At 70.9% G+C, this 53973-nt stretch carries 54 protein-coding genes and 3 pseudogenes (2 of these 57 running past the window's edge); 35 read left to right on the plus strand and 22 right to left on the minus strand.

Annotated features, from left to right (window positions below; translation table 11 throughout):
• The 4 genes in view from H7965_RS08365 to H7965_RS08380 are tightly spaced (at most 21 nt apart) and all read left to right on the plus strand, a layout consistent with a single transcriptional unit that may run on beyond the window.
• Positions 1–90 carry the 3' portion of an acetate--CoA ligase family protein gene (locus H7965_RS08365; RefSeq protein WP_186770112.1) on the plus strand. It extends 1962 nt beyond the left edge of the window, so the window shows 90 of its 2052 coding nt (coding positions 1963–2052); its start codon lies beyond the left edge, outside the window; its stop codon occupies positions 88–90.
• A 3-nt stretch (positions 91–93) separates the two neighbouring features.
• On the plus strand, positions 94–495 hold the full coding sequence (locus H7965_RS08370) for a VOC family protein (protein ID WP_186770113.1): 402 nt from the start codon (positions 94–96) through the stop codon (positions 493–495).
• Positions 496–516: 21 nt separating this feature from the next.
• A complete protein-coding gene (locus H7965_RS08375) occupies positions 517–1350 on the plus strand; it encodes a nitroreductase family protein (RefSeq protein ID WP_186770114.1) in 834 nt (277 codons plus the stop codon).
• Positions 1343–2062 (plus strand): NUDIX domain-containing protein, encoded by a 720-nt coding sequence (locus H7965_RS08380; protein ID WP_229682534.1) that lies wholly within the window; start codon positions 1343–1345, stop codon positions 2060–2062. The genes H7965_RS08375 and H7965_RS08380 overlap by 8 nt, the downstream gene beginning before the upstream one ends.
• Here H7965_RS08380 and H7965_RS08385 read toward each other — a convergent pair.
• The 4 genes from H7965_RS08385 to H7965_RS08400 are packed head-to-tail and all read right to left on the minus strand — an operon-like array spanning position 2051 to position 6452.
• The gene (locus H7965_RS08385) at positions 2051–2926 is read right to left on the minus strand and encodes an MBL fold metallo-hydrolase (RefSeq protein WP_186770116.1); all 876 of its coding nucleotides are present in this window, start codon (positions 2924–2926) and stop codon (positions 2051–2053) included. The two genes, H7965_RS08380 and H7965_RS08385, sit on opposite strands and share 12 nt — an antisense overlap.
• Positions 2923–3843 (minus strand): DMT family transporter, encoded by a 921-nt coding sequence (locus H7965_RS08390; RefSeq protein ID WP_186770117.1) that lies wholly within the window; start codon positions 3841–3843, stop codon positions 2923–2925. The genes H7965_RS08385 and H7965_RS08390 overlap by 4 nt, the downstream gene beginning before the upstream one ends.
• Complete coding sequence (locus tag H7965_RS08395) at positions 3827–4834, minus strand: DMT family transporter (protein ID WP_229682535.1); 1008 nt, start codon at positions 4832–4834, stop codon at positions 3827–3829. Before H7965_RS08395 ends, H7965_RS08390 begins: the two co-directional genes overlap by 17 nt.
• A gap of 31 nt (positions 4835–4865) precedes the next feature.
• A complete protein-coding gene (locus H7965_RS08400; protein ID WP_229682536.1) occupies positions 4866–6452 on the minus strand; it encodes a hypothetical protein in 1587 nt (528 codons plus the stop codon).
• Positions 6453–6627: 175 nt separating this feature from the next.
• Between H7965_RS08400 and H7965_RS08405 the strand changes: the two genes are divergently transcribed.
• From H7965_RS08405 to H7965_RS08420, 4 genes are all read left to right on the plus strand, one after another.
• Complete coding sequence (locus tag H7965_RS08405; protein WP_186770118.1) at positions 6628–7440, plus strand: class I SAM-dependent methyltransferase; 813 nt, start codon at positions 6628–6630, stop codon at positions 7438–7440.
• Between the two features lie 8 nt (positions 7441–7448).
• On the plus strand, positions 7449–8459 hold the full coding sequence (locus H7965_RS08410; RefSeq protein ID WP_186770119.1) for a glycosyltransferase family 2 protein: 1011 nt from the start codon (positions 7449–7451) through the stop codon (positions 8457–8459).
• Positions 8456–8794: a DMT family transporter gene (locus H7965_RS08415; RefSeq protein WP_186770120.1), complete on the plus strand. Its 339-nt coding sequence runs from the start codon at positions 8456–8458 to the stop codon at positions 8792–8794. Before H7965_RS08410 ends, H7965_RS08415 begins: the two co-directional genes overlap by 4 nt.
• Before the next feature lie 422 nt (positions 8795–9216).
• The gene (locus tag H7965_RS08420) at positions 9217–9492 is read left to right on the plus strand and encodes an NINE protein (RefSeq protein ID WP_186770121.1); all 276 of its coding nucleotides are present in this window, start codon (positions 9217–9219) and stop codon (positions 9490–9492) included.
• A gap of 285 nt (positions 9493–9777) precedes the next feature.
• On the opposite strand, the gene gatB is transcribed toward H7965_RS08420, so the two are convergent.
• Genes gatB through gatC form a run of 3 tightly spaced genes read right to left on the minus strand, consistent with a single transcriptional unit; the run spans position 9778 to position 12991 of the window.
• Positions 9778–11226, minus strand: coding sequence for an Asp-tRNA(Asn)/Glu-tRNA(Gln) amidotransferase subunit GatB (gene gatB, locus H7965_RS08425; protein ID WP_186770122.1), 1449 nt, complete (start codon positions 11224–11226; stop codon positions 9778–9780).
• Positions 11223–12704, minus strand: coding sequence for an Asp-tRNA(Asn)/Glu-tRNA(Gln) amidotransferase subunit GatA (gene gatA / locus H7965_RS08430; protein WP_186770123.1), 1482 nt, complete (start codon positions 12702–12704; stop codon positions 11223–11225). Before gatA ends, gatB begins: the two co-directional genes overlap by 4 nt.
• The gene (gene gatC, locus H7965_RS08435) at positions 12704–12991 is read right to left on the minus strand and encodes an Asp-tRNA(Asn)/Glu-tRNA(Gln) amidotransferase subunit GatC (RefSeq protein WP_186770124.1); all 288 of its coding nucleotides are present in this window, start codon (positions 12989–12991) and stop codon (positions 12704–12706) included. The genes gatA and gatC overlap by 1 nt, the downstream gene beginning before the upstream one ends.
• A gap of 44 nt (positions 12992–13035) precedes the next feature.
• On the opposite strand from gatC, the gene ruvX reads away from it, so the two are divergent.
• The 4 genes from ruvX (at position 13036) to plsY (ending at position 16407) form a co-directional block, all read left to right on the plus strand.
• Positions 13036–13515, plus strand: coding sequence for a Holliday junction resolvase RuvX (ruvX, locus tag H7965_RS08440; RefSeq protein WP_186770125.1), 480 nt, complete (start codon positions 13036–13038; stop codon positions 13513–13515).
• An 81-nt stretch (positions 13516–13596) separates the two neighbouring features.
• Positions 13597–14547, plus strand: coding sequence for an aspartate carbamoyltransferase catalytic subunit (locus tag H7965_RS08445; protein WP_186770126.1), 951 nt, complete (start codon positions 13597–13599; stop codon positions 14545–14547).
• Positions 14540–15814 carry a dihydroorotase gene (gene pyrC / locus H7965_RS08450; RefSeq protein ID WP_186770127.1) on the plus strand — a complete coding sequence of 425 codons (1275 nt, stop codon included), beginning with the start codon at positions 14540–14542 and terminating at the stop codon, positions 15812–15814. Before H7965_RS08445 ends, pyrC begins: the two co-directional genes overlap by 8 nt.
• On the plus strand, positions 15811–16407 hold the full coding sequence (plsY, locus tag H7965_RS08455) for a glycerol-3-phosphate 1-O-acyltransferase PlsY (protein ID WP_186770128.1): 597 nt from the start codon (positions 15811–15813) through the stop codon (positions 16405–16407). The genes pyrC and plsY overlap by 4 nt, the downstream gene beginning before the upstream one ends.
• Before the next feature lie 19 nt (positions 16408–16426).
• On the opposite strand, the gene H7965_RS08460 is transcribed toward plsY, so the two are convergent.
• Positions 16427–16804 (minus strand): hypothetical protein, encoded by a 378-nt coding sequence (locus H7965_RS08460; protein WP_222440520.1) that lies wholly within the window; start codon positions 16802–16804, stop codon positions 16427–16429.
• 131 nt (positions 16805–16935) lie between these two features.
• Here H7965_RS08460 and dprA point away from each other — a divergent pair, with 131 nt between their 5' ends.
• From dprA to rpmG, 5 genes are all read left to right on the plus strand, one after another.
• Complete coding sequence (gene dprA, locus H7965_RS08465; protein WP_229682537.1) at positions 16936–18069, plus strand: DNA-processing protein DprA; 1134 nt, start codon at positions 16936–16938, stop codon at positions 18067–18069.
• 69 nt (positions 18070–18138) lie between these two features.
• Positions 18139–20883 (plus strand): type I DNA topoisomerase, encoded by a 2745-nt coding sequence (gene topA, locus H7965_RS08470; protein ID WP_186770130.1) that lies wholly within the window; start codon positions 18139–18141, stop codon positions 20881–20883.
• 1 nt (position 20884) lies between these two features.
• On the plus strand, positions 20885–23017 hold the full coding sequence (rnr, locus tag H7965_RS08475) for a ribonuclease R (protein WP_186770131.1): 2133 nt from the start codon (positions 20885–20887) through the stop codon (positions 23015–23017).
• Between the two features lie 77 nt (positions 23018–23094).
• Positions 23095–24516: a S41 family peptidase gene (locus H7965_RS08480; RefSeq protein ID WP_186770132.1), complete on the plus strand. Its 1422-nt coding sequence runs from the start codon at positions 23095–23097 to the stop codon at positions 24514–24516.
• 243 nt (positions 24517–24759) lie between these two features.
• Entirely contained in the window at positions 24760–24927 is a 168-nt protein-coding gene (rpmG, locus tag H7965_RS08485; protein WP_186770133.1) for a 50S ribosomal protein L33, read from the plus strand.
• Positions 24928–24954: 27 nt separating this feature from the next.
• On the opposite strand, the gene H7965_RS08490 is transcribed toward rpmG, so the two are convergent.
• Complete coding sequence (locus tag H7965_RS08490; RefSeq protein ID WP_186770134.1) at positions 24955–26358, minus strand: PleD family two-component system response regulator; 1404 nt, start codon at positions 26356–26358, stop codon at positions 24955–24957.
• 131 nt (positions 26359–26489) lie between these two features.
• Here H7965_RS08490 and H7965_RS08495 point away from each other — a divergent pair, with 131 nt between their 5' ends.
• Positions 26490–27092 (plus strand): class I SAM-dependent methyltransferase, encoded by a 603-nt coding sequence (locus H7965_RS08495; protein ID WP_186770135.1) that lies wholly within the window; start codon positions 26490–26492, stop codon positions 27090–27092.
• Positions 27093–27410: 318 nt separating this feature from the next.
• Here H7965_RS08495 and H7965_RS08500 read toward each other — a convergent pair whose 3' ends face one another.
• Positions 27411–28049: a VOC family protein gene (locus tag H7965_RS08500; protein WP_186770136.1), complete on the minus strand. Its 639-nt coding sequence runs from the start codon at positions 28047–28049 to the stop codon at positions 27411–27413.
• Between the two features lie 95 nt (positions 28050–28144).
• On the minus strand, positions 28145–28879 hold the full coding sequence (locus tag H7965_RS08505; RefSeq protein WP_186770137.1) for a glutathione S-transferase N-terminal domain-containing protein: 735 nt from the start codon (positions 28877–28879) through the stop codon (positions 28145–28147).
• Positions 28880–29035: 156 nt separating this feature from the next.
• On the opposite strand from H7965_RS08505, the gene H7965_RS08510 reads away from it, so the two are divergent.
• From H7965_RS08510 to H7965_RS08530, 5 genes are all read left to right on the plus strand, one after another.
• On the plus strand, positions 29036–29398 hold the full coding sequence (locus H7965_RS08510; protein ID WP_186770138.1) for a hypothetical protein: 363 nt from the start codon (positions 29036–29038) through the stop codon (positions 29396–29398).
• Between the two features lie 3 nt (positions 29399–29401).
• Entirely contained in the window at positions 29402–30490 is a 1089-nt protein-coding gene (locus H7965_RS08515; protein ID WP_186770139.1) for an extracellular catalytic domain type 2 short-chain-length polyhydroxyalkanoate depolymerase, read from the plus strand.
• Between the two features lie 217 nt (positions 30491–30707).
• Entirely contained in the window at positions 30708–32264 is a 1557-nt protein-coding gene (locus H7965_RS08520) for a flavin monoamine oxidase family protein (RefSeq protein WP_229682538.1), read from the plus strand.
• Positions 32265–32269: 5 nt separating this feature from the next.
• Positions 32270–32665 (plus strand): c-type cytochrome, encoded by a 396-nt coding sequence (locus tag H7965_RS08525; protein WP_186770141.1) that lies wholly within the window; start codon positions 32270–32272, stop codon positions 32663–32665.
• Between the two features lie 14 nt (positions 32666–32679).
• Positions 32680–33192, plus strand: coding sequence for a RidA family protein (locus H7965_RS08530; RefSeq protein WP_186770142.1), 513 nt, complete (start codon positions 32680–32682; stop codon positions 33190–33192).
• Between the two features lie 136 nt (positions 33193–33328).
• On the opposite strand, the gene H7965_RS08535 is transcribed toward H7965_RS08530, so the two are convergent.
• Positions 33329–34513, minus strand: coding sequence for a pyridoxal-phosphate-dependent aminotransferase family protein (locus H7965_RS08535; RefSeq protein WP_186770143.1), 1185 nt, complete (start codon positions 34511–34513; stop codon positions 33329–33331).
• A gap of 159 nt (positions 34514–34672) precedes the next feature.
• On the opposite strand from H7965_RS08535, the gene H7965_RS08540 reads away from it, so the two are divergent.
• The 4 genes from H7965_RS08540 (at position 34673) to H7965_RS08555 (ending at position 40039) form a co-directional block, all read left to right on the plus strand.
• On the plus strand, positions 34673–35662 hold the full coding sequence (locus H7965_RS08540) for a quinone oxidoreductase family protein (protein ID WP_186770144.1): 990 nt from the start codon (positions 34673–34675) through the stop codon (positions 35660–35662).
• Positions 35659–38565 (plus strand): FAD-binding and (Fe-S)-binding domain-containing protein, encoded by a 2907-nt coding sequence (locus H7965_RS08545; protein ID WP_186770145.1) that lies wholly within the window; start codon positions 35659–35661, stop codon positions 38563–38565. Before H7965_RS08540 ends, H7965_RS08545 begins: the two co-directional genes overlap by 4 nt.
• A complete protein-coding gene (locus H7965_RS08550; protein WP_186770146.1) occupies positions 38562–39131 on the plus strand; it encodes a DUF924 family protein in 570 nt (189 codons plus the stop codon). The genes H7965_RS08545 and H7965_RS08550 overlap by 4 nt, the downstream gene beginning before the upstream one ends.
• Before the next feature lie 167 nt (positions 39132–39298).
• On the plus strand, positions 39299–40039 hold the full coding sequence (locus tag H7965_RS08555; RefSeq protein WP_186770147.1) for a DUF1194 domain-containing protein: 741 nt from the start codon (positions 39299–39301) through the stop codon (positions 40037–40039).
• A 268-nt stretch (positions 40040–40307) separates the two neighbouring features.
• Here H7965_RS08555 and H7965_RS08560 read toward each other — a convergent pair.
• Together H7965_RS08560 and H7965_RS08565 are read right to left on the minus strand one after the other, a co-directional pair.
• A pseudogene (locus tag H7965_RS08560) lies at positions 40308–40463 on the minus strand (transposase); the annotation flags it as partial.
• 214 nt (positions 40464–40677) lie between these two features.
• A complete protein-coding gene (locus tag H7965_RS08565) occupies positions 40678–41454 on the minus strand; it encodes an FkbM family methyltransferase (protein WP_186770149.1) in 777 nt (258 codons plus the stop codon).
• A 347-nt stretch (positions 41455–41801) separates the two neighbouring features.
• Here H7965_RS08565 and H7965_RS30805 point away from each other — a divergent pair.
• From H7965_RS30805 to H7965_RS08595, 7 genes and pseudogenes are all read left to right on the plus strand, one after another.
• A pseudogene (locus H7965_RS30805) lies at positions 41802–42119 on the plus strand (transposase); the annotation flags it as partial.
• Positions 42091–42366, plus strand: a pseudogene (locus H7965_RS31930) (EAL domain-containing protein); the annotation flags it as partial. The pseudogenes H7965_RS30805 and H7965_RS31930, both read left to right, overlap by 29 nt.
• Positions 42367–42425: 59 nt before the next feature.
• Positions 42426–42638 carry a hypothetical protein gene (locus H7965_RS08575; protein WP_186770151.1) on the plus strand — a complete coding sequence of 71 codons (213 nt, stop codon included), beginning with the start codon at positions 42426–42428 and terminating at the stop codon, positions 42636–42638.
• Between the two features lie 23 nt (positions 42639–42661).
• Positions 42662–42976, plus strand: coding sequence for a DUF3253 domain-containing protein (locus H7965_RS08580; protein ID WP_229682539.1), 315 nt, complete (start codon positions 42662–42664; stop codon positions 42974–42976).
• A complete protein-coding gene (locus H7965_RS08585) occupies positions 42973–43422 on the plus strand; it encodes a DUF1499 domain-containing protein (protein WP_186770238.1) in 450 nt (149 codons plus the stop codon). The genes H7965_RS08580 and H7965_RS08585 overlap by 4 nt, the downstream gene beginning before the upstream one ends.
• A 129-nt stretch (positions 43423–43551) precedes the next feature.
• On the plus strand, positions 43552–45288 hold the full coding sequence (locus H7965_RS08590; RefSeq protein WP_186770152.1) for an ABC transporter ATP-binding protein/permease: 1737 nt from the start codon (positions 43552–43554) through the stop codon (positions 45286–45288).
• A 166-nt stretch (positions 45289–45454) separates the two neighbouring features.
• Entirely contained in the window at positions 45455–46396 is a 942-nt protein-coding gene (locus H7965_RS08595) for a YihY/virulence factor BrkB family protein (protein ID WP_186770153.1), read from the plus strand.
• Here the strand turns inward: H7965_RS08595 and H7965_RS08600 are convergent.
• The 6 genes from H7965_RS08600 to H7965_RS08625 are packed head-to-tail and all read right to left on the minus strand — an operon-like array spanning position 46356 to position 51108.
• Entirely contained in the window at positions 46356–47168 is an 813-nt protein-coding gene (locus tag H7965_RS08600) for an ABC transporter permease subunit (RefSeq protein WP_186770154.1), read from the minus strand. The two genes, H7965_RS08595 and H7965_RS08600, sit on opposite strands and share 41 nt — an antisense overlap.
• The gene (locus tag H7965_RS08605) at positions 47168–47584 is read right to left on the minus strand and encodes an ABC transporter permease subunit (RefSeq protein ID WP_186770155.1); all 417 of its coding nucleotides are present in this window, start codon (positions 47582–47584) and stop codon (positions 47168–47170) included. The genes H7965_RS08600 and H7965_RS08605 overlap by 1 nt, the downstream gene beginning before the upstream one ends.
• A 43-nt stretch (positions 47585–47627) precedes the next feature.
• Entirely contained in the window at positions 47628–48203 is a 576-nt protein-coding gene (locus H7965_RS08610; protein ID WP_186770156.1) for an ABC transporter permease, read from the minus strand.
• Positions 48200–49720, minus strand: a complete 1521-nt coding sequence (locus tag H7965_RS08615; RefSeq protein WP_186770157.1) for an ATP-binding cassette domain-containing protein — start codon at positions 49718–49720, stop codon at positions 48200–48202. The genes H7965_RS08610 and H7965_RS08615 overlap by 4 nt, the downstream gene beginning before the upstream one ends.
• Before the next feature lie 42 nt (positions 49721–49762).
• Positions 49763–50395, minus strand: coding sequence for a protocatechuate 3,4-dioxygenase subunit alpha (pcaG, locus tag H7965_RS08620; RefSeq protein WP_186770158.1), 633 nt, complete (start codon positions 50393–50395; stop codon positions 49763–49765).
• Positions 50392–51108: a dioxygenase family protein gene (locus H7965_RS08625; protein ID WP_186770159.1), complete on the minus strand. Its 717-nt coding sequence runs from the start codon at positions 51106–51108 to the stop codon at positions 50392–50394. The genes pcaG and H7965_RS08625 overlap by 4 nt, the downstream gene beginning before the upstream one ends.
• Before the next feature lie 164 nt (positions 51109–51272).
• Between H7965_RS08625 and H7965_RS08630 the strand changes: the two genes are divergently transcribed.
• Complete coding sequence (locus tag H7965_RS08630; RefSeq protein ID WP_186770160.1) at positions 51273–52064, plus strand: alpha/beta fold hydrolase; 792 nt, start codon at positions 51273–51275, stop codon at positions 52062–52064.
• Positions 52065–52205: 141 nt separating this feature from the next.
• Here the strand turns inward: H7965_RS08630 and recO are convergent, their stop codons facing one another.
• Together recO and era are read right to left on the minus strand one after the other, a co-directional pair.
• Positions 52206–52991: a DNA repair protein RecO gene (recO, locus tag H7965_RS08635; protein WP_186770161.1), complete on the minus strand. Its 786-nt coding sequence runs from the start codon at positions 52989–52991 to the stop codon at positions 52206–52208.
• Between the two features lie 78 nt (positions 52992–53069).
• Positions 53070–53973: the 3' portion of a GTPase Era gene (gene era, locus H7965_RS08640; RefSeq protein ID WP_186770162.1), read on the minus strand. 23 nt of this gene lie beyond the right edge of the window; the window shows 904 of its 927 coding nt (coding positions 24–927); its start codon lies off the right edge, out of view; its stop codon occupies positions 53070–53072.

The raw sequence follows: 53973 nt of genomic DNA on the forward strand, positions 1-53973 counted from the left end.
GACATCGCCGAGGCGGAGATCAACCCGCTGATGATCCATGGCGAGGGCGGCGGCGTGACCGTCGCCGATGCCTGGGTCGTCCGGCGGTAAGCGATGCCCTCCGGCATCATCCCCTGCCTGCGCTACCGCGATGCGTCGGCGGCGATCGAATGGCTGAAGCGGGCGTTCGGCTTCGCCGAACACGCCGTCTATCGCGACGAGGCCGGCGGCATCGCCCATGCGGAGCTCACCCTGGGCGATGCGATGATCATGCTCGGCAGCGCGCGGGAGGATGGCTTCGGCGCGCTGCAAGGCCTGCCGGACGGCCAGGTGACGCAGAGCGCCTACATCATCGTCGCCGAGCCGGATGCGCACCACGCCCGCGCCGTCGCGGCCGGCGCCGAGATCGTCATGCCGCTGAAAACTGAGGATTACGGCGGCCGCGGCTATTCCTGCCGCGACCCCGAGGGGCATCTCTGGAATTTCGGCAGCTACGACCCCTGGGCGAAGCCCTAGGGGCCTGTCATCCTGCCGGCCATGAGCGATCCCGATACGCTGATCCGCGGCCGCTACGGCATCAAGCCGGACGCCCCCCTGCCCTTCGCGCCACCGGCCGGGATCCCGCCGGGGCTGGCCGCGCTGCTCGACCGCCGGGTGACCCGCCGCTATGCGCCGGAGCCGGTGCCGGAGCCGCTGCTCCGCAGCGTGCTCGCCGGCGCCCAATCGGCGCCGAGCAAGTCGGATCTGCAGCAGTACTCCATCATCGTCATCCAGGCGCCGGAGAAGATCGCCCGGATCGCCGACTGGATCGGCGGCATGGACTGGATCAAGCAGGCGCCGGTCTTCCTGCTGTTCTGCGGCGACATCCGCCGCGGCCGCCGCGTCGCCGCGCTGCATGGGCGGGAGCACGCCAACGACAATGTCGATACCTTCCTCAACGCCACGGCGGATGCGGCGCTCGCCCTCGGCTTCGCGGTGATGGCGGCGGATGCCGCCGGCCTCGGCACCTGCCCGATCAGCTATGTGCGCAACCATGTCGAGAAGATCGGCCCGCTCTGCTCCCTGCCGAAGGGCGTCTTCCCGGTGGCGGGGCTGACCCTTGGCGTGCCGGCTGGACCACGCAACTGGCTCTCGCCGCGGCTGCCGCAGCGGCTGGTGGTCCATCAGGAGACCTACGACGACAGCGGGCTGGAGGCGGCGCTGCCGGCCTATGACACGCTCCGCCCGCCGGCGAAGCCGCGCTATCCGGACATCCACGGGCCAAAGCCGGAGGGCTGCGGCTGGAGCGAGAATGCGGCGCGGCAGCTCTCCGTGCCGGAACGCTTCGGCCTCCGCACCTGGCTCAAGCTGCAGGGCATCACGCTTGACTGACTCCGCCGGCGCGACCGAGCGCCCGACCGACGACAATCCCGGCGGTGTCGCCGAAGCCCGCCGCGCCGCGCCGCGCGCGGTGCATCCGCGCAACGCCGCCAGCCTGATCCTCTGGCGCGCCGGGATGCGCGGGGTGGAGGTGCTGATGGGCGTCCGCCACGCCCGCCACCGCTTCATGCCGAATGTCATGGTCTTCCCCGGCGGCCGGGTGGACCGCCCCGACTATCGCGCCCTGGCGTTGAGCGAGCTGCCGGGCTTCACCCGCGCCTGCCTCGAACGCCAGGCGCCGCCCTCGCTGGCGCGGGCCATCGGCATCGCCGCGGCGCGGGAGCTGCACGAGGAGACCGGGCTGGTGCTCGGCCGGATGGATGGCCACCGGCTGTTGCCGGAGCTTTCGGTGATCGACTATCTCTGCCGCGCGGTGACGCCGCCCAACCGCTTCATGCGCTTCAACGCCCGCTTCCTGATCGCCCCGGCGGAAGCGGCACATGGCGAAATCCGCGGCTCCGGCGAGTTGGAGGAGCTGCGCTTCTTCACCATCGAGGAGACGCGCCACCACAAGGTGGCGACCATCACCGCCAAGGTGCTGCAGGAATTCCAGGCATGGTTGGGGATGACCCAGGCGCAGCGCGAGGCGCGGGAGCTGATCTGCTTCCGCGGGATGGATGGGCGGACGCCGGAAGGCCCCGCCCGGCGGCGGTCAGCGGGCTGACCAGCCCTCGCCCTCGGCCCGCGCCGCCAGGCCCTCGCCTTCCAGCTTGATCAGATGGCTGAGCAGGCTGCGCCCCGCCGGCGTCACCAGCCGCGGGTCGAGCGGGCCATAGACCGGGCCGACCAGCTCTTCTGCCGTCGCCGTTCCGGCTTGGCGCAGCGCCGCCAGCACCTTCTCCTCGCGCTCCATCCGATGCGCGTGCAGCGCCTTGAGGAACGGCTTCGGATCGGTGATCGCCGGGCCATGGCCGGGCAGCAGCATGCGGTCGTCGCGTGCCATCACACGCTCCAGGCTGCGCATGTAATCGGCCATGTCGCCATCGGGCGGGCTGACCACGCTGGTCGACCAGCTCATCACATGATCGGCGCTGAACAGCACGCCATTGCCTTCCATCGCCAGGCAGAGGTGGTTGGCGCAATGCCCGGGGGTGTGCAGCGCTGTCAGGCGCCAGCCGTCGCCCTCGATCGCCTCGCCGTCGGCGACCTGGTGCTGCGGGCGGAAGCCGTGGTCGCCGCCCTCCCCGCCAGCATCCGGCGGGGTCATATGCGGGCCGAAGCCCCAGGTGCTCGCCCCGGTCGCCGCCACCAGCGCCGCAGCGCCAGGCGAGTGGTCGCGATGGGTGTGGCTGGCAATGACATGGGTGATGGTCTCGCCCGCCGTCGCCGCCAGGATCGCCGCAAGCTGCGCCGGATCCTCGGGCCCCGGGTCAAGTATCGCCACCCGGCCACGGCCGATGATGTAGCTGTTGGTGCCGCGGAAGGTGAAGGCGGAGGGGTTGTTGCAGACCACCCGCCGTACCTCGGGCGCCGTCTCCTCCACCGCGCCATGGGGCAGCGGGTCGTGCTTCAGGAAGGGGATGCTCATGCCTTGGGGTCCTCCCGCTGCGCCGCGCCGGCCTCACGTTGCCGGCGGCGCACCATCTCGCGGTGCAGGATGTAGAGTCCGGCGACGACGATCAATGCCGAGCCGCCCAGCATCGCCAGCCCCGGCACGTCGCCGAACACCATCCAGCCCAGCAGGATCGACCACAGCAGCCCGGAATAGGAATAGGGCGCGATGGCGGAGACCTGGGCGCTGGCCCAGGCCTCGGTCAGCAGCCATTGGGCGGCACCACCGACCAGCCCGATCAGGATCAGCAGCACCAGGTCGCCGGCGCTCGGCGTCACCCAGAAGAAGGGCAGCAGCAGCAGGGCGAAGCCGCTCATCAGCAGCGACTGCCAGAGGGTGATGGTGGTCGAGCTCTCGCTGGAGGAGAGCTGCCGCACCAGCAGGGTGGTGAAGGCGGAGAACAGCCCACCGGCGACGGCGACGCCGATGCCGAGCGCCGCGCCATCGCCGAAGCCGCCGCCGCGCCCGGCCGCGATCACCACCACGCCGATGAAGCCGACCACCACCGCCGACCAGCGATGAATCCGCACCACCTCGCCGAGGAAGGGAATCGCCAGGATGGTGACGAACAGCGGCTGGGTGTAGTTCAGCGCGGTCTGCTCGGCGATCGGCAGCAGGGAGAGCGAGAAAAAGCCGCAGAATTGCGCCAGCGTGCCGCTCCCGGCCCGCATCGCATGGCCGCCCAGCCGGCGGGTGCGGAGCGCTGCCAGCCCGCTGCCGCGCAGCGCGATCAGCGCCACCACCGGCAGGGCGAAGGCGCTGCGGAAGAACATCAGCTCCACCACCGGCACATGGCCGGCAAGCTGCTTCACCAGCACCGACATGCAGGTGAACAGCGCATGCGCCGCCAGCATGCAGAGCGCCCCGCGCCGGACATCATGGCGTAACGGCATGGGTCCCCTTCACCTGCAGCTTCGCGCGCTCCTCGGCACGCCGCACCCGTTCCCGGTGCACGTTGTAGAGGCCGGCGCCGATCACCACCGCAGCGCCGCCCAGGGTGGTCCAGGCCGGCACCTCGCCCCAGAGCAGATAGCCGAGGCCGATCCCCCAGAGCAGCGGGGTGTACTCGAAGGGCGCGATCGCGGAGATCGGCGCCAGGGCGAAGCCACGGGCGAACAGCAGCTGGGCAAGGGCGTTGAACAGGCCGAACAGCAGCAGCGCGATCGCCGCCAGCGCGCCCGGCCAGAGCGGCGGCGGGCCGGCGGCGGGCCAGAAAACCTCGAAGGGCAGCAGCAGCAGCCCGACCGGGACATGCAACAGCAGCAGCCAGAAGACGATGGCATAGGGGCCGTCGGTGCGGGTCAGCACCCGGGTCCAGATCCGGGTCAGCGCCATGGCCGCGGTCGCCGCCAGCAACATCGCCGACTCCCAGCGCCACAACTCGCCGCCAGGCTGCAGCATGAAGAGGACGCCGCAGAAGCCAATGCCGGTGCTGGTCCAGCGCCGCCAGCCGACCCGTTCGCCGAGCAGCGGGATTGCCAGCAGGGTCATCAGCAGCGGCGCGGCCGCGGCCACCGCGTAGCTGTCCGCGAGCGACACACCGAGCAGCCAGGCCGAATACCAGGTGACGGAGATGGCGCAGGTCAGGAGGCTGCGCAGCGCCAGCAGCCTACGGTTTACCGGGATCAGATTCCGCCCGCGCGAGACGATCAGCACCGCCAGCCCGCCGACCAACCCACGCCAGGCCAGCGCGGCGGCCGGCCCGACCTCGGGCAGCGCCCATTTCACCGCCGCATCGGCGGCGGAGATCACGCCATAGCCGAGCGCCACCAGCGCCAGGCCACGAACCGCCTCCTCGCCGCTCGGCACCACGCTGTGGGCTGGCTTGCCCATGCTGCCTGGCGGCCACGCCGCCTGCCTTCCCACCCCCGGCACATCGCGCATCAGCGGCGCTGCCGGAGCTTGCAACTGGTCATCAATCCTCGCGCCGGAGCAGGCGGTAGCCCTCGATCTCCGCGACCGGACGGTAGCGCCGCAGTGTCTCGGCAAACAGCGGATGGCGGGAAAAATAATCGAGAAAGTCGAATTCCTCGCCGCAGCGAGGGATGCCGGGGTTGCGGCTGACCAGAATGGCGGCCGGCGGCGCCCGGGCGAAATCCTCGGCGACGGTGCGGTAGACGAAGAACTCGGTGCGCGACATGGCGTGGCTGGGCCGGTAGCGGTGGCCGCCATCCGGGCATTCGGCATTGACCCCCTGCAACAGCCAGAGGTTCATCGTCCGCAAGGTGGATTGCGCATGGGCGTAGTTCAGTGCCGGGTAGACCGGGAAGATGTCGGGCGAGAGGACCAGCAGCCGCTCGCCATGCGCCTCGCGCTTCAGCAAGGCTGAGACGGCGCCGGCGCGCGACCAGGACCAGGTGATCTCCCGCCACGGCGCCTCGGCCCCGGCGAAGCCGTGCAGGCCGATGGCGAATGCGGCGACCGCGGCGGCGCCGGGCGCCACGCCGGCCAGCCTGCCCGGCGGCAGCGCCCATTCCAGCCAGCGCGCCGCCAGCACCACCGCCAGCAGCCCGGCGAAGATTCGCACCGGCAGGGCGTGATAGGTCCAGCCCTTGTGCTGCACCACCGCGGCCAGGGTGGCGCCCAGCGCCGCCAGCACCAGCACCCGGGGCAGCGCCCCCCAGCTTGGCCGGAAGGCGACGATGCCGAGCGGCAGCAGCAGCATCAGCGCGGTGCCGAGCCGTTCCGTCAGCAGCACCTGCCACCAGGCGAAGCCGCCCAGTCCAAGGTAGAGATCCCGGATCAGCGGCAGGACCTGACCAAAATAGGCCGGGAAGGCCAGCGGAATGGCGACGAGATAGGCCAGCCAGAGCGCCGCCATCAGCCAGGGCACCGGATCCCGCACCGCCCGCCACGGCCCGCGGCCGAGCAGCACCAGCAGCTCGACCAGCGCGGGGATGGCGAGGAAATGCGGCTTGAGGGCGAAGCCGAGTGCCGCCAGCGCCGCCGCGCCGAGGGTAATCCCGGGCCCGCTCCCCACCCCCTCCAGCCGCCGCGCCGCGAGCAGCAGGTAGGGCAGCGCCAGCACCGCCATGAGGTGCTCGCGCTGGCCGAAATCATAGCTGGCGCTGAGGGTGAGCAAGGGCAGCACCACTGACAGCACGGCCGCCTCGATCGGCGCCTCCGCCCGGCCGCGGGCGAGCCGCAACGCCACCCCGGCGGCCAGGGCGCAGAGGCCGAGCAGGCAAAGCAGCAGCGCCGGCACCGCGCCGAGCGGGGTCCAGGCGCCGATCGCCGCCGGCAGCAGGGTCAGCACGAAGATCAGCGGCGGGTTGGCATCGATGAGGTCGATATAAAGCCGCTCGCCACCAAGCCAGCGTTCGGCGAAGCTCAGGATGGCGGCGACGTCGTGATTGAGCGGTGGCGACAGCAGGGTAAGCAGGAAGCCGAGCGCCGGCACCAGCGCCAGCAGCCGCAACGCCCCGGCGGCGGTGCCCCGGGCGGCCGGCGCACTGTCCTCGGCGGCAAGCGGCGGGGTCGGGATATGATCGGCAATCGGCATGATGGCGGATCATTGGTTGCCACGCGATGATTGCGCAATTGCGATTATGGCCGCGGTGCGGCGAACGTGTGCAGCTTTCGCGGCACGGAATCACCTTTTTGCGTGCGATCAACTCGCGCGACCGTTTTGATACCGCGCCTTGTTCCCGCAGGTGCTGCTATGCCAGAAGCGGGCCGTGGAACCCGCTGAATACGAACTGATGGACGCAGCCGAGGACGGGATGTGGTGGTACCGCAGCCTGCACGGCGAAGTCCTCGACACGCTCGATGCCGCCGGGGCCCGTCCCGGGTGGCTGCTCGATGCCGGCTGCGGCACCGGAGGCTTCCTTGCGCGCCTCTGCGCCGCGCGGCCGGGGCAGCGGGCAATCGGGCTGGAGTATTTTCCAGAGGCTGCCAGCCGGGCGGCGGCCAAGGCTGGTGTGCCGGTCAGCGTCGGTTCGGTCAATGCGCTGCCTTTCGCCGATGCCAGCTTCACCATCGTGGTAAGCCTCGACGTGCTGTCGCATGACGCGGTCGACCCCGAGCAGGCGCTGGCCGAAATGCGTCGGGTGCTGGCCCCGGGCGGGCTGCTGGTGGTAAACTTGCCGGCTTTCGACTGGTTACGCTCGGCGCATGACCTCCGGGTGCACAATGCCCGGCGCTTTACCGCCGGCAGCGCCAGCGCGCTGCTGCAGGCCGCCGGCTTCACCATGATCCAGCCGCGCTACTGGAACGCGCTGCTGCTGCCGTTGATGGTGGTGCAGCGGAAGCTGCTGGCGCGGGCGCCCGACCATGGCTCGGATGTCGCCCCGCTACCGGGCTGGCTGAACCGCAGCCTGGCGGCGGTGACCTGGCTGGAACGTCGCTTGCAGCGCTGGGGCGCGCGTTGGAACCTCGCCTTCCCGGCCGGCGGCTCGGTCCTGGTCAGCGCCATCCGCCCGTCCACGGTGACGAGCTTCGCCCCGCCGGAACCCGCCCGCCACGCAACCCTGGCCATGACCAGCCGATGAGGACCCCAATGGCCTATCCGCTTAGCGAATTCCCGGCCGATCATCCGGTCGGGCTGTCGATCGTCGTCCCCGTGTACCGCGGCGCCGCGACGGTGGGGAAACTGGTCGCGGCGCTTTCGGCGCTGAGACCCGCCGGGGGGCTTGAAATCGTCCTGGTGAATGACGGCAGCCCGGACAATTCGGGCGAGGTCTGCCGCGAGTTGGCGCGCACCGCGACGGTGCCGCTGACCTATCTGGAGCATGCGCGGAATTTCGGCGAGCATAATGCGGTCATGACCGGGCTGCGGCATGCCCGCGGCGCCTATGTCATCACCATGGACGACGACCTCCAGAACCCGCCGGAGGAAGTCGTCAAGCTGTACGATCATGCGCGGCTGGGCGGCTGGGACGTGGTCTACACCCGCTACGCGGAGAAGCAGCACGAGGGCTGGCGCAACCTCGGCAGCCGCTTCGCCAACCGGGTGGCGGATGCGCTGCTGGACAAGCCGAAGGGGCTCTACCTCTGCTCCTTCCGCTGCATGAACGCCTTCGTGGTGCGGCAGATCAGCAATTACCGCGGGCCCTACCCCTATGTGGACGGGCTGATCATGCAGGTCACCCAGCGGATCGACAGCATCGAGGTGAAGCACCTGGCGCGCGCCGAGGGCCGGTCCAACTACACGCTGAAGCGTCTGGTGCTGCTGTGGCTGAACCTGGCGACGAACTTCTCCGTCCTGCCGCTGCGGCTGGCGATCCTGGCCGGGGTGGTGATGGGCATATTGGGGCTGGCCGGCGCGGTGATGGTGGTGCTGGAGGCGGTGGTGACCGGAACGCCCTCCGGCTGGGCCTCCTCGATGATGACGACATTGCTGGTGGCTGGCGTGCAATTCCTCATCCTCGGCGTGCTTGGCGAATACGTCGGCCGTGCCTTCCTCTCGGCCAATGGCAAGCCGCAGGGCGTGGTGCGGGAGGTGATCGCGGCGCGCGATCCGGAGCCCCAGGCGACCCCGCTGCGCGTCCCGGAGCAGGTTGTTCGATGACCCTTTATTGGTTGGCGCTGGTGGCGGCGATCTGCACCTCGCTCGGCGGCCAGGTGCTGCTGAAAGCGGGAGCGATGGGCGAGGGCGATTTCTTCACCCAGGTCTTCCGCCCGGCGACGATCATCGGGCTGATGGCCTACGGCGGGGCAGCCTTCCTCTATATCATCGCACTGCGCCGCATCCCGATGAGCGTCGCTTTGCCCTGCACCGCGGCCAGCTATGTCGCGGTGGCGGTGATCGGCCATTTCATGTTCGGCGAGGCGCTGGGCGCGCAGAAGCTGGCGGCCATCGCGCTGATATGTGGCGGGGTGCTGCTGCTGGCGGCAGCGGCTTAGAGCAGATCGCCGCACAGACTCTATACCCCAAAGACCACAGCAAGGCGGAGCGGTTCATCCAAACCAGCATCCGTGACTGGGCCCAGAGCCCCGCCCTTTCAAACCGCCGCTGACTGAACCCGCACCATACCCCCTTGGTTGCACAAGTAGAACACAATCAAGCCCCCTCCGCTCTCAAGGGCATCCCCCATCAGACGGATCTCCAGCGACAACCGCTTTGGCAGCGACAGCCAGGCGATGCCGGGCCGGCTGGAAGCCGCAACCGCGTGTCGCCGGTGCCACGGCGAAGATCGTTGTATCCGCACCCCTCGAAACGGCTTCCCATCACCGCTGCGTTGCCGCAATTTCCCTGGGCAGGACGCGACCTTGGGGGGCTGGTGGCATCGCTGCCGGCAGGGTCGCCAAGGCTGCAGGGGAGTAAGATGGACGCCGTTTTGTTTCCGGGTGCCCGCCGTTCGGTGGGACTCGCCTATGTGCTCTGGGCGCTGTTCGGCCTGTTCGGCCTGCACCGCCTCTACCTTGGCCGCAATGCCTCGGCGGCCGGAATGGCCGCCATCACCATCCTCTCCGTCCCGCTGATCTGGAGCGGGCTCGGCCTGCTCGGCTTCGTCGCCACCGGCACCTGGGCGCTGGCCGACGCACTGCTGATCCCGAGCATGGCCCGCGAGGTGAATGAGGCGATTCCCGCCGCCGCCTGACCCAATCAGGGCCAAGCCCCCGCTGGTCCTGATCCCGCTACCCGTGCGTCAATCGCGGTCTGCCTGGCAGCGCGCCCACGCCTCGCTTCGCTTGGCCGCAAGCTGATTCAGGTCAGCGCGGCTGTGCGGATGCGGAGCTTCCAATGGTGCGAATCGGGCATCCGCTGCGCGATTCAATGCCAGAAGCAGGGTGAGGTCCGGACATCCGGCATGCCGACCTCACGCCGCACTCTGCACCCGATGCAGGCGGCACGGCCACCGTCCCGTGCCTGCCTGTCTTCAGCCTCAGCCGAGCTTCTTCTTCACCACCTCATTCACCAGCGCCGGGTTGCCCTTGCCCTGCATCGCCTTCATCACCTGGCCGACGAAGAAGCCGAACAGCTTCTCCTTGCCGGCGCGGTACTCGGCGACCTTGTCGGCGTTGGCCTCAAGCACCTGGTCCACCATCCGCTCGATCGCGCCGGTATCCGTCACCTGCCGCAGCCCGCGTTCCTGGACAATGGCGCCAGGCGACTTGCCGGTCTCGATCATCGCCTCGAACACCGTCTTGGCAAGCGTTCCCGACAGCGTCTTGTTGGCCAGCAAATCGAGCAGCGCGCCGAGGTGCTCGGCCGGCACCGGCGGCTCGGCGATGCTGGTCTTGGTGCGGTTGATGGCGGCGAAGAGATCGCCGGTCACCCAATTCGCCGCAACCTTTGCGTCGCGGCCCTGCGCCACCGTCTCGAAATAGGCGGCGGTCTCCTTCTCCAGGGTCAGCACATGCGCATCGTAGGGCGAGAGCCCCATCGCCACGTAGCGGGCGCGCCGTGCATCCGGAAGTTCGGGCAGCGTCGCCTTCAGGCCCTCGACCCACTCCGCTTCCAGCACCAGCGGCGGCAGGTCGGGGTCGGGGAAGTAGCGGTAGTCATGCGCATCCTCCTTGCTCCGCATGGAGCGGGTGACGCCGCGGCCGGTGTCGAACAGCCGGGTCTCCTGGTCGACGCTGCCGCCGGATTCCCACACTTCGATCTGCCGCCGCGCCTCGGCCTCCACCGCCTGCATGACGAAGCGGATGGAGTTGACGTTCTTCACCTCGCAGCGGGTGCGGTACGCCTCGCCGGCCTTGCGGACGGAGACGTTGACGTCGGCCCGCATCGAGCCCTCGTCCATGTTGCCGTCGCAGGTGCCGAGATAGCGGAGGATCTGCCGCAGCTTGGTCAGATAGGCGCCGGCCTCCTCGGGCGAACGCATGTCCGGCTCGCTCACGATCTCCATCAAGGCGACGCCGGAGCGGTTGAGGTCGATGAAGCTCTTCGTCGGATGCTGGTCGTGCAGCGACTTGCCGGCATCCTGCTCCAGATGGAGCCGGGTGATGCCGATGGTCTTGGTGCTGCCGTCCGCCAGTTCAATCTCGATGGCGCCGGTGCCGACGATCGGGTGGGCGTACTGGCTGATCTGGTAGCCCTGCGGCAGGTCGGCGTAGAAGTAGTTCTTGCGGTCGAAGCGCGACCACAGGTTGATCTGCGCCTTGAGGCCGAGGCCGGTGCGCACCGCCTGCGCCACGCATTCCCGGTTGATCACCGGCAGCATGCCGGGGAAGCCGGCATCGACGAAGCTGACCTGGCTGTTCGGCGCCGCCCCGAAGGCAGTGGCGGCGCCGCTGAACAGCTTGGCGTTGCTGGTGACCTGGGCGTGGACCTCCAGGCCGCAGACGATTTCCCAGGGGCCGGTCGCCCCTTCGATGGTGAAGCTCATGCCCCTGCCCTCAGCCTGGGAAGTGCGGTGAAGTCCGCCGCCTGTTCAATGGCGTTGCCGACGGCGAAGACCGTCTCCTCATCGAAGGCCCGCCCGATCACCTGCAGGCCGAGCGGCAGCCCCTGGGCATCCAGCCCCGACGGCACCGAGAGCCCTGGCAACCCCGCCAGGTTCGCCGTCACGGTGAAGACGTCGTTCAGGTACATCGTCACCGGGTCGTCCTGCTTCTCGTCCATCCCGAAGGCCGCGCTCGGGGTGGCAGGCGTGACGATGGCATCGACATTGGCGAAGGCTTGGTCGAAGTCACGCTTGATGAGCGCGCGGATCTTCTGCGCCTTCAGGTAATAGGCGTCGTAGTAGCCGGCGCTCAGCACATAGGTGCCGATCATGATTCGCCGCCGCACCTCGGCGCCGAAGCCAGCGGCACGGGTGCGTTCATAGAGGTCCTTCAGGTCGGCGCCCTTCTCGCGCCGGCCGAAGCGCACGCCGTCGTAGCGGGCGAGGTTGGAGGAAGCCTCCGCCGGCGCCACGATGTAGTAGGTCGGCAGCGCGTATTTTGTGTGCGGCAGGCTGATCTCGACCGTCTCGGCACCCTGCTCGCGCAGCCAGGCGAGGCCCTGTTCCCAAAGCGCCTCGATCTCCGGCGGCGTGCCCTCCAGCCGGTATTCCTTCGGCACGCCGATCCGCAGCCCCTTCACCCCGCGGGCGCAGGCCGCGGCGAAATCCGGCACCGGCACATCGGCGCTGGTGCTGTCCTTCGGGTCGAAACCGGCCATGCTGCGCAGCAGGATGGCGCAATCCTCCACCGTGCGGGCAACCGGCCCGGCCTGGTCGAGGCTGGAGGCGAAGGCGACGATGCCGAAGCGGCTGCACCGCCCATAGGTCGGCTTGATGCCGGCGATGCCGCAGAAGGCCGCCGGCTGGCGGATCGACCCGCCGGTGTCGGTCGCCGTCGCCCCCAGCGCCAGCCGCGCCGCCACCGCCGCCGCCGAGCCGCCGGAGGAGCCGCCCGGCACCAGCCGCGTATCGGGGTCGTTGGCGCGGGACCAGGGGTTCTCCACCGGCCCGAAGGCGCTGGTGGTATTCGACGACCCCATGGCGAACTCGTCCAGATTCACCTTGCCGAGGAACACCGCCCCGTCGCGCAGCAAATTGCCCGAGACGGTGCTCTCATAGGGCGGGATGAAATTATCGAGGATCCGGCTGCCCGCGGTGGTGCGCACCCCGGCGGTGCAGAACAGGTCCTTGATGGCAAGCGGCACGCCTTCCAGCGGCCCGGCCACGCCTGCCGCCCGGCGCGCGTCGCTGGCCTTGGCCTGGGCCAGCGCCTGCTCCGCGGTGACGGTGACATAGGCGTTGAGCCGCGGGTTCAGCGCGGTGATGGCATCGAGATGCGCCTGGGTGAGCTCGACGCTGGTCAGCAGCCCCTCGTTCAGCGCCTCGATGGCGCCGCGCAGGGTGAAATCGGTCGGGTGCATCACTCGACCACCTTCGGCACGCCGAAATATTCGCCCTCGCGGTCCGGCGCATTGGCCAGGACCTGCTCGGGGATGCCGCCGTCCGTCACCGCATCCTCGCGCATCCGCAGCGACACGGCGCCGCCGCCGGCCATCGGCTCGACGCCCTCGGTGTCCACCGCCTGCAATTGCTCGATCCAGCCGAGGATGCCGTTGAGCTCCGCCTGCATGCGCGGCACCTCCGGCTCCTCCAGCCGGATGCGGGCAAGCGAGGCAATTCGCCGGACGGTGGCGGTATCGAGCGACATGGGGGCTTCCCGTACGAACTGAGCTGAGGGCTATAAGGCCCGCCATGACGCTCTTCAACCTGACCGAGTTGCGGGCGGCGCTGCCGCGCGGGCAACGGCTCATCGGCCTCGATCCGGGGGCGAAGCAGATCGGCGTGGCGCTGTCCGATGTCTCGCTGATGCTGGCCAGCCCCTATGGCGCGCTGAAGCGGGGCAAGTTGGCCGCCAATGCGGCGGAGGTGGTGGCGATCGCCCGGAAGGAGGGCGCCGGGGGGCTGGTGGTCGGGCTGCCGCTGGGGATGGATGGCAGCTTCGGCCCGGCGGCGCAGGCGGCGAAGGACTGGGCCATGGCGCTGAGCACGGCCACCGGCCTGCCGGCGGCGCTGTGGGATGAGCGGCTGAGCAGCGCGGCGGTGAACCGGATGCTGGTGGGGGAGATGGATCTCAGCCGGGCGAAGCGCGCGGCAGTGGTGGACAGGGCGGCGGCGGCCTGGATGCTGCAGGCGGCGCTGGACGGGTCGCGGGGCACTCCGTCGCCGGGCTGACCTCGCCCGTCCCGAGACGGCTTCCCCCGCCGCCCCGGCCGGGGCTACACCCTACCCCGCCCGGCCGGACGATCAGCACGCATGTCATTCTCCTTCCCGATCCTTCCCGATGGCCATCTCCTCGCCATCGAGGGGCTGGAGCCGCCGCATATCGGCGCCCTGCTCGATCTGGCCGAGAGCTATGCCCTGCTCAATCGCCAGGGAAAGACCCAGCGCGACCTGCTGAAGGGCCGCACCCTGATCAACCTGTTCTTCGAGGACAGCACCCGCACCCGCACCAGCTTCGAGCTGGCCGGCAAGCGGCTCGGTGCCGATGTCATCAACATGTCGGTCTCCACCTCCTCGGTGAACAAGGGCGAGACGCTGATCGACACGGCCACCACCCTCAACGCCATGCATTGCGACCTGCTGGTGATCCGCCACGCCCAGTCCGGCGCCCCGGCACTGCTCTCCCAGAAGGTGTCTGCCAGCGTCATCAACGCCGGCGACGGCACGCATGAGCATCCGACCCAGGCGTTGCTGGACGCGCTGACCATCCGCCGCCGCAAGGGCAGGCTGGAGGGGCTGACGGTCGCCATCTGCGGCGATGTGCTGCACAGCCGCGTCGCACGCTCCAACATCCACCTGCTGACCGCGATGAACTGCCGCGTCCGGCTCATCGGCCCGCCGACCCTGATCCCGGCCGAGGCGGCGCGGCTTGGTGTCGAGGTGTTCCACGACATGAAGGCAGGGCTCGCCGGCGCCGATGTGGTGATGATGCTGCGGCTGCAGAGGGAACGGATGACCGGCGGCTTGGTGCCATCCTCGCGCGAGTTCTTCCGCTTCTACGGGCTGGATGCCGAGAAGCTGGCCTGGGCAAAGCCGGATGCCATCGTCATGCACCCGGGGCCAATGAATCGCGGCATCGAGATCGACAGCGCCATCGCCGACGACCCGGAGCGCAGCGTGATCGGCGAACAGGTAGAAATGGGCGTCGCCTGCCGGATGGCGGTGCTGGACGTGCTGGCGCGGGACCTGCGGCGCAATGTCTGAGGTGTTCTTCGCCGGCGTCCGCCTGCTTGACCCCGCCACAGGCCTTGATGCCACCGGCGACCTGCTGGTCCGGGACGGGCTGATCCTTGACCACGGCACCGGCCTCGGCCGCCCGGACGGTGTCGAGGTCATCGATGCCGGCGGCCTCTGTCTCGCCCCGGGCCTCATCGACCTCCGCGCCGCCATCGGCGAGCCCGGCGCCGAGCACCGCGAGACCATCGCCTCCGCCGCCTTCGCCGCCTCGGCCGGCGGCATCACCACCCTCTGCGCCCTGCCGGACACCGACCCGGCGCTCGACGACCCCGCCCTCGTCCAATTCGTCCTCCGCCGCGGCGAGGCGACGGGCTGCATCACCCTCCTGCCCTATGGCGCCGCGACCAAGCATTGCGAGGGCAAGGAGATCGCCGAATACGGGCTGCTGAAGGCAGCCGGCGCCATCGCCTTCACCGATGGCCGGCGGGCCATCGGCAACGCCAGGACCATGCGCCTCGCCCTCTCCTACGCCCGCGCCTTCGGCAGCTTCGTCGTGCAGCACCCTGAGGAGCCGAGCCTCGCCGCCGGCGGCGCCGCGACGGAGGGCGAGCTGGCGACCCGCCTCGGCCTGCCCGGCATCCCCGCCGCCGCCGAATCGATGCTGGTCCAGCGCGACATCGCCCTCGCCCGCCTCACCGGCGGCCATGTGCATTTCGCCCATGTCTCCACCGCCGCGGCGCTGGCGCTGATCCGCGCCGCCAAGGCGGATGGCCTCGCCGTCACCTGCGACACCGCCCCGCCCTATTTCGACCTGAACGAGACGGCGATCGGCGACTGGCGCAGCTACGCCAAACTCTCCCCGCCGCTGCGGCCGGAGGCGGATCGCGAGGCGGTGGTGGCGGCGCTGGCCGATGGCACGATCGATGCCATCGCCTCGGACCACCAGCCGCGCGATGCCGATGACAAGCGCCTGCCCTTCGCCCAGGCGGAGGCGGGCGGCGCCGGCCTCGCCACCCTGCTCGGCGTGACCCTGGCGCGGGTGCATGGCGGCGACCTGCCGCTGCTGCAGGCGCTGGCGCTGCTGACCGCTCGCCCGGCGGCGCTGCTCGACCTGCCTGGCGGCCGGCTGGCCAAGGGCGCGCCGGCCGACCTCGTGCTGTTCGACCTGGAGCGCGGCTGGCAGGTGAAGGCCGGGCAGCTGCCCGGCAAGGCGCAGAACTCCCCCTTCGATGGAAGGGCGCTGGAAGGCCGGGTGGTCGGCACCTGGAAGGCCGGGCGGCGGGTCTTCGGATGAGCGAATTCCTGACTTCTGGCTTCGCCCTCGCGCTCGGCTACCTGCTTGGCTCGGTGCCCTGGGGGCTGGTGCTGACCCGGGCGGCGGGGCTCGGCGACATCCGCGCCATCGGCTCGGGCAATATCGGCGCGACCAATGTGCTGCGCACCGGCAACAAGCCGCTGGCGGCGGCGACTTTGGCGCTCGATATCGGCAAGGGCGCGCTGGCGCTGTGGCTGGCGGGCTACCTCTGGGGCGAAACGCCGGGGCTGGTTGCCGGCTTCGGTGCCATGCTCGGCCATGCCTTTCCAGTCTGGCTCGGCTTCAAGGGCGGCAAGGGCGTGGCGACCGGCGGCGGCGTGCTGCTGGCCGCCGCCTGGTGGCTCGGCCTTGGCGCGGCGCTGGTCTGGCTGGCGGTGGCCGCCTTGACGCGCATTTCCTCCGCAGCGGCGATGGCCGCCTGCGCCGCGGCGCCGATCATTGCCCTGTTCGCCGGGCGCACCGACCTCGCCTTGTTCAGCGCCGGCATCGCGGCGCTGGTGGTCTACCGCCACAAAGGCAACATCCAGCGCCTGCTGGCCGGCACTGAGCCGCGAATCGGCCGCAAGGGCTGAGCCGCGGCGCGGCCTGCGGCTACTCTGTCACAAAGCGCGTGGTGCCGGCCTGACGGTTCCAGAACAGCGTCACCTTGCTGACCGAACACAGGTCGATCTGGCGGAATTCCGAGGTATCGCCATCGTCGTAGACCACCTTGATATCCCATTGGCAGGCCTGGGTGCGGCTGCCGAAGCGGACGTTGAAGGTGCGCCGGTCGGCCAGCACGTTGTTGCCCAGGATGTCGCGGCCCCAGGAGTCGCTGCTGGTCGGGCCGACGTAGATTTCGTTGATCTGGTAGCCGGTGCGATTGACCAGGGCGAAATCCTGCCGCCCCTGCGCCTGGGCGGCTCCGGCCAAGGGGAGGATGCCTGCCAGCGGCAGCAGGGCGATCGTTGCGAGGAACGCACGGCGCATGGTGTTCTCCAGCGATGGAAGGCGGCGCCCCCGCGACGCCGGACCGGGACGGGAAGCATGACCCTCGCCGATGCCTGCGAAGATTCGATGAAGAGGCCGCCGTTGCCGGCCCCTTTCCGCCGGCCTGCGGCGTGACCGAGGCCCGGTTGTCCTCGGCCGAGGCACTGGCCCGGCTGCGCCTCGCCCGCACCGAGGGCATCGGTCCCCTCACCTTCCGCCGGCTGCTGGTCCGCTACGGCAGCGGCGTGGCGATGCTGGCCGCCCTGCCTGGCCTCGCCGCCCGCCGCGCCGCGCCCTTCACCCTATGGCCGGAAGCCGAGGCGCGGCGGGAAGCGGCGGCGCTGGCAGAGCTGGGCGGCCGCTTCCTCTTCCTCGGCGTCCCGCCCTATCCGACGCTGCTGGCGCTGCAGGAGGACGCGCCCCCTGTCCTCGCCCTGCTCGGCGATCCGGCGGCGCTGGCGCCACGGGCGGTGGCGCTGGTCGGCGCCCGCAATGCCTCCGCCGCTGGCCGACGAATCGCCGAGTCGCTGGCCGAAGCGCTGGCGCGAGAGGGGCTGGGGGTGGTCTCCGGCCTCGCCCGCGGCATCGATGCGGCGGCGCATCTCGGCGCGCTGCGGGCCGGCCGCACCATCGCCTGCGTCGCCGGCGGCCTCGACCTGCCTTACCCGCCGGAGAATGCCGTGCTGCAGGCGCGCATCGCCGCCGAGGGCGGGGCCGTGCTGGCGGAAGCGCCGCTCGGAACCGCCCCGCTGGCGCGGCATTTCCCTCGTCGCAACCGTATCGTCGCCGGGCTGTCGCTCGGCGTCGTCGTGGTGGAGGCGGCGCTGCGCTCCGGCAGTCTCATCACCGCCCGGCTGGCGCTAGAGGCGGGGCGGGAGCTCTTCGCGGTGCCCGGCAGCCCGCTCGACCCGCGGGCACGCGGGTCGAACGATCTGATCCGCCAGGGCGCCCACCTGACCGAGGGGGTGGAGGATGTGCTGATCCACCTGCCGGAAGCTCCCGGCCCGGCCCGGCCGGTCGAGCCGCGGCTCGGCCAAGTCCAGGGTGCCATGGTTGAGGAGGCCGCCCCGGACTCGCCCGAACCCTTGGCCGATGCCGATCAACTCCTTGAATTGCTTGGCGTGGCGCCGATCGCGGTTGACGAGGTGGTGCGGCGCTGCCACCTCTCGCCCTCCGCGGTCCAGGCGATCCTGCTCGATCTCGAACTGGCCGGGCGGGTGGAGCTGCTGCCGGGCAACCGCGTGGCGCGCACCGGCCAGGCTTGATCGAGGGCGAGGGCTAGCCTGCGGCCCAACACTTTTGCGGCCGGAAACGGCCCATTGGACCCGCATTCCATGCCCGACGTCGTCGTCGTCGAAAGCCCGGCCAAGGCCAAGACCATCAACAAGTACCTCGGCGGCGACTACACCGTCCTGGCGAGCTTCGGCCATGTTCGCGACCTGCCCCCGAAGGACGGCTCCGTCCGTCCGGAGGAGGATTTCGCCATGGACTGGGAGTCGGAGGACCGCGGCGAGCGCCAGGTCAATGAGATCGCCCGGGCGCTGCGCGGCGCCCGCCGCCTGTTCCTCGCCACCGACCCGGACCGGGAGGGCGAGGCGATCTCCTGGCATGTGCGGGAGATGCTGGCGCGGAAGGGCGCGCTCAAGGGCCTCGAGGTCCGCCGCATCACCTTCAACGAGATCACCAAGCGGGCGGTGCAGCACGCCATCGCCCATCCGCGCGACCTCGATGCGCCGCTGATCGACGCCTATATGGCGCGCCGCGCGCTGGACTACCTGGTGGGCTTCACCCTCTCGCCGGTGCTGTGGCGGAAGCTCCCGGGCAGCCGCTCGGCCGGGCGGGTGCAGTCGGTCGCGCTCAGGCTGATCTGCGAGCGCGAGGCCGAGATCGAGGCCTTCAGGGCGCGCGAGTACTGGTCCGTCGAGGGCCGTTTCCTGACACCCCAGGGCGCTCCCTTCAGCGCGCGGCTGACCCACCTGAACGGGAAGAAGCTGGAGCAATTCGACCTACCCGACGAGGCCAGCGCCATGCGCGCCAAGGCAGCGGTCGAGGCCGACGAGTTCAGCGTCCTCTCGGTCGAGAAGCGGCGGGTCCGGCGCAATCCACCGCCGCCCTTCACCACCTCCACCCTGCAGATGGAGGCGAGCCGCAAGCTTGGCATGGGCGCGCAGCAGGCGATGCGCACCGCGCAGCAGCTGTATGAGGGCGTCGAGATCGGCGGCGAGACCGTCGGTCTCATCACCTATATGCGGACCGATGGCGTGCAGATGGCGCGCGAGGCGATCGCTTCCATCCGCGACCATGTGAAGGACGAGTTCGGCAAGGACTACATGCCCGCCGCGCCGCGCGAGTACCAGAGCAAGGCGAAGAACGCGCAGGAGGCGCATGAGGCGATCCGCCCGACCGATGTGCGCAACACGCCGGAGAAGGTCGCCCGCTTCCTCGATGACCGGCAACGGCGACTCTACGAACTGATCTGGAAGCGCGCCGTCGCCAGCCAGATGCAGTCGGCCGAGCTCGACCAGACCACGGTCGAGATCGCCGATCCAACGAAGCAGACGATCCTCCGCGCCACCGGCTCGGTCATCGCCTTCGACGGCTTCTTGAAGCTCTACCGGGAGGATGAGGACGATCGTGCGGCGGATGCCCGCGCCGGCATCGCTGGCGCCGCCGCCGAGGATGAGGACAGCCGCACCCTGCCGCCGATGCGCGAGCGCGACCCGGTGAAGCGGGGCGAGGTGACGGCAAGCCAGCATTTCACCCAGCCGCCGCCGCGCTTCTCCGAAGCGACGCTGGTGAAGAAGCTGGAGGAGCTCGGCATCGGCCGCCCCTCCACCTACGCCTCCATCCTGCAGACCCTGCAGGACCGCGACTATGTGAAGCTGGAGAAGCGCCGCTTCATCCCGGAGGATCGCGGCCGCCTGGTCACCAGCTTCCTGGTGAAGTTCTTCGAGCGCTACGTGGACACCGGCTTCACCGCCTCGCTCGAGGAACGGCTGGACGATATCTCCGACGGCAAGGTCGATTGGCGCGCGGTGATGCGGGCCTTCTGGGAGGAGTTCAAGAAGGCCGTCGACGCCACCAAGGACCTCAAGATCAGCGACGTCATCGACGTGCTGGACGAGGAGCTGGGGCCGCATTTCTTTCCCGCCCGGGGCGACGGCACCGACCCGCGCGCCTGCCCGGCCTGCTCCGGCGGAAGGCTCGGCCTGCGGCTGGGACGGACCGGCGCCTTCATCGGCTGCTCCAACTACCCTGAATGCCGCTACACAAGGCCGCTGATCGCCCCTGGTGCCGAGGGCGAGGGCACAACGGGCCTGACCGAAGGCCCGCGCGAGCTGGGCCGCGACCCGGCGAGCGGCGAGGCGGTGACGGTCCGCCGCGGCCCCTATGGCGTCTATGTCCAGCTCGGCGAAGGCGGGACGGATGAGAAGGGGAAGCCGACCAAGCCGCGCCGCGCCAGCCTGACCCGCGACATGGACCCCGACACGCTGGACCTGGAGCGGGCGCTGAAGCTGCTCTCCCTGCCCCGCATCGTCGGCCGCGACCCGGAGAGCGGCGAGGAGATCACCGCCGGCCTCGGCCGCTTCGGCCCCTACATCAAGGTCGGCTCCACCTACCAGTCGCTGGAGCCGGGGGATGACGTGCTCTCCCTCGGCATGAACCGGGCGATGGAGCTGCTGGCCAAGGCGCGGGCGAAGGTCCGTTTCCTCGGCCAGCATCCGAAGGACGGGGTGGCGGTCGAGATCCGCAAGGGCCGTTTCGGCCCCTATGCCCAGCACGGCAAGACGGTCGCCAACCTGCCGCGCAACCTGGCGATGGAGGATGCGACGCTGGAGCAGGCGGTCACCTTGCTGGCGGAGAAGGGGAAGGAGTTGAAGCCGCTGGCCAAGGGCCGCGGCAAGGCAGCGGCCACGAAGCGGTCGAAGCCGAATGGCGAAGCGGCCGGGGCGGAGCCCAGCGCCCCGCCGGCCCCGCGGAAGGCCGCCGCGGCCAAGCCGAAGGCTGCGGCCAAGAAGCCCGCCGCCCGGAAGGCGCCAGTCGCGAAGAAGGCGGCGCCGCGCAAGGGCAAGGCCTGAGATGCCGCGCCGCCCGGCCGGCGGCGAGCCTCCCCCGGCGCTGCCGACCAAAGACGCGCTGCGCCGCTTCCTGCGTGCCTCGCCCGACCGGCTGGGCAAGAACGACATCGCCCGGCACTTCGGCATCACCGCCGAGCAGCGTCCGGCGCTGCGGGTGCTGCTGCGGGCGCTGGAGGCCGAGGGCGCCTTCACCCCTCCGCCCCGCCCCGGCAGGCTGCCGGAGATGCTGCCCGTCGAGGTCTTCGGCACCGATCCGGATGGCGAGCCGCTGGCCCGCCCGCTCGGCTGGAAGGCGGAGCAAGGGCGCGCGCCGCTGATCTACATGCAGCCGGAGGCCACCGGCCAGACGGCGCTGGCGCCGGGGGACCGGGTGCTGGCCCGGCTGAAGTCGATCGGCGGCGGCAAATACGAGGGCCGCACCGTCAAGCGGATCGGCGGCGCCGCCCCATCCCGCATCCTCGGCGTCTATGAATCCGGCCGCATCATCCCGACCGACCGCCGCCACAAGGCGGAATGGTCGGTGCCGCCTGGCGAGGCGGGCGGCGCCGAGCCGGGCGAGATCGTCCTGGCCGAACCCCTGCCCGGCCGCGCCCTTGGCCCGAAGCCGGCCCGGATCGTCGAGCGGCTGGGCCGGATGGGCGAGCCGCGCTCGGTCTCGCTGCTCTGCATCCACGCCCATGGCATCCCCGAGGTCTTCCCGGCCGAGGCGCTGCGCGAGGCGGAGCATGCCCGCGGCGTCTCCCTTCAGGGCCGCGAGGATCTGCGTGCCATTCCCCTCGTCACCATCGACGGCGAGGACGCCCGCGACTTCGACGATGCGGTCTGGGCGGAGGCCGAGGGCAGCGGCTGGCGCCTCCTCGTCGCCATCGCTGATGTCGCGCATTACGTCCGCCCTGGCTCGGCGCTCGACCGCGAGGCCTGGGCGCGCGGCAACAGCGTCTATTTTCCCGACCGCGTCGTGCCGATGCTGCCGGAGGCGCTGTCCAACGGCTGGTGCAGCCTGAAGCCGGGCGAGGAGCGTGGCTGCCTCTTCGCCGAGCTGCGGATCGACGCCGGCGGCCGCAAGACCGGCCACCGCTTCGGCCGCGGCATCATGCGCAGCGCCGCCCGCCTGACCTATGAGGCGATGGAGGCAGGCGAGGACCCCGCCGGCACCCGCGCCGCGCTGTATGGCGCCTTCCAGGCGCTGCTGCGGGCCCGGGAAGCGCGCGGCACGCTGGAGCTGGAACTGCCGGAACGCCGCGTCCTGCTCTCCCCCGAAGGGCGCGTGCTTGGGGTGGAGCCGCGCACCCGGCTCGACAGCCATCGCCTGATCGAGGAGTTCATGGTCGCCGCCAATGTCGCCGCGGCGGAGGAGCTGGAACGGCTGGTGCAGCCCTGCATGTACCGGGTGCACGATCGGCCCTCGGAGCAGAAGCTGGAGGGGCTGCGGCAATTTCTCGGCAGCTTCGGCATCACCCTGCCGCCCGGCGACCAGGTCTACCCGCGCAATTTCGCCCAGGCGCTGGAGAAGCTGCGCGATGCGCCGGAGGCCCCGCTGGTGCATGAAGCGGTGCTGCGCGGCCAGTCGCAGGCCGAGTATTCGCCGGAGAACATCGGCCATTTCGGCCTGGCGCTGCCGCGCTACGCCCATTTCACCAGCCCGATTCGCCGCTATGCCGACCTGCTGGTGCACCGGGCGCTGATCCGCGGCCTGAAGCTCGGGCCGGACGGGCTGGCGGAGAGCGAGGCGGCCCGATTCCCCGACACCGGCGAGCATGTCACCGCAACCGAGCGCCGCGCCGCGGCGGCCGAACGCGACGCGGTGGAACGCTACCTCGCGTCCTATATGTCGCAGCATATCGGCGAGGTGTTCGATGCACGCATTTCCGGGGTGACACGCTTCGGGCTGTTCGTCACCGTGACGGCCAATGGCGCGAGTGGAATCGTTCCGCTCAGGTCACTGCCGGACGATCGATGGACACTGGACGAGGCTCGGCATGCGCTGTCCGGCCAAAGGACCGGGCTGAGCTTCGCTCTTGGCCAAAAGGTCGAGGCGCGGCTGGCGGAGGCCGCGCCGCTGACCGGCGGCATGGTGTTCCACCTGCTGCAGGGCATCCCGCCACGCTCAGCCGGAGGCCGCCGGCGCGGCTGATCCTGCTGTTCCTGCTGCTGCTGTTCGGCCCGGCACGGGCCGGAGACGCGCCCTTTTCGCGCGACGAGGTGCAGTTGGTGCTGGCTGTCGCCCTGGGCGTGGTGCTGGAGCGCCATCTCGAAGCCGCCTCCCCGGCCGAGCTGGCGCTCTGGAGCCTGCGCGGGCTTGAGGTGCTGGAGCCAGGCCTGAAGCCCGAGCTGCGCGCCGGCACCCTGCTGCTGTCGCGGGCCGACCGGCTGGTCGCCTCCCGCCCGGTCCCGCAGCCACCGCCCGGGACGGCGTCGGATGCCGCCGCGGTGCCGCTGGCGGTCACCCTCGCCGCGCTGTTCGACGTCGCCTGGCGCAGCTCCCCGGCGCTGCGCCGGGCCGGCCAGGACGGCATGCTGCGCAGTGCCTTCGAGGAGCTGTTCAACCACCTCGATCCCTACAGCCGCTACGTCTCGCCCGCCGAGGCGGTGGCGACGCGCACCCGCCGGGTTGGCCAGGCAGGACTAGGGCTGCGACTTGCCGCCGGGCGAGGGCGGAGGGTGGTGGTGGCGGCGCTTCTGCCGGAGGGGCCGGCGGCGCAGGCCGGGCTGCGGCCCGGCGACCAGGTGCTGGCGGTGGACGGGATCGGGGTCTCGGTCGACGACCTCGCCGCCGCCGCCACCCTGCTGGAAGGCCCGGCCGGCACCGCCGTCACGCTGCGGCTGCAGCGCGGCGGGCGCCGATTCGATGCGCTGCTCCACCGGATTCCCGGGGTGCCAGAGCCGCTGCAGGCGGAGCGGCGGGAGGATGCGCTGTGGATTCGGCTGGACGCCTTCTCCGCCCTCACCGAGACGCGGCTGATCGGCGCGCTGCGGGACGGGCTGCGGCCACCGCGGCCGCGCGGGGTGGTGCTCGATCTGCGCGGCAACCGTGGCGGGCTGCTCGGCCAGGCGGCGGCGGTGGCCAGCGCCTTCCTGCCCGGCGGGCTGGTGGGGCAGACCGCCGGCCGCCATCCCGATGCGGCCCGGCGCTGGGAAGCCAGCGGCCCGGACCAGGCGGAGGGCTTGCCAGTGGTGGTGCTGATCGATGGCCGCACTGCCTCGGCCGCCGAGATCGTTGCCGCGGCGCTGGCGGATCGCGGCCGGGCGGTGGTGGTCGGCAGCGCCAGCACCGGCAAGGGGCTGATCCAGCTGGTGGTGCCGCTGCCGAACGGGGCTGAGCTTCTGGTGAGCTGGTCGCGCGTGCTGGCGCCGCTGGGCTGGCCGATCCAGGGGCTGGGCGTGCTGCCCATGGTCTGCACCAGCCTCGGCACCGAGGCGACGGCCGGGGCCCTGGTCCGACTGCGGCAGGGTGAGGCGCCGATGGCGCTGCCGCTGGCCCGGCTGCGGGCGGCCCGGGCGCCGGTACCGGGCAGCGAGGTGGCGGCGCTGCGCAACACCTGCCCGCCGGCCGAGGGGCGCCCTGCCGATCTGGCGGTGGCGCGAACCCTGCTGGAGCAGCCGGAAACCTATGCCGCGGCGCTGGCGCAATAGGGCTGACCGCAGCGGGGCGCGACGCCCGGAGCGCGAATCCGCCTTATGAACAAGGGACCATAGCGGGGGTGACGGTCAGGCATGAACGCCACTCCTCCGCTGTAGGCCGGAGCCCCGGACTCCGTGCCCGCGCGCGATTGCGCTTGACGTGCAGCCGGCCGGGGTTAGGTTGCGTCCCCTTCTCCCCGCCGCCGTCAGGCCGAGTCTGCCCGCACGGCGCAACATGGATACGCAGGCTTCGTCATGGCCAAGTCGAACACCATTCAGATCAAGCTCGTCAGCAGCGCCGAGACCGGCTTCTTCTATGTGACCAAGAAGAATGTCCGGAACACCACCGGCAAGCTGGAGCTCAAGAAGTACGATCCAGTCGTCCGGAAGCACGTCGTCTTCCGCGAATCCAAGATCAAATGATCCGGCGGAAGCCGTTGTGCCGCCGGGTCAGCTGATCCGCGCGGCTGCCTGGGCTTCCGCCTTTGCCTGCGCCTGCGCGTGATCTTCCGGGGTGGCGAGCTCCACCCGGTTCCGCCCCGCCGCCTTGGCCCGATACAGCGCCGCATCCGCAGCATTGATCGCGCCGGCCGCGCTGGTTCCCATCTGCACCATGGCCAGGCCGATGCTCGCGGTGATGGGCAGCAGAAGGCCGCCGATCGAGATCGGGTCATTCGCCAGCGCGGCGCGCAGCCGCTCGGCCACCATGGCGCCGTATTCCGCCGGGGCGCCGGCCAGCACCACGATGAACTCCTCGCCGCCATAGCGCGCCACCACATCGGCCGCCCGAAGATGCGTCTTCAGCCGCTGCGCCACCTCATGCAGGGCGGCGTCGCCGGCGGCATGGCCGTGGCGGTCATTGATCGCCTTGAAGCGGTCCACATCCATCAGCAGCACCGCGGCGCCCGAGCCGCGCAGCACGCCTTCCAGGTGGCGCAACACGTAGCGGCGGTTGCGCAGTCCGGTCAGCGGATCGGTCACCGCGAGTTCCAGCGACCGGTCGAGATCGGCGCGCAGCCGTTCCTGGTAGCGCTTCCGACGGATCTGGTTGCGACTGCGGGCGCACAACTCATTGGCATCGATCGGCCGCAGCACATGGTCGTTGGCGCCGAGGTCGAAGCCGCGCAGCACCATGCTGCGCTGGCTGGCATCCGCCACCAGCAGCACCGGCAGGTCGCGCGTCGCCGTCTGGGCGCGCAGCCGTGACGCCAGCCGCAGTTCATCGCCGCCAGTCAGGGCGAGGCAGAGCACCGCCAGATCGAAGCTACCGCCCGCCAGCGCCGCCATGGCCTCTTCGGGCGCGGTTTCGGTCCGCACAACAACCTCGTCCGCGGCCAGGATCGCCGCCACCGCGGCCGCCTCCCCGGCCGATTCGGCCAGAACCAGCGCGGTGGCGCCGGCGATGCTGAGGTCTGGCTCGGCCGGCGGCTCGAAACCCAGTTCCTGCGCCGTCTCCGAGCGCAGCCGCCAGGCATCCTGCACCTGCTTCACCCGCAACAGCGCCCGCAGTCGGGCGAACAGCGTCGCGTCGTCGACCGGCTTCGAGAGGAAATCATCCGCCCCGGCCTCGAGCCCCCGCACCCGCTCCGACTGGTCGACCAGAGCGGTGACCATCACCACGGGGATGTGAGCGGTGGCCGGGTCGGCCTTCAGGCGGCGACAGACGTCGTAGCCATCCATGCCAGGCATCATGACGTCGAGCAGGATCACGTCCGGGGCCGCCCGGGCGACCGCCGCCAGCGCCTCCAGCCCCGAGGCGGCCAGGGTGACATCGTAGTATTCGTTCAGCAGCTTCGCCTCGAGCAGGCGCAGATTTGCCGTGATATCATCAACGACCAGGACGCGCGCCGTCATGTGACCGGCCCATGAAATTCATGTGCCACCCCCTGCCGGGAACCCGAACGGCTCTGTGCCGTCTGCTGCCGGGACCTTAGGGAAGCGCAGTGCCCCCGATCCGGGGCGCGATGGCAGCAGCGGAGAACCTCATGCCCGGAATGACGGCGAGCAGTGCGGCAACCCCGAACGGCGGTGCGAATGCCGCCCTGTTCTTTCGCCGCTGGCTGGCGAACCCGTTGCAGATGGGCTCCGTTATCCCCTCGTCGCCCAGCCTCTGCCGCCGAATCGCCGCGCTGGTCGAGCGCGCGCCCGACGAGGTGGTGGTGGAGCTCGGCGCCGGCACCGGCGTGGTCTCCCGCGCGCTGCTCGACGCCGGGGTGCCGGCGGAGAGGCTGGTTGTGATCGAGATCGTGCCGGACATGGCCGAGCATCTGCGCCAGGCGCTGCCCGGCGTCGATGTCATCTGCGGCGACGCCTTCGAGCTGCCGAAGGCCCTGCCGGAACGGCTGCACGGCAAGGTTGGCACTGCGATCTGCGGCATCCCGCTGGTCATGCTGCCGATCGAGCAGCAGCGGCGCTTCGTCGACGCGGTGGAGGCGGTGGCGCCCGGCCGCGGCTTCCTGCTCTACACCTATTGCATCACCTCGCCGCTGCCCTGGCGCCGGCTCGGGCTTTCGGCGCGGCGGGAGGCCTGGACGCCGCGCAACATCCCGCCGGCCAGCGTCTGGCGCTACCGGCCAGCCCGCGGTTGAGCACAGCGTCTCGGCATCCGAACGCAACCGGGGCGGGGCGGACATTTGTGCCGCCGCCACCGGGCCATCAGGAACCGCATACCCGGGATCGGACTCCCGCATCCATTACGCCTCAGGATTGGGCCCCAAAGAGCCAGTTCCACCGCCCGGTGCAATGCCTCCTTATCACGGAAGCTGGTGCGGGAAGAAGGTGCCGGCTGCAACCCAGCCATCAAGATCCTGGCGATGCTTTCCTTGCGCGAAGCTTGACGGCGGGTGACTGCACAGCCCATTCCGCTGGCGGCCCTGGCCACCGGGCAGGCGCGTGCGGCAGCGGCTTCAGCCGCTGGACAGTGCGACCTCCGTGCCATCCAGCCGCTTCAGCCGGGCGACCAGGCGGGCATGCGGGCTGCGGCGCAGCTTCAGCACATCCTCGAGCCCGCGCTCGGCCAGTGCCGCCCGCACCGCATCCGCATCCGGGTGTTCCGCTTCCAGCTGCAGCAGGCGCACATGGCTGTCCGGCAGTCGGGAGGAGGCACCCTCCCCCTGCCACTGGATCAGCGCCGGAATGAGGTTGTCCATGTCCTGGCGCTGCGGCGGGAAGGCCATGCGCCAGGAGAGATCGCCGCGGCTCATCGACTTCACCTCACCGGCGCGCGGGCCGAGGCGGGCGACCACCGCATCCAGCACCGGGGTGCGCGCCACCCAGGCGATCAGCCGCGGCTCGGCCTCCAGCGCCATGCGCAGCCCCGGGTCGTCGAGGTCGAATGGCCGCGGATGCGCCGGTGCCGGCTGCTCGGGATCGGGCGCGATCACTTCCAGGTAGCAGCCGCGACCGAGGCCGAGCAGCATGTTGTGGGTGCCGAAGCCCTCGTGCCGGCCGCCCGGCTTCGGCTTCACGCCCAGGTGCTGGACGACGAAGGCGGCGCCTTCCTCCAGCGTCCGGGCGCCCAGCACGATGTGGTCGATCTCCGCCATGGTTCCCCCGTCGCCGCCATGCGGCGCGTTATTGAGGCGCCGCCATGCGGCGCATTGCCTCACCCGCCCGGCGCGGCGTCCTGCCGGCGCCGCGGTCAGCGCACCGCGAATTGCTTCTTGCCGAACATCACCTCGCGCTCGGCATCGGTGATGGCGCCACGACGCTGTCGCTCCGATAGCACCGCGACGCCACGCTGCACCGCCGGCCGCGCCGCGATCGTATCATGCCACCGCCGCACCGCGGGGTAATGCGCCAGATCAATCCCCCGGCGTTCCGGATTGCGAATCCAGGGGAAGGTGGCGATGTCGGCGATGCTGTACTCAGGGCCTGCCAGATAGGGGCTTGCCGACAGCCGCTTGTCGAGCACCCGGTGCAGCCGCGCCACCTCGTTGGTGTAGCGCTCGATGGCGTAGGGCAGCTTCTCCGCCGCATAATTGGCGAAATGGTTGTACTGGCCGAACATCGGCCCGACGCCGCCCATCTGGAACATCAGCCATTGCAGGCAATGATAGCGCGCCGCCGGATTCGCCGGCAGCAGCGTCGAGCCGGTCTTCTCCGCCAGGTAGATCATGATGGCGGCGCTCTCGAACAGCGTGAAGCGCGTGCCCTCCGGCCCCTCGGGATCGACGATGGCCGGAATCCGGTGGTTCGGCGTGATGGCAAGGAATTCCGGCTTGAACTGGTCGCCGGCGCCGATGTTGACCGGCACCACCGTGTAGGGCAGGCCGAGTTCCTCCAGCAGGATATGCACCTTGTGGCCGTTCGGCGTCGGCCAGGTCCAGACCTCGATGGGCTTGCGCCCCTCCGGCGCGGCGGCGGCTGCGGGCATCGGCATCCCTCCCAGGATTTCACCGGCACGATGGGACCGCCCGGGGGTGGGGTGCAAGACAGGCTGCGGTGTGACCATGGTCCTTGCCCCGGACTCGGCAATCCGGCGTATCATGCTGCGGCGCAACAGGCCGGGTCACCCGGCCAGGAGTCCAGCATGCCAGGTCCAGTCTTCGATGCCGGCGCATTCCTCGGCGGTCTGCTGCGGCTGCAGCTCGGCAACCTGAACGCGCTGGCAGAGGCGCAGCGCAGCGCGATCGAGGGGCTGACGGCGCTTGGCCGGCAACCACCGCGTTTGCCGGATCTGGCGATGCCCATCTCCAGCGATCCGCGCAGCATCGTCACCGCGCCGGTCGAGTCGCTGAAGGCGGCGATCCTGGAAGGCACGGCGCAGGCGAATGCGATGCTGGAGATCACCGCCCGCGCCAATGCCGAGGCCACCGGCATCCTCCAGGAGCGGGCGCTCGCGGCGCTCGACGAATGGAAGGCGCTGCTGCTGGCCGCCACCCGCGGGGGTTAGCCGATGCGACGGCTGCTGGCCGCGCTGCTGCTGCTGGCGCTGCCGGCGGCGGCCGAGGCGCCGCTCGGGCGGCATGGCGCCGATCCGCGCCAGGTCTCGGTCTCCGGCCTCTCCTCCGGCGCCTTCATGGCGGCGCAGCTGCACATCGCGCATTCCACCGGGATCATGGGCGTCGGGCTGGTCGCCGGCGGGCTCTATGGCTGCGCGGTGGACAGCCTCGGTCCCGATGGGACGCTCCGCTCCCTCGCCGCGCTGGCGACCGGGCCCTGCATGGCGGTGCCGGCGCGGCTGCGGCCGGTGGCGGCCTATGCGGGGCTGGTGCGGCGGCTGGCGGAGGCGGGGCGGATCGACCCGCCGGCGGCGCTCGCCGGTGCCCGGGTCTACGCCTTCACCGGGGATGGCGATCAGGTGGTGAACGGCGAGACGGTGCGGCGCGCGGTGGCGCTGTACCAGGGGCTGGGGGTGCCGGAGACAGCGATCACCCTGCGACAGGGCAGCCTGCCCGCCGGCCACCCCGGCCATGGCTGGATCACCACGGATTTTGGCGGCGTCTGCGCCGCGCATGCGCCGCCCTTCCTCAACGATTGCGACTTCGACCTGGCCGGGGCGCTGCTGCAGGCGCTGTACGGCCCGCTGTCACCCCCGGTGCCGGCACGAGAGGCCGGGCTGCGCCGCTTCGACCAGCGCGAATTCGCCCCCGGCGGCGCGACGCGGCGGCACGGGCTGGGCGAGGTCGGCATCCTCTACGTCCCGGAGGGCTGCGAGGCGGCTGCCACCTCCTGCCGGCTGCATGTCGCGCTGCATGGCTGCCGGCAGACGCTGGCGCAGATCGGCGAGGACTTCATCCGCCACAGCGGTCTCAACCGTTGGGCCGAGGCCAACCGCATCCTGGTGCTCTATCCGCAGGCGAGCGTGGTGACGACGGCTGATTTCAACCCGCCCAGGCTGACCGATGCCTTCAACACCAACCCGCGCGGCTGCTGGAATTGGTGGGGCTACGCCTATGACAGCCGGTACCTGACGAAGGATGGCGTGCAGCTCAGCGCGCTCTGGGCCATGGTCCAGCGCGTGACGGGCGAGTCCAACCGCTAGAGCATGCGCCGCCCGATGGAATGATCGGCTCGTGAATCAGGCTGCTTCCACCGCAACGATCGGACGGAGCGGCACGACCGCGTCCCGATGCGGCAGGCACATTCACGCAGCACCACCCTGCGGCCCCCCGAGGCCGGTACGGCCAGGCGAGGAGGATGTCGGTATGCGCGAGGCAAACGCACCGGAATCGCCCCGAACCCGCCGGGATCTGCTTGCCATGATCGGCACCGTGGCCGGCGCCGCGGTGATGTACGAGGCGATGACCAGCCTCGGCCATGCGGCGCAGTCGACCTACCGTGGCCCGATCCGGCTGGAGGGGGATGCGCGCGGCGCCTCGGTGCTGATCCTCGGCGCCGGGCTCACCGGGCTGGTCGCGGCGATCGAGCTGCGCAAGGCCGGCTACAAGGTCGAGGTGCTGGAATACCAGAACCGCGCCGGCGGCCGCTGCTGGACCATCCGAGGCGGCGACACCTACACTGAGCTTGGCGGCGCCACCCAGCGCTGCGCGTTCGACCGTGGCCTGTACTTCAACCCCGGCCCGTGGCGCATCCCCTACAATCATTCCGCCATACTGGATTACTGCCGCCGCTACGGCGTGGCGCTCGAGCCTTTCGTGCAGGTCAACCACAACGCCTGGCTGCACAACACCCATGCCTTTGGCGGCAAGCCCCAGCGCTTCCGGGAGGTGCAGGCGGATTTCATCGGCCATACCTCCGAGCTGCTGGCCAAGGTCGCGCGGCAGGACCGGCTGGATGGCGAGGTGACGCGCGACGACAGGGAGGCGCTGCTGGCGGCGCTGCAGCGCTGGGGCGCGCTGGACCGCGACTACGCCTACCGGGAAAGCCTCCTCACCAGCGAGCGCCGCGGCTTCGCGCGGGACCCGGGCGGCGGGCCGGACGGTGCGCCGAAACTCGCCGGGCCGCTCGACATGCGCGAGCTGATGCGCTCGGGGCTCTGGCGCTACCTGGCGAATGGCATGCTGTACGAGTTCCAGACCACCATGTTCCAGCCGGTGGGCGGCATGGACATGATCGCTCAAGCCCTGTTCCATGCGCTGGGACCCGAGGTGGTGCGCTTCGGCCGCAAGGTAACGGAGATCGGCCAGTCCGAGAGCGGCGTTACGGTGGCCCATGTCGATGCGCGGCAGGGCGGCGAGCCGCTGACCTCCGGCGCCGACTGGTGCCTCTGCACCATCCCGCTCACGGTGCTCAGCCAGACGAAGATGGCTGTCGGCCCGCGGATGCGCGCCGCGATCGACGCCATCTCCTACGATGCCTCGGCGAAGGTCGGGCTGCAGTTCCGCCGCCGCTTCTGGGAGGAGGACGAGGCGATCTTCGGGGGCGTGTCCTACACCGACCTGCCGATCTCGCAGATCTCCTACCCATCCAGCGGGTTCCTGTCCGGCGGCAAGGGTGTGCTGCTCGGCGCCTATCCCTATGGCGGCGTCCACGCCTATGAGTTGACCGCCCTGCCGCCGGAGGAGCGGGTCCGCCGCGCCGTCGAATGGGGCGCGCAGCTCCACCCGCGGCAGTACCGCGAGGAATTCGAGACGGGCATCTCCGTCGGCTGGCACCGCGTGCCCTGGGCCCTCGGCTGCGCCGGTCACTGGACCGGGGCGCTGCGCGACGAGCATTACGCCGATCTCTGTGCCATGGACGGAAGATTGCTGCTGGCTGGCGAGCACGCCTCCCATCTGCCGGCCTGGCAGGAGGGCGCGATCCTCTCCTCGCTCGATGCGGTGTCGCGCCTGCACCGGCGCGTGGTGGGAGGGTGACCGCCATGCGGCGGAACCGGATCCTTCTCGCCATGATGGCTGCCGCCGCCGGCGGTGACCTGGCGCTGGCGCAGCCACGCGAGGCACCCTACGCGGCACGGCCGAAAGTGGAGGCGCGGGACGGCGCGGGCGTGTACCGCGCGATGTGCCAGGGCTGCCATATGCCCGATGGGCGCGGCGCCGCCGGCGCCGCCGCCTACCCCTCCCTGGCGAACAACCCGAAGCTCGCGGTGGCCGGCTACCCATTGGCGCTGGTACTGAAGGGCCAGCGCGCCATGCCCGCCGTGGGCGCGTTCCTCGACGACGAGCAGGTGGCGGCGGTCGTGGGTTTCATCCGCACCCATTTCGGCAATGACTACCGGGAGGCGGTGGCGGCGGCGGATGTGGGGGCGATGCGATGATGAAGGCAGGGATGATGACGCGGCGCATCCACGGTGGGTGGCCAGGCCTCGGCCTGCTGATCGGCCTCGCGGCCGCTGCCCCGGCGGCGGCGCAGGATGTCGTGCGGCACCCGATTCCGAATTCGGACTTCCCCATCGCCGCGGCGGTGGAGGTGCCCGCCAATGCGACGATGGTGCATCTCAGCGGCGCGGTGCCGCCGCTCGTGGATCGCGCGGCGCCGCCCGATACGGTCGCGGCCTATGGCGGCGACATGCGGAGGCAGACAATCGGCACGCTTCGCAGCATTGAGGCGACCCTCAGCCGCCTCGGGCTCGGCATGGGCGACGTGGTCCGGATGCAGGCCTTCCTGGTCGGCGACCCGGTGCATGATGGCCGAATGGACTTCGACGGGTTCATGCAGGGCTACCGGGAGTTCTTCGGCACGCCGCAGCAGCCGAACCTGCCGGTACGCTCGGTCGTGCAGGTGGCCGGGCTGGTCAATCCCGGCTGGCTGGTCGAGATCGAGGTGAGCGCCGTGCGGCGCTGACCAGGGCCGGGTACACCGACGCCTCGCCCGAACCCGTGATGGTTGGGCTTGGTCCGGCCATCCAGCCCAATGGTTCCGCCTCGGCCTCGGATGCGCGGGTCAAGCCCGCGCATGACGGAAAAGGCGCAGCACCCCGCTACGCATTGCCGTTCAGGTAGCTCATCGCCGCCTGCACGCCGGCCGGCTTGTGCGGCACGCCGGCCGCCCCCAGCCCCATCTCCACCCCGCCCAGGGTGCCGATCAGCGACAACGGCCCGAAATCGCCGAGATGGCCGATGCGGAACACCCGGTCGTTCAACTGGCCGAGGCCATTGCCGAGCGACATGTTGAATTTATCGAGGATGGTGGCGCGCAGCGCATTGGCGCTGTGCCCCTCCGGCAGCCGCACCGCAGTCAGCGCCGAGGAATAATGCCGCGGCTCCGCGCACTGGATCTCGAGACCCCAGGCGCGGACGGCACGGCGCGTCGCCTCGGCGAAGCGGTCGTGGCGGGCGAAGACATTCTCCAGCCCTTCCTCGGTCAGCATGTCGACCGCGGCATCCAGCCCGTAGAGCAGGTTGGTCGCCGGGGTATAGGGGAAGTAGCCGGTGGCGTTGGCGACCAGCATTGGCCGCCAGTCCCAGAAGCTGCGCGGCAGCTTCGCCGTCTCGGCCGCCCGCCGCGCCTTTTCGGATATGGCGTTGAAGGAGAGGCCGGGTGGCAGCATCAGCCCCTTCTGGCTGCCGGCGACGGTGACATCGACGCCCCATTCATCATGCCGGTAGTCGATCGACCCCAGCGAGGAAATGGTATCGACCAGCAGCAGCGCCGGATGGCCGGCGGCATCGATCGCCCGGCGCACCTCGTCGATGCGGGAGGTGCAGCCGGTGCTGGTTTCATTGTGCACGACGCAGACGGCCTTGATGCCATGCGCCTTGTCCTCGCGCAGCGCCGCCTCGATGCCGGCGGCGTCGGCGCTGCGGCGCCAGTCGGTCTGGATGAACTCGGGCCTCAGCGAGAGCCGCTCCGCCATCTCCCGCCAGAGATGGGCGAACCAGCCGGTCTCGCACATCAACACCCGGTCGCCGGGCGAGAGGGTATTGACCAGCGCGGCCTCCCAGGCGCCGGTGCCGGAGGCGGGGTAGATCACCACCGGCCCCTCGGTCTTGAAGACGCTCCGCAGCTTCTCCAGCAGCTGGGCGCCGAACCTGCCGAAATCCGGGCCACGGTGGTCCATGGTCGGATTGTCCATGGCGCGCAGCACGCGGTCGGGCACGTTGGTGGGCCCCGGAATTTGCAGGAAGTGGCGGCCGGCGGCGGGTTTGGACTGGAAATAGGCCATGGCGGGTTTCCTCTTGTCAGGGCGGTTATGCCGTTGATCCATGGCAAGCCGCCAATGAGAAGCCCTTGTTGGATTGATGAGGATTATAGATCGGACAGGGGCTGGCATCGCCGGTAGTCTCCCGCCACCCGGCAGGACCAGCACGAAGGATACGTCCCCATGGCCCAGGCCATCATGCTCCGCGACCATGGCGGGCCCGAGGTGCTGCGCCTCGAAGCGGTGGCGGTCGGCCGCCCCGGCCCGGGCGAGCTGCGGCTGCGGCAGACCGCCATCGGGGTGAATTTCCACGATTGCTACGTCCGCTCCGGTCTCTACCGCACCCTGCCCCTGCCCGGCGTGCCGGGCATCGAGGCCGTCGGCGTGGTTGAGGAGACCGGCATCGGCGTCACCGGCTTCGCTCCCGGCGATCGCGTGGCTTATGTCACCGGCGGCTACGGTGCCTATGCCTCGGAACGGCTGCTGCCGGCCCGGCTGGCGCTGAAGCTGCCGGCGGGGATGCCCGACCTTCTGGCCGCCACGGTGCTGCTGAAAGGGCTGACGGCGGAGATGCTGCTGCGCCAGGTCCATCGCGTGGAGCCCGGCCAGACCCTGCTGGTGCATGCGGCGGCGGGCGGCGTCGGCCGGCTGCTCTGCCAATGGGCGGTGCAGCTCGGTGCCACCGTCATCGGCACCGCCGGCTCGGCGGCGAAGGCGGAGCTGGCCCGCGCCGCCGGTTGCCACCATGTCATCCAATACCGGGAGGAGGATTTCGTCGCGCGCGTCATGGCGATCACCGACCGGCGCGGCGTTGATGTCGCGTATGATTCGGTCGGCAAGGAGACCTTCGACGGTTCGCTCGAATGCCTGGCATGGCGCGGGCATCTGGTGAATTTCGGCCAAGCCTCCGGCGCCATCCCGCCCTTCCAGATCGCCCGCCTCGCGGCGCGCTCCAATAGCCTGTCGCGGCCGATCGTCTTCCACTACATCGCCGAACGCCCGGCGCTGGAGGCGATGAGCGCGGCGCTCTTCGCCATGCTGGCAAGCGGCGCGGTCCGGGCGGAGGCCGGGCAGCCCCTGCCGCTGCGCGACGCCGCCCATGCCCATCACCTGCTTGAAACCCGTCAGGCCGAGGCACCGCTGGTGCTGCTGCCGCAGGATACCGACGCATGAATGCCCTGACCCGCACGCCGGCCCCGATCGGCGACAGCGCCCTGGCCGCGAGGCTCCGCCGCGAGACCGAGGGCGAGGTGCTGTGGTCCGCCGCCGACCGCGGCCGCTACGCCACCGATGCCAGCATCTACCAGATCGAGCCGGTGGGGGTGCTGGTGCCCCGCAGCATCACCGATGTCGAGGCCGCGCTCTCGATCTGCCGGGAGGCCGGGGTGCCGGTCTTGGCGCGCGGCGGCGGCACCTCGCAGTGCGGCCAGACGGTGAACCGCGCCCTGGTGATCGACTGCACGAAATACCTGAAGCGCGTCATCAGCGTCGAAGGCGATACGGCACGGGTCGAACCGGGAATCACCCTGGGTGCGCTGAACGCTGGGCTGGCGCGCTCAAGGAAATTCTTCCCGGTTGATCCCTCGACCTGGGCGCGCTGCACCATCGGCGGCATGGCCGGCAACAACTCCTGCGGCAGCAAGTCGATCCGCTATGGGCTGATGGCCGACAACGTCACCGCCATCGACGCGCTGCTGGCCGACGGCACGTGCTTCAGCTTCGGCGCGCTGCCCGACAACCTTGGCGCCGGGGTGCCCGCCGGCGTCGCCGACCTGATCCAGCGGCTGCGGGCGCTCGGCGCGCGGGAGGCGGAGGAGATCGCCGCCCGCTTTCCCAACCAGCTCCGCCGTGTCGGCGGCTACAACATCGAATGCCTGACGCCCGCCGCCCGCGCCGAGGGCCGCGGCAACCTCGCCCGGCTGCTGGTCGGCAGCGAGGGGACCCTGGCCTTCTCCGCCGCGCTGGATCTGAAGCTGTGGCCGGTGAAGCCGCGCAAGATGCTCGGCATCTGCCAGTTCCCGAGCTTCCGCCGGGCGATGGATGCGGCCCAGCATCTGGTGACGCTCGACCCGGAGGCGGTGGAGCTGGTCGATCGCACCATGATCGACCTCGGCCGCAGCATCCCGCTGTTCCGCGCCACCATCGACAGGATGCTGATCGGCGAGCCGGACAGCCTGCTGATCGTCGAATTCCACGGCCATGAGGATGCGCCGCTGCTGGCGGCGCTGGACCGGCTAGAGGAGATGATGGGCGACCTCGGCCTGCCCGGCCAGGTGGTGCGCGCCGTCGATCCCGGCTTCCAGGCCGCCGTCGCCGAGGTGCGGGAGGCTGGCCTCAACATCATGATGAGCATGAAGGGCGATGGGAAGCCGGTCTCCTTCATCGAGGATTGCGCCGTCGCCCTGCCCGACCTCGGTGACTACACCGAGCGGCTGAACCAAGTGTTCGAGCGGCACGGCACCAAGGGCACCTGGTATGCCCATGCCTCGGTCGGCTGCCTGCATGTCCGGCCGGTGCTGAACATGAAGGATCCGGGCGATGTGCGCCGCATGCGCGAGATCGCCGAGGAATGCTTCGCCCTGGTGCGTGAATACAAGGGCTCGCACAGCGGCGAGCATGGCGATGGCATCGTCCGCTCGGAGTTCAACGAGCCGATGTTCGGCAGCCGCATCGCCCGCGCCTTCGAGGCGGTGAAGGATGGCTTCGACCCGGGCAACCTGCTCAACCCCGGCCGGGTGGTACGACCACCGCGGATGGATGACCGCAGCCTGTTCCGTTACGGCCCGGAGTATGCCGCCGATCCGAAGGTGACGCCGGTGCTCGACTGGTCCGCCTGGCCTGGTCCCCAGGGCGGGCTGCTGGGCGCGGTGGAGATGTGCAACAACAACGGCACCTGCCGGAAATTCGACGCCAACGTCATGTGCCCGAGCTATCGGGTCACGCTCGACGAGCAGCACCTGACGCGCGGCCGGGCCAATACGCTGCGCCTGGCGCTGACCCGGCAGTTGCCGGGCGGGCTGGCGTCGGAGCAGGTGCATGAGGCGCTGTCGCTCTGCGTCTCCTGCAAGGGCTGCCGGCGCGAATGCCCGACCGGCGTCGACATGGCGAAGCTGAAGATCGAGGCCATGGCGGCGCGCGCGCGGGAGCGCGGCATCAACGCCAAGGACCGGCTGATCGCCACCATGCCACGCTGGGCGCCCTATGCGGCGATGGCGCCCTGGGTCGCCAATGCCCGTGGCTGGGTGCCCGGCCTCGCCACACTGACGGAGAAACTCCTCGGCTTCGCCGCCGAGCGCCGGCTGCCCCGCTTCCGCGCCGATGCCTTCCACGACGCCGAGTTGCCAGCGCCGGACGGGCGGGAGGGCGAGGTCATCCTCCTGCCCGACCTGTTCAACCGCTATTTCGAACCGGAGAACCTGCGCGCCGCCGCCCGGGTGCTGAACGCCGCCGGCTACCGTCCCACCGTCGCCCGCCCCCCGCGCGGCACCAGGCCGCTGGACGAGGGCCGCACCCTGCTCGCCGCCGGGCTGGTGGAGGAGGCGCGGGCCGAGGCGCGCCGCACCCTGGCGGCGCTGTCGGGATTCGGCAGCCCGGTGATCGGCATCGAGCCCTCCTCGCTGCTCACCCTGCGCGACGAATTCCCCAGCCTGCTGCCCGGGCCGGAGACGCAGCGCCTCGCCGGGCGCGCCCTGCTGCTCTCCGAATTCCTGACGCGGGAGAAGCCAGGCCTCGCCCTGAAGCCGGTGGCGCCGGCGGCGCATATCCATGGCCATTGCCACCAGAAGAGCTTCTCCGCCTTCCCCGCCGCAGTGGCGATGCTGACCCTGGTGCCCGGGCTGAAGGTCACCCCCATCACCTCCTCCTGCTGCGGCATGGCCGGCAGCTTCGGCTATGAGGCGGCGAACCTCGCGACCAGCAAGGCGATGGCGGAGCTGTCGCTGCTGCCGGCGGTGCGGGCGGCACCGGCCGAGGATCTGATCGTCGCCGACGGCACCTCCTGCCGCCACCAGATCGCCGATCTGGCCGGGCGGCAGGCGCTGCACAGCGTGCGCGTGTTGGAGATGGCATTGACATGAGCCCGCAGGACATCCTCGACTTCTGGTTCGCCGGCAACCGGGAGGGCTTCCAGCCTCGCTGGTTCCAGCGCGACGATGCCTTCGACACCGCCATCCGCCAGCGCTTCGGCGCCTGGCTGCCGGCAGCGCGGCAGGGTAGCTGCGATGCCTGGGCGGCAACGCCGGAGGGCGCGCTGGCGCTCTGCATCCTGCTCGACCAGTTCCCCCGCAACCTGCACCGCGGCAGTGCCGAGGCCTTCGCCTGCGATGCCCGGGCCCGTAGCATTGCCCGCGCCGCGGTGCTGCGCGACCGCCACGACCTCGCCCTCTCGGCGACGGGGCGCAGCTTCCTGTACCTGCCCTTCGAGCATTCCGAGGCGATGGCCGACCAGGACCTCTCGGTCGCGCTGTTCGAGGGGCTGCGCGACCGCCCGCTGCATCGCGCCCCGGGTGGCACCATCGACTACGCCTGGAGGCATCGCGCGGTAATTGCCCGCTTCGGCCGCTTCCCTCATCGCAACGCGGCGCTGGGCCGGGAGAGCACGCCGGCGGAAGCTGCGTGGCTGGCGGCTGGCGGCGGCTTCTGAACCGCTGCCAGGCCATGCTGCGATGCAACATCTTGCAGTGCAGCATAAAATGGTCTATCTGGCACCCTAGAACGGGAGAGATTGCCGCCACGGCCCTTGCCTGAGTCCGCCGATCGGACCGGTCCGCAGCCCGCGTGCCGGCCGGACCCGGCGCAGAAGGGGGTCGCATGAATCGCCGCAATTTCCTCGGAGCCGCACTTGCCGCGCCCGTTGTCTTCCGCACCACCGCTGCCCGGGCCACCGTGCCGGTCGATGTCGAGCTGGTCCTGGCGGTGGACGTCAGCCGCTCCGTCGACCCCGAGGAGCAGGAGATGCAATTCTCCGGCTATGAGGCTGCCTTCCGCGACCCCCGGCTGATCGAAGGCATCATGGGCGGGCCGCTCGGCGCCATCGCCTGTACCATGTTCACCTGGTCCGACTGGCACATCCAGAACCTCGTGGTGCCCTGGACCCAGCTGGACGGCCCGGCCTCCGCCAACCGCTTCGCCGATGCCATCGCCGCCGCGCCGCGCCGGACCTGGCTCTACACCTCCATCTCCGGCGCCATGGATTACGCCGCCAAACAGTTCGGCCAGGGCTTCGAGGGGATCCGCAAGGTGATCGACATCTCCGGCGACGGGGTGAACAACTCCGGCCGCCCGGTCGCAGAGGCGCGGGCCGAGGCGCTGGCCCAGGGCATCGTGCTGAACGGGCTGGCGGTGCTGGATCGGACCCCGACCCCGCTCTCCCTCGCCGCCGCCCTGCCGCCGCTCGATACCTACTACCGCGAGGAGGTCATCGGCGGCCCGGGCGCCTTCCTGGTGGTGGCCGAGGGCTTCGAGGCCTTCGAGACGGCGGTGCGCCGGAAGATCATCCGCGAGATCGCCGCGGCCCCCGCCCCGGGGGCGCTGGTGGAGCGCTTCGCGTAGCGTGGCTTCAGCCAGGCTGGAACGGTCTGCGTGAAATCACTCTGGGTTCAGATGTTTCAGAGCACGATGCCGGGCGCCGCAGAGGGTGGCTGCGCCGCGACGCCTCGGCCGCCTCACGGTCATGGCCGGGCTTGAACTGGATATCCGCAACTGGCTGATTTTGGTGGGTACATGGTTGCGCGGGCCTGGCCCGGGCGTGCCCGGACAGAGCGCATTTGCCTTCTTCGCTTGCCGGCGATGCCTCAGAGACCTTCCGGGAAGTTCTGCTTCAGCCTGAAGGGCTTACAGCGAGGCGCCGGAGCATGAGGCGGATCATAGCCAAGCGGATGAAGGCGGCAGCTTTGCGTGCGTGACGCTCGTAGTCGCGGGCCAGCCTACGCCAGCGGCTGATCCAAGCGAGCGTCCTCTCCACGATCCAGCGCTTATTCGGCGTCCGTCAGGTCATTGGGGAGCGCAGGCCATGCCGGTCACAGGCACGACGGTGTTCCGGCTTCCACATGCGGCACTTTCCATCCAGGCGCCCGCGACTGAATCACAGCAGGCTCAACAGATTCAAAATCTTTCCGGAAGGGCTCTGAGGACGAGGCTCAGGTAGAGATTCCTCGCGCCTTTTTCTTCGAGCTGTGTTCGCCTCGAGATCAGACGTAAAGCTGAGCCCTACGGTAGGCTCCTTCCTTGTATGCCAGCATATCAAGTGAGGTGAGCTCAACCCGATAACCCGCTGCGCTGAGACGCTCCGCCATTTCTATCTTGCCGGACCGCTGAATGTTCGCGTGCTCCACCAGCACCAGTTGCGGTGCAAGGGCCTCCAGGTCAATCGTTTTCAGGATTTCCAGGTCGTAACCCTCGGCATCGATCTTCAGGACGTCCACGGGCTGCCCCTTTGTGCTCCTAAGGAGTGTCTCGAACGAGATGATGGGGACCTGCCGTTCGACGATGTGGCTCTCCAGTCCGGAATGCCATTGCCGGCCTTTCAGGAGGACGTCCCGGCTGAATGACGAATGCAGGGACATCGACAGGGAATTCGGTGTGGACATATCGATGCTGTAGATGACGCCGACGCTGTCAATCTTGCCGACGGCCGCCTCAATAAGCGTGACATCCGGGTATGGCGCGTAATTATCCTTTAGCTTCGCGAAAGCCTCTGGGATAGGCTCGACCATGATGCCGCGCCAGCCGAAGTCGCGGATAAAGGGGAAAATGGGATCGTGGGTCACCCCGTCATTTGCCCCGATTCCGATGAAGAACGGCCGCGGCGTGGTCAGCATTAGATGTGCGGCCAGTGTGGCGAAGCTCAGTTCTATCACTTGGTCTCGCGAGGAGAGCAGATGGGGCGGTCTCCATTTGAGCGAGTAGCCACGCCGCCCAAGTTGCGTGTTCAACAGTGTGCGCATCCGGTGCATGATACCAGACATATAGAGCCTCACCTCATCATGTCTGGAGTATAACGTCCAAAAAAGAAGATGGCAAGCGGGTAAAGAGCGAAACGAAAGTACTGGGACGCAGAAGCTGTTCACTCTGGCGCGTTAGATGCCGCAGCACCGGGATACTCCGACTCTGAGCTCGACTTTGGCCAATTCTCGAAGAGACTCTAATAATTTCAAGGCCTTATTCTGAACGAGGCAATGCAATCTAAGTCACTGACCTTGCAGCCTTTTCCCGAAATTGGCCAAAGTCGAGCTGAGAGCCCGTCCGGAAAGAAGTTCGTTCTATTGAGCCTGATGTGATTCGGTCGCGGGCGCCTGGATGGGAGGTGCCGCACGTGGAAGCCGGCACACCGCCTGCCTGTGACCGGCGCGGGCTGCGCTATCCCAGTGACCTGACGGACGCCGAATGGGAGCAGATCGCGCCGCTGATCCGGCCCACCAAGTGCGGCGGGCGTCCCCGGACGGCGGATGTGTGGGAGATGCTGAACGCCATCTTTTACGTCCTCTCGACCGGCTGTCAGTGGACGGCACTGCCGAAGGACCTGCCACCCCGGAGCACGGTTTCGGACTATCTGGACCGCCTGGACTGGGACGGCACGCTTGAGCGCATTCACCATGCGCTCTATGTTGAGGTGCACGAGCAGGCGGGACGGCGCTGGCCGCAAGCGGGCTGCCGCCGGAAGGCTGGAGCTGGAGCTGACCGAATCCCTGGCCCTCGACGCCGGCGAGGCCAACCGGTGGATGCTCGGCCGGCTGCGCGACCGCGGCATCGGCCTGGCGCTGGATGATTTCGGTACCGGCTACGGCTCCCTGGCACGGCTGCGGCGGCTGCCCTTTTCCACCCTGAAGCTCGACCGCTCCTTCATCGACAACCTGCCGGAGGATGCCGGTGACGGCGCCATCCTCCGCGCGGTGCGGGCCATGGCCAAGGCGCTGGGCCTGCGCCTGGTGGCCGAGGGGTGGAACGCACCGAGCAGCGGGATTTCCTGCAAGGCATCGGCTGCGAGGAGGCGCAGGGCTGGCTGTTCGGCCGCCCGGTGCCGGCGTCCGCGCTGCGGGCGGGCTGGCAGCAACGGCGCAGGCGGGCGGAATGCGCCGGACCGGCCATGCCGACCGCCGCCCTGCCCTGTCCGGCCGCGCAATTCCCCACGGCGGCGCGGCCGGCCCCCTGAGCCGGCGCGACGACCCTCAAGGGATGGATGGCATCGCCCCTGCCCTGCTCTATGGTCCCGGCATGCCGCACCCGAGCCCCGCGACCATCGCCCAGGAAATCCTCGCCCGGACCGCCGCCTGCGGCGCCGGCAGATCGATCTGCCCGAGCGAGGTGGCGCGCGCCCTCGCCGGCGGCGACGATGCCCCCTGGCAACCGCTGCTCGGCCCGGTGCGGGACGCCGCCCTGGCCCTGCAGCGGGAAGGCGCCATCGAGATCCTGCGCAAGGGCAAGCCGGTGCCGGCCGAAGCCGTGCGCGGCGTCATCCGCCTGCGCCGCAGCGCGGAGTCGCAGGCATGAGCGGGCTGATCGCCGCCCTGTTTGGCCGCGCCGGAGACAGGCTGCCACCACCGGTGCCGGTGGAATTCGGCACGCTGGTATTGCCCGGCTCGCCGAATACCTGCCTCGCCGCGCCGCCCGGGGCGCATCGCCAGGCGCATCTCACCACGCCTCCGTTGCCGGTGGATGCCGCCACCGCCTGGCCGCTGCTGCGCACCCTGGGCGATGGCTTCCCCCGCACCACCCGCATCGCCGAATGGCCGGCGCGGCGGCAGGTGCAATGGGTGCAGCGCTCGGCGGTGGCGAACTTCCCCGACATCATCGCCGCCGAGCTGGCCTCCGGCCCGGCCGGCGCCGGGCTGTTCCTCTATTCCCGCAGCCTGTTCGGCTACTCCGACTTCGGAGTGAACCGCCGCCGGGTGGAGGCCTGGCTGGCGGCGCTGGACGCCGCCCTGCGCCGCGGCTAGAGCGAATCGCAGCCCAGTCAGGACTGCGATCCGCTCCAGCCGTTCTTTCAGAGCAGATCCACGCCTCCGGGCGATGCCGCCCTGCGGCGATCTGCTCTAGCTCGCCCCATCCCTGCCAAGGATTCCCGCATGCGCCGCCTCGGGTCCTTCCTGTCCGATGCCTGGGCCCTGGCCGCTCCCTTCTGGCGCAGCGAGGAACGCTGGCGGGCCCGGCTGCTGCTCGGCGTCGTGGTCGCGCTGAACCTCTCCCTGGTCGGGATGAGCGTGCTGCTCAGCTACTGGAACCGCGAGTTCTTCAACACCCTCCAGGAGAAGGACGCGGAGGCCTTCTGGGCGCTGCTGTTCTGGTGGCGGCAGACGGACAGCGGACCGATGCCAGGCTTCGTCTTCGTTGCCGCGCTCTACATCCTGATCGCGGTCTACCAGCTCTACCTGCGCCAGGCGCTGCAGATCCGCTGGCGCCGCTGGATGACGGAAGAGATGCTGGCCCGCTGGCTGGAGGAGCGCGCCTATTACCGTGTCGCCCTGACCGACCCCGGCACCGACAACCCGGACCAGCGCATCGCCGAGGACCTGCGCATGTTCGTCGACGACACGCTGGCGCTCGGCCTCGGGCTGATGCGCTCCGTCGTCACGCTGTTCAGCTTCATCCTCGTGCTCTGGGGTCTGTCCGGGCCGGCGATGGTCTTCGGCATTTCCATCCCCGGCTACATGGTCTGGGTGGCCCTGGCCTATGCGGTGGTCGGCACCTGCCTGGCGCACCGGATCGGCCGCAGCCTGATCACGCTGAACTTCACCCAGCAGCGGGTCGAGGCGGATTTCCGCTACGCCCTGGTGCGGCTGCGCGACAACGCCGAGGGCATCGCCCTCTACGGCGGCGAGGCGGATGAGCGGCGCGGCCTGCTGCGGCGCTTCGGCGCACTGGCCGAGAATTGGTGGGCGATCATGATCGCCACCAAGCGCCTGACCTTCTTTACCGCCGGCTATACCCAGGTGGCGATCGTCTTCCCCTTCGTCGTCGCCGCGCCCGGCTTCTTCAGCGGCCGCATCCCGCTCGGCGGCCTGACCCAGACGGCGAATGCCTTCGGCGAGGTGCAGGGTGCGCTGTCCTGGATCGTCGACAACTACGCCGGGCTGACCGAGTGGCGCGCCACGGTGCATCGCATCACCGGCTTCCGCGCCGCCATCCTCCGCGCCCGCGCCGCCGGGGCCGGTGTCGAGGCCAGTGCCGAGCCGCGCCCCGATCTGGCGCTGGAGGACGTGACCCTCGCCCTGCCCGATGGCCGCGTGCTGCTGTCGGGCGCCGCCGCCAGCATCGCCCCGGGCGAGTCGGTGCTGATCGCCGGCCCCTCCGGCTCCGGCAAATCCACGCTGTTCCGCGCCATCGCCGGAATCTGGCCCTTCGGCTCCGGGCGGGTGCGGGTGCCGAAGGGGGCTTCGGTGCTGTTCCTGCCGCAGCGGCCCTACCTGCCGCTCGGCTCGCTGCGCCGCGTGCTCTGCTACCCGCGGGATGCGGCGGAGTTCGACGATGCCACAGTGCAGGCGGCGCTGGCGGATGCCGGGCTTGGCCATCTGTCGTCGCGGCTGGATGAGGCGGATGCCTGGGACCGCCGGCTGTCGGGCGGTGAGCAGCAGCGGGTGGCGCTGGCCCGCGCCCTGCTGCTGCAGCCGGACTGGCTCTTCCTGGACGAGGCGACGGCCAGCCTGGATCCGGAGGCCGAAGCGCGGTTCTACGGCCTGCTGAAGGAACGCCTGCCCCGGACCACGCTGGTCTCCATCGCCCATCGCCCGGCCGTCGCGCAGTACCACCAGCGGGCGCTGCGGGTCCGCGACGGGCGGCTGGTGACGGGAGAGGCCGAGGTCTGAACGCTCCCAGCCGGAAGCTGCTCTGCCACCACAGGCTGCCGCGGCGCGGCGTTCTTACGTGAATGCAATCCGCTGCAGCCTGTGCGCGGCAGGCCGCGCGGAAGCGGCTATACCTGCAACCCTACAGCGCGCGGCCCGTTCAGCCGGCGCGCAAGGCGAGGTGGGCATGCTGCAAAGGATCTGGGCATTGCTGCGCATCAGCGTCGAGGGCTACATCGAAGACGATGCGATGAGCCGCGGCGCCGCCATCGCCTACTACACCGTCTTCTCTATCGCCCCGCTGCTGGTCATCGCCACCGCCGTCGCCGGCCTCATCTTCGGCGAGGATGCGGTGCATGGCGCCATTTCCGAACAGCTCCGCGACCTGCTCGGCAACACCGGCGCCGAAGCGGTGGAGGCGATGATCGCCGGCGCCGGCAACAAGACCTCCGGCACCATTGCCACCATCATCGGCCTGGTCACCCTGCTGCTGACCGCGAGCGGCGTCTTCGGCGAGTTGCAATCATCGCTCAACGCCATCTGGCGGGCCGCCCCGCCGCCCGGCGGCGTCGTCACCCGGCTGATGCGGGCGAAGCTCGCCAGCCTCGGGCTGGTGGCCGCCACCGGCTTCCTGCTGCTGGTCTCGCTGCTGGCCAGCGCCGCGCTCTCCGCCTTCGCCACCTGGGTCGGCGGGCTGGTGCCGGAGGTGATGCTGCTGCTCGGCCTGGCGAATTTCACCCTGTCCTTCCTGATGGTCGCCGCTCTGTTCGCGGCGATCTACAAGATCCTGCCGGACCGGCCGGTGGCCTGGGGCGATGTGGCGGTCGGCGCGCTGGTCACCGCCTTCCTCTTTACCCTGGGGAAGTCGCTGATCGGCTGGTACATCGGCAGCAGCAGCTTTGCCACCAGCTACGGCGCCGCCGGGGCGCTGATGGTGGTATTGCTCTGGGTCTACTACTCGGCGCAGATCTTCCTGCTCGGCGCCGAATTCACCCGTGCCTGGGCCGGGCTGCACGACCCGGCGGTGGCCCGGGTGTCGCCCCCGGCGCCGCCGCGCCAGCGGCATTCCTGGATAGTGCCGGCGGCGGTCACCGCAGTGGTGATGGCGCTGATCCGCGGCCGTCGATAGGCCGGTCGAGCGCCGCCGGCCTACCCGTGCCCCCTCCCAATACCGCCAACGCCAGCAGGGCCAGGGCGAAGGGCGCCAGCTGGGCCATCGAACCGCCGGCCGGCAGCAGCGCCTCCGCGCAGCCGCAGCCCAGGCACGCCACCAGCGTCGTCCCCGGCCGCCAGCGGCCAATGATCACGGCCGCCAGCGCCAGATAGCCGCGGCCGCTCGCGGTGCCGCCGTCCTGCTGCAACGCCAGCGCAGCCCCGGCCAACCCGCCGAGCAGCCCGCCGGCCAACATGCCCAGCGCCCGCAGGCGGGCCGGCCGCAGCCCGGCAGCGATCGCCGCCGCGGGATCCTCCCCCGCCGCCCGCAGCGCCAGCCCCGGCGCGCTGTGGCCGAGCCCGAAGGCCAGCACCGGCACCAGCAGCAACCCGAGCCAGGTGAAGCCGCTCGGCCCCGGCCCGCCGGAGGGTAATACTGGCAGCAACGGTGCCAGCATCCCGGCGAGCCCCAGTACCAGCAGGTTAAGGCCGATGCCGGTCGCCAACGGGTCGGCCCTGCAGCGGATGGTGGCGAAGGCGGCACCCCCGGCCACCGCCAGCCCCGCCACCATCGCCGCGCCAACCCCGAGCGGCCCCGCCACCGCGGTTGCCGCCAACGCCCCGGCCAGCACCTGCCCTTCCAGCGACAGGGCGGAACTGCCGCCGCGCTCCGCCAGGATCGCCCCCAGCGCGCCCAGCAGCAGCGGCGTGGCGAGGCCGACCCCGGCCGCCAGCATCTCGCCCGCCATCACCGCCGCAGCCCCCGCGCCGCCAGCGCGAAGAGCAGCGCCAGCGCCTCCACCAACTGCGCCAGTGCGGCGGCTACGCCGGTTTCCAGCGCCAGCTCCTGCGCCCCGGTCTCCAGCGCGGCGAAGCACAGCGCCACCGGGATGGCGGTGAGCGGGCTGGCGGCGGCGACCAGGGCGACGGCCACTGCGGTGAAGCCGAAGCCGGCAGAAAAGCCTTCGATCATGCGGAACTGCACGCCCAGCACCTCGACCGCGCCGGCCAGCCCGGCAAGGCCGCCGGCCAGTGCCATCACCGCTACCCGCTGCAGCCCGGGCGACACCCCGGCCAGGAGCGCGGCCCGCGGCGCCGCACCGAGCAGCCGCCAATGGAAGCCGGCGACGCTGCCATGCAGCACCGCCTGGGCCGCCAGCGCCACCGCCAGGGGATCGGCAGACCGATGTGCAGATCCGCATCCACGCTCACCTTGGGCAACCAGATCTTGCTCCCGAAGATCGGTGATTGCGCGGGGTCGCCCCCCGACTCGCCAAACCGCGCCCGCAGCACATGCCGACCAGCAGCAGGCCGACCGCGTTCAGCAGCAGCGTACTCAGCACCACCGGCACCCGCCGCACCGCCAGCAGCACCCCGGCCAGCCCGGACCAGGCGGCACCGGCAGCGATGGCAAGGGCCAGCGCCGCCAACTGGTAGCGCCAGTCCCGGCCATCCGGCAGTACCACCAGCGCGATGGCGAGGCCGCCGAGGGCGATCTGCCCCTCGGCACCGAGGTTCAGCAGCCCGGCGTGGTGGCACAGCGCCACGCCGGTCGCCGCCAGCAGGTAGGGCGCTGCGCGGTTCAAGGTGATGGCGATGCGGTAGCTGCTGCCGAAGGCGCCATCGGCCATCGTCAGGCCGGCCGCCAGCGGATCATGCCCGAACAGCGCCAGCAGCAGCCCACCCGCGAGCAGCGCCCCGGCAAGGGCGCCCAGCAGGCGCAGGGCAGCGGTAAGCCCCGGCCGGTCGCGGGTCCTGCCGCGGGCGAGCAGTGCGGCGCTCATGCGGCGGCGGTCCCGGCGTCGATCAGCGCGGCCAGCCGTTCGGAGGTAGCCTCGGCACACGGCAGGGTGGCGACCACCCGGCCGCTGACCAACACCGCCACGCGGTCGCTGACCGCCCGCACCTCCTCGATATCGGTCGAGATCCATAGTACGGCGCAACCGGCCTCGCGCAGCGCCAACACCTCCTGCCGCACCGCCGCGGCGGTGCCGGGGTCGAGCCCGCGGCAGGGTTCCAGCAGCACCAGGACGCGTGGCTTCCGCGCCACCTCCCGCAGCAGGGCGAGCCTGCGCCGGTCGCCAGCGGGCAGCGCCGCGGCCGGCGTGCGCGGCCCGGCGGCGCGCAGCCGATGGCGGATGATCACCACCTCCGCGCGCAGCCGCAGCGTCCGCCACCGCAGCCAGCCGAAGCGGCTGAGCGCCCGGCTGCCGGCATCTCGCAGGGCCAGGTTCTCCGCCAGGCTCATTGCCGGCACCAGCGCATCCTCGTCGCGGTCGATGGCGAGGAAGCCCAGCCCGGCCTGCCGCCGCTGCACCGGCGACCAGCGCCGGGCGTCGAACAGGTCCATCTCGATCATCCCGGCGTCCGGCCGCAGCACCCCGGCGATCACCGCCGCCAGCGCCTCCTGGCCATGGCCCGCAGCACCGACGACGCCAAGCACCTCGGTCTGCCGCACCGCGAGCGACAGCCCGGCCAGCGGCGCCACGCCGGGCGCCGCGGCGGTGACCAGCCCGCTGACTCCGAGGCGGATCGCCGCATAGGGCGAGGTCCGGGTGCGCGGGTTCGGCTGGGGCGGCGGGTCGCCCATCAGCGCCGCCAGCCGCGCCGGCACCGCCCCCGCCAGCTGGCCGGCCACCCGACCGTCACGCAGCACCACCACGGAATCGCAGACCGCCGCCACCTCTGCCGGTCGGCGGGAGACAAGGACCACCGAATACCCGCGGCCGGCGAGCGCCCGCAGTTGGCCGAACAGGGTGGTGGTCTCGATCGGGGCGAGGCCTTCGGTCGGCTCCTCCAGCACCAGCAGCGCGGCGCCGCGCAGCACCGCCCGCAGCATGGCGACCTGCAGCCGGGCGGCGGGGGACAGCCCGGCCGCCATCGCCTCTGGCGCCACCACCAGACGGTGCTCCGCCGCCAGCGCGGCGATGCGCCGCTCCGCCCGGACCCGCCGCAACAGCCGCCCGGCCTCTGGCCAGCCGAGCATGAGGTTCTCGGTGACGCTCATCGTGCCGACCAGGCTGCCCTGCCCCTGGATCAGGGCGATACCGGCGGCCAGCGCATCGGCCGGGTGGCGCGGGGCGTGGGGCTGGCCGCGCCAGAGCATGGTGCCGGCCGCCGGCCGCCGCAGGCCACAAGGCCCCCGCATCAGCGCCCGCCGGCCGCTGCCAGGGGCACCGAGCAGCCCGACCACGCTGCCGGGCGTCACGCCGAGGTCGATGCCGCGGCAGGCTGGCGCCGCATCGCCTTCGGCAACGATGCCTCGCAGTTCGAGGAGAAGGGACGCTTCAGCCGTGGCCATGCAAGGTCCCCGGGCCTGCCGCGTGAGTCAGTGGCGCCGCCTTCATTCCTCGAAGAACGGAGTTTCCTCCCCCCTCGCCGCGCGCAGGCGGAGGTCGAAGCGAAAGGCGCGCAGCCCCTCCGCCATGCCATCCGGATCAGCGACCAGCAGCGGGCGCAACACCTCCGGCACCAGCGCCAGCACCGGATCGGCGGCGTTCTCGGCGGGGAAATCGGGGAAGAACAGGGTGGTCGTCAGGGTCTGCATCAGGCCGCTGGCCATGATGGCGAGGTTCACATGCGGCGCCCGCCGCGCCGCGCCCGCGGCATAGCCGCCCGGCAGCAGGGTGTGGAATTCGTAGCGTCCCTCGGCATCGGTCCAGGCCCTTCCCCAGCCGAGGAAATCCGGATCGGCCAAGTGCCATTCGGGGTCGGCCGGGTGGCGGAAGCGCCCGCCGGCATCCGCCTGCCAGGCTTCCAGCACGGCGTTGACGCAAGGCACGCCGCCTTCCCGCGTCACCCGCCCGCGCAGCGTGATGCGCTCGCCCCGGGTACTCGGCGCCGCCTCGGCCGAGATCCGGGTCAGGTCGTTGTCGCCGGGGCGGAAGAAGCTCTGCGGGAAGAACGGGCCGATGGTCTGCGAGGAACTCGGCGGCAGCGGCACGTTCGGCCGCGCCTGCGGGGCGGCCGTGCTCATGGCAGCGGGGGCGTCGCGGCGCGGCCGCGCAGCACGATGTCATGGGTGTAGCCGAGCCAGCCGAGCCCGACTTCCGCCGGCGGGACCAGCCGCGCCACCAGCCGCTCCCGTGCCGCCGCATCCGGCACCGACATCAGGATGCGGTCCAGCGGGTTCAGGGGATCGCCGGGGAAATACATCTGGGTCACCAGCCGGCTCAGGGTCGATGGCCCGAGCACCGAGAAATGCACATGCGGCGGCCGCCACCAGGTGGGCGGATTGGGCACCGGATAGGCGCCGGGCCTGATGGTGAAGAAGCCGTAGCGCCCCGCCTCGTCGCTCCGCACCCGGCCGGTGCCGATGAAATTCGGGTCGAGCGGTGCGTCGCGCTGGTCGTGCGGATGGAAGTAGCGGCCGGCGGCATTGGCCTGCCACAGCTCGACCACCGCGCCGCGTACCGGGCGGCCATCCTCGTCGAGGATGCGGCCGGCGATGTGGATGAGCTGACCAAGCGCCGGCCGCCCCGGCGCCGGCATCGCCAGGTTGGAATCGCCGCAGGGCAGCTTGCGGTCGAGGCCGAGCGGCCCGGTCACCTCGGTGCGGGTCGGCGCCCGGCGCAGCGGCGGCTGGAACGGCAGGTGGGTGAAGGTGTTGGCATAGCCCTCGATCGGCACCGCCGGGCGGAGCTCGCGCGGCCAGGGGTCAAAGCGGTCTGGCAGGTGGCGGGCGTCCATGGGCTCACTCCTCCCGGTGGCGCGGGGCGGCAACGGCGCCACGCTGACAAAGCTTTACATCCACTCGCCGCACGAAGCGATGGGCCCGCCATGATGCCAGGCAGCGCCTTGCCTGCGCGGCTGGCGGCGGGCAGGGTCGCGCGGTCCGGGCAAGGGAGGCAGGGATGGAGGGGACGGTCGAACGCCGCATCATCACCCGTGGCGCGACGCGCATCGAGGTGCTGCTGCAGGGCAGCGGCCCGGCCATCGCGCTGCTGCCCTCGCTCGGCCGCGGCGCCGAGGATTTCGACACGGTCGCGCCCCTGGTCGCCGCTGCCGGCTTCCGGGTGATCCGGCCGGAGCCGCGCGGCATCGGCGCCTCCACCGGGCCGATGGAGGGGCTGACCCTCTATGATCTGGCGGAGGATGTCGCCGCGGTGCTGGCGGCGGTGGGCGCCGGCCCGACCATCGTCGCCGGCCACGCCTTCGGCAATTGGGTCGCCCGGGCACTCGCCGCGGTGCAGCCGGAGCAGGTGCGCGGCGTGGCGCTGCTGGCGGCCTCGATCGGCACCGAGCTGGCGCCGGAGATCCGCGCCTCGATCAACGGCAGCTTCGACCCGGCGCTGTCGGATGCCGAGCGGCTGAAGCACCTGGAGCGCGGCTATTTCGCCGCGGGGCATGACGCGCGGGTCTGGCTGCCGGGCTGGCACCCGCCGGTCGCCCGGATGCAACGCGCGGCGACGGCGGCGACCCAGGATCCGGCGTGGCGCCGGGTCGCCGATCGGGTGCCGGTGCTCTATGTCGCGGCGGCCGAGGACAGCATCGCCCCGGTGCCGACGCTCGATACGCTGCGGGCGGCGTTGGGCGAGCGGATCTCGTTGGTCGTCATCCCGCGCGCCGGGCATGCGCTGCTGCCGGAACAGCCGAAGGCAACGGCGGAGGCGTTGATCGGCTTCGCGCGTGGCTTAGCGGGGTAGGATGGAAGCGGCGGGGAGGCTGGCCTCGCCCTTCATCCCCCGTCCCTCTCCAATCCGTCTGGCGCCGGAGACCCGAACCATCTTCTCTCGCGAAAGCGGCGAAGCCCATGTGTCCAGCCGCTGGCCCAGTGTCGGGTCGGGTCATGCCGAACCGCTATCCAAGGGGCCATCGCCGGGCGGGGGCTGCGCCGCCGCCGGGGCGGCCAGCGCGGCGATCCGGTCCTGCAGCATCACCCGCGCTGCGGGCAGGCCGCGCGGGCGATGGCCAAGCGCGTCCCGTGCCAGGAAATGCCCGGTCAGCCGGAGCCCGTCCAGCCACTCCACCGGGCCCGAGGCCGGCCCCTGCCCCAGCAGGAAGCCCGGCAGCGGCAGCAGCCGCCCGGCCCAGGGCGCGCCGGCCTCGGCGCCGACCGCCCGGCCGCTGCGCGGCGAGACCCAGACCAGATCCTCGCTGCTCCCGGTCACGGCGCAGCGCGCGAGGTCGAGGCCGTAGCCGAGTTCAGCCAGCAGTTCCGCCTCCCAGCGCACATACTCCGGCAGCAGCGCCGCCGCGCCGGCCGGCAGCCGGGTGATCAGCGCGACCAGCCCGTGGAAGCAGCGCGGATGCGCCTCGCGTTCCGGCAGCGCCGCCTCGGCCACGGCGCAGGCGGCGGCGAGCAGGGAAAGCGCCAGCGGATCCTCCATCGCCAGCGCCGCCGCCGGATGCAGCAGCTCGCCCGAGAGCGCGCCGAGCTGGTCCGGCAATCGGGCGACCCAGCGCGCCTCCACCAGATTTCCGGGCTGCCACAGTGGCGCCTGGGCGCGCGAGGCGCCGCCGCGGGCCAGCCCGGCATGCCGCCCCTGCGCCTCGGTCAGCACCGAAACCACGGCGCCGCCCTCGCCATGCGGGCGCGCCTCCAGCACCACCGCGGGGGCCTGCCATTCCATCCCGCCAACATAGGTGGTCGTGTCCGCCGGCGTCAGGCCGATAAGGCGGTGAAAGCCGGGGTGCAGCGAGCAGCCGCCCTACCCCTCGTCCTCCAGCCCCAGCGCGCGGATCCGGCCCCGCTCCTCGTCCCAGCCCGGCCGGTCCTTGACGTTGAGGAAGAGATGCACCCGCCGTTCCAGCAGCGCCTCCAGCTCGCGCCGGGCACTCTGGCCGATCGCCTTCACCTTGGCCCCGCCATCGCCGATCAGGATCGCCTTCTGGGTGGCGCGGCCGACGTAAATCGTACAGTCCACCCGCACGCTGCCGTCCTTGCGGTCCTGCCAGCTTTCGGTTTCCACCGTCGCGTGGTGCGGCACCTCCTCATGCGTCTGGCGCAGGATCTGCTCGCGCACGATCTCGGCCGCCAGCATACGGTTGGGCAGGTCGGAGAGTTCATCCTCGGGGAAGAGGTAGGGGCCGGCCGGCATCGTGGCGGCCAGCTGATCCAGCAGCCGGTCCAGGCCACGCTGCTTCTCGGCGGAAATCATGAAGGTCTCCTCGACCTTCAGCAGCGTGTTGAGCTCGGCGGCCAGCGGCAGCAGCCGCGGCGGCTCGATCAGATCCACCTTGTTGAGCGCCAGCCACACCGGCCGTGGGGATTGCGCCAGCCGCTCGCAGATCGCCCGCACCGGATCGGTGACCCCGGCCCTGGCATCGACGATCAGCAGGGTGCGGTCGGCGTCCTGCGCCCCGCCCCAGGCGGCGGCGACCATGGCGCGGTCCAGCCGCCGGCGTGGCGCGAAGATGCCGGGGGTGTCGACCAGGATGATCTGCGCGCCCGCATGCATCACCACGGCGCGGATGCGGAAGCGGGTGGTCTGCGGCTTAGGCGAGACGATGCTGACCTTGGTGCCGGCCAGCGCATTCACCAAGGTCGACTTGCCGGCGTTCGGCGCGCCGACCACGGCGACCAGGCCGCAACGCGGCTGGAGGGGCGGGGCG

The organism is Siccirubricoccus deserti, from assembly GCF_014283215.1.
GTDB classification, from domain to species: Bacteria; Pseudomonadota; Alphaproteobacteria; order Acetobacterales; family Acetobacteraceae; genus Siccirubricoccus; species Siccirubricoccus deserti.

Excerpts from the sequence above, each read along its gene's own strand:
- ruvX (WP_186770125.1), top strand. The coding sequence starts at position 13,036 with ATGACGCTCTTCAACCTGACCGAGTTGCGGGCGGCGCTGCCGCGCGGG.
- H7965_RS08505 (WP_186770137.1), bottom strand. The coding sequence starts at position 28,879 with ATGCCCGCAGCCGCCGCCGCGCCGGAGGGGCGCAAGCCCATCGAGGTC.
- H7965_RS08445 (WP_186770126.1), top strand. The coding sequence starts at position 13,597 with ATGTCATTCTCCTTCCCGATCCTTCCCGATGGCCATCTCCTCGCCATC.
- gatA (WP_186770123.1), bottom strand. The coding sequence starts at position 12,704 with ATGCACCCGACCGATTTCACCCTGCGCGGCGCCATCGAGGCGCTGAAC.
- H7965_RS08545 (WP_186770145.1), top strand. The coding sequence starts at position 35,659 with ATGAATGCCCTGACCCGCACGCCGGCCCCGATCGGCGACAGCGCCCTG.
- H7965_RS08400 (WP_229682536.1), bottom strand. The coding sequence starts at position 6,452 with ATGCCGATTGCCGATCATATCCCGACCCCGCCGCTTGCCGCCGAGGAC.
- recO (WP_186770161.1), bottom strand. The coding sequence starts at position 52,991 with ATGGAATGGCAGGCCCCCGCGGTGGTGCTGGAGGCGCGCCCGCATGGC.
- H7965_RS08395 (WP_229682535.1), bottom strand. The coding sequence starts at position 4,834 with ATGCGCGATGTGCCGGGGGTGGGAAGGCAGGCGGCGTGGCCGCCAGGC.
- H7965_RS08385 (WP_186770116.1), bottom strand. The coding sequence starts at position 2,926 with ATGAGCATCCCCTTCCTGAAGCACGACCCGCTGCCCCATGGCGCGGTG.
- H7965_RS08530 (WP_186770142.1), top strand. The coding sequence starts at position 32,680 with ATGACGCGGCGCATCCACGGTGGGTGGCCAGGCCTCGGCCTGCTGATC.
- H7965_RS08415 (WP_186770120.1), top strand. The coding sequence starts at position 8,456 with ATGACCCTTTATTGGTTGGCGCTGGTGGCGGCGATCTGCACCTCGCTC.
- H7965_RS08500 (WP_186770136.1), bottom strand. The coding sequence starts at position 28,049 with ATGGCGGAGATCGACCACATCGTGCTGGGCGCCCGGACGCTGGAGGAA.
- H7965_RS08535 (WP_186770143.1), bottom strand. The coding sequence starts at position 34,513 with ATGGCCTATTTCCAGTCCAAACCCGCCGCCGGCCGCCACTTCCTGCAA.
- H7965_RS08580 (WP_229682539.1), top strand. The coding sequence starts at position 42,662 with ATGGATGGCATCGCCCCTGCCCTGCTCTATGGTCCCGGCATGCCGCAC.
- H7965_RS08420 (WP_186770121.1), top strand. The coding sequence starts at position 9,217 with ATGGACGCCGTTTTGTTTCCGGGTGCCCGCCGTTCGGTGGGACTCGCC.
- H7965_RS08495 (WP_186770135.1), top strand. The coding sequence starts at position 26,490 with ATGCCCGGAATGACGGCGAGCAGTGCGGCAACCCCGAACGGCGGTGCG.
- H7965_RS08515 (WP_186770139.1), top strand. The coding sequence starts at position 29,402 with ATGCGACGGCTGCTGGCCGCGCTGCTGCTGCTGGCGCTGCCGGCGGCG.
- H7965_RS08375 (WP_186770114.1), top strand. The coding sequence starts at position 517 with ATGAGCGATCCCGATACGCTGATCCGCGGCCGCTACGGCATCAAGCCG.
- topA (WP_186770130.1), top strand. The coding sequence starts at position 18,139 with ATGCCCGACGTCGTCGTCGTCGAAAGCCCGGCCAAGGCCAAGACCATC.
- H7965_RS08410 (WP_186770119.1), top strand. The coding sequence starts at position 7,449 with ATGGCCTATCCGCTTAGCGAATTCCCGGCCGATCATCCGGTCGGGCTG.
- H7965_RS08590 (WP_186770152.1), top strand. The coding sequence starts at position 43,552 with ATGCGCCGCCTCGGGTCCTTCCTGTCCGATGCCTGGGCCCTGGCCGCT.
- gatB (WP_186770122.1), bottom strand. The coding sequence starts at position 11,226 with ATGAGCTTCACCATCGAAGGGGCGACCGGCCCCTGGGAAATCGTCTGC.
- H7965_RS08525 (WP_186770141.1), top strand. The coding sequence starts at position 32,270 with ATGCGGCGGAACCGGATCCTTCTCGCCATGATGGCTGCCGCCGCCGGC.
- H7965_RS08585 (WP_186770238.1), top strand. The coding sequence starts at position 42,973 with ATGAGCGGGCTGATCGCCGCCCTGTTTGGCCGCGCCGGAGACAGGCTG.
- H7965_RS08370 (WP_186770113.1), top strand. The coding sequence starts at position 94 with ATGCCCTCCGGCATCATCCCCTGCCTGCGCTACCGCGATGCGTCGGCG.
- H7965_RS08520 (WP_229682538.1), top strand. The coding sequence starts at position 30,708 with ATGATCGGCACCGTGGCCGGCGCCGCGGTGATGTACGAGGCGATGACC.
- rpmG (WP_186770133.1), top strand. The coding sequence starts at position 24,760 with ATGGCCAAGTCGAACACCATTCAGATCAAGCTCGTCAGCAGCGCCGAG.
- H7965_RS08615 (WP_186770157.1), bottom strand. The coding sequence starts at position 49,720 with ATGGCCACGGCTGAAGCGTCCCTTCTCCTCGAACTGCGAGGCATCGTT.
- H7965_RS08625 (WP_186770159.1), bottom strand. The coding sequence starts at position 51,108 with ATGGACGCCCGCCACCTGCCAGACCGCTTTGACCCCTGGCCGCGCGAG.
- H7965_RS08510 (WP_186770138.1), top strand. The coding sequence starts at position 29,036 with ATGCCAGGTCCAGTCTTCGATGCCGGCGCATTCCTCGGCGGTCTGCTG.
- H7965_RS08390 (WP_186770117.1), bottom strand. The coding sequence starts at position 3,843 with ATGCCGTTACGCCATGATGTCCGGCGCGGGGCGCTCTGCATGCTGGCG.
- pyrC (WP_186770127.1), top strand. The coding sequence starts at position 14,540 with ATGTCTGAGGTGTTCTTCGCCGGCGTCCGCCTGCTTGACCCCGCCACA.
- rnr (WP_186770131.1), top strand. The coding sequence starts at position 20,885 with ATGCCGCGCCGCCCGGCCGGCGGCGAGCCTCCCCCGGCGCTGCCGACC.
- plsY (WP_186770128.1), top strand. The coding sequence starts at position 15,811 with ATGAGCGAATTCCTGACTTCTGGCTTCGCCCTCGCGCTCGGCTACCTG.
- H7965_RS08550 (WP_186770146.1), top strand. The coding sequence starts at position 38,562 with ATGAGCCCGCAGGACATCCTCGACTTCTGGTTCGCCGGCAACCGGGAG.
- H7965_RS08555 (WP_186770147.1), top strand. The coding sequence starts at position 39,299 with ATGAATCGCCGCAATTTCCTCGGAGCCGCACTTGCCGCGCCCGTTGTC.
- H7965_RS08460 (WP_222440520.1), bottom strand. The coding sequence starts at position 16,804 with ATGCGCCGTGCGTTCCTCGCAACGATCGCCCTGCTGCCGCTGGCAGGC.
- H7965_RS08600 (WP_186770154.1), bottom strand. The coding sequence starts at position 47,168 with ATGGCGGGCGAGATGCTGGCGGCCGGGGTCGGCCTCGCCACGCCGCTG.
- H7965_RS08540 (WP_186770144.1), top strand. The coding sequence starts at position 34,673 with ATGGCCCAGGCCATCATGCTCCGCGACCATGGCGGGCCCGAGGTGCTG.
- H7965_RS08630 (WP_186770160.1), top strand. The coding sequence starts at position 51,273 with ATGGAGGGGACGGTCGAACGCCGCATCATCACCCGTGGCGCGACGCGC.
- pcaG (WP_186770158.1), bottom strand. The coding sequence starts at position 50,395 with ATGAGCACGGCCGCCCCGCAGGCGCGGCCGAACGTGCCGCTGCCGCCG.
- H7965_RS08490 (WP_186770134.1), bottom strand. The coding sequence starts at position 26,358 with ATGACGGCGCGCGTCCTGGTCGTTGATGATATCACGGCAAATCTGCGC.
- H7965_RS08610 (WP_186770156.1), bottom strand. The coding sequence starts at position 48,203 with ATGAGCGCCGCACTGCTCGCCCGCGGCAGGACCCGCGACCGGCCGGGG.
- gatC (WP_186770124.1), bottom strand. The coding sequence starts at position 12,991 with ATGTCGCTCGATACCGCCACCGTCCGGCGAATTGCCTCGCTTGCCCGC.
- H7965_RS08565 (WP_186770149.1), bottom strand. The coding sequence starts at position 41,454 with ATGTCTGGTATCATGCACCGGATGCGCACACTGTTGAACACGCAACTT.
- H7965_RS08595 (WP_186770153.1), top strand. The coding sequence starts at position 45,455 with ATGCTGCAAAGGATCTGGGCATTGCTGCGCATCAGCGTCGAGGGCTAC.